Origin of the sequence: Kocuria rosea subsp. polaris (genome assembly GCF_001483755.1) — a bacterium.
Classification (GTDB): Bacteria; Actinomycetota; Actinomycetes; order Actinomycetales; family Micrococcaceae; genus Kocuria; species Kocuria cellulosilytica.
This window is the reverse complement of sequence record NZ_LQBK01000017.1, coordinates 1-55,246: the sequence shown is the minus strand read 5'-3', so window position 1 is coordinate 55,246 and position 55,246 is coordinate 1. Positions and strand designations below refer to the sequence as shown.

Here is a 55,246-nt window from a genome sequence, read left to right as displayed (position 1 = left end):
GCTCGGTCCCCACGGCCATCGCCCTGTCCCGCCGGACCCTGTCGATCATCAAGTCGAACCTGTTCTGGGCCTTCGCCTACAACACGGTGGCCGTCCCCGTGGCGGCCGCGGGCCTGCTCAACCCCGTGATCGCGGGCGCCGCCATGGCCTTCAGCTCCGTGTTCGTGGTGCTGAACTCCCTGCGGCTGCGCGGCTTCGGCCGCTGAGCCGGGGCCTCCGGACGCGACGACGCCCCGGGGCGGACCTCCTGGTCCGCCCCGGGGCGTCGTCGTCCGTGCGAGGTGCTGCTCAGGCGCCGGCCTGGCCGGGGTCGACCGGGCTCTCCTCGTTCTCCGGGAGCTCCGGCACCTCGGACTTGTAGTCCTCCTGCGCCACGTCCACGGGGTCCTGGTCGGGACCGTCCTCCTGCTGGTCGGCCATCCGCTGCTGGACCTTCTGCTCGAACTCCGCGTCGCCCTCGGTGGGCGGTTCCGGTTGCTGGCTCATGCTGGTTCCCGTCGTCCGGTCTCGAGCAGGGCACGGGGGCCGGCCCTGCTGCTCAGGTGCCGTCCAATCTATCGAGCGGACGCCCGGCGGCAACAGGCCCGTCCGGCGGCCGGGTCCTCCGGGCGCGGGGAAGCCCCGGGCGGGCGGAGCGGCGCGAGCGTGGCCTCAGGCGCGCGGGGCGGGGCCGTCGTCGCCGTCCGGCCCGTGCACCGGGCCGCGGCCGCCCGCGGGGCCGCCGTCGTCCGCCCGCGCGGGTCCGTCGCCCGGTGCGGCGCCGTCGGCGGAGCGCCGGCCGAGGAGGTCCTCGCCCTCGGTGTCGGGCCGGACGCGCTGGCCGAACTCGGCCTCGCCGGCGGGCCGTGCGGCCGCCTGCCGGCGGGCCCGGGCCTCGGCGTAGAGCTTGGCCGAGGAGCGGTTGACGCCCGTGCCCTCGCCGAGGTGGGGGTCGTTGGGCTTCTCGACGATCATCAGCGTGGCGCTGATCACGAGCGTCACGATGAACACGATGCCGGCGGCGATGAAGGCGAGGTCCAGGCGCAGGGCGTTGTCCGTGCCGCCGCTGGCGAAGATCCCCACGGCGACGAACGCGATCGCCGCGAGCACGGCGGACAGGATCAGGGGGCCCTTGACGTCGGCCCGGGAGCCGCCTCTCGAGCCCTTGCGCTGTGCCACTGGTCCTCCTCGTGAGCTGGTGTCCTCGGCAGGACGGGGCCTGCCGTGCGGTAGCCCAGTCTACGCGGTCCCGGCGGGAGCCCGTCCCCGGCGGTCCTCGTGCCGGAGGGTCAGGGCGGCCAGCAGGTGGGTGACGCCGATGACCACCGCGGCGGCCCCCACCACCCCGAAGAGGGCCTTGGCGCCGAGGTCCACCACGAGCACGAGGCCGGTGGCGGCGAGGACCGTGACGAGCCCGGCGATGGTCCAGTCGCGGCCCAGGGGGAAGCTCGTGCGGAACCGCAGCCCGAGGGCCAGCTCCGTGAGCCCGGCCAGGCCCATGACGGACGCCGCGTAGACCACGAGCCACGCGGGGCTGTCGGCGCCGAGGACCGTGAAGATCCCGCCCAGCAGGTACAGCACGCCGTAGGACTGGGGGACCTGCCGGGCGGGGCCCAGGTCCACGGCGTCGTTGCCGTTGAGCCGCAGCTGCAGGAACACGCTCGCGGCCCCCGTGAGCACGAGGTAGAGCCCCACGCCCCAGGCCACCACGGGCAGCGTCGGCTCCTGCCAGAACACGGTCACGGCGCCGAGGACCAGGGCCACGAGCGCGCGCAGCAGCGTGGGCGCGAACAGGTCGCGGTGGATGCCGGTGCTCGGGTCGGGGTTCACGGTGCGCCTTTCGGGAGGACGTGCGGGCGGGAAGGCCCTGGTGGAACGGCCCGCGGGGCCCGGGTCAGTCTAGCGACCGGAGCCGCGGCCGGGCGCCGAGAGCACCCGGGCCAGCACCGCGAGGGCGTCCGGCAGGGCGTCCCCCTGCGGGGCGGCGCCGGTGGCGCCGAAGCCGACGACGACGCCGCGGCGGGCGCCCCGCGCGCCGTGCGCCCAGTACGAGCCCAGCGCCGCCACTCGCACGCCCGCGGCCGCGGCCCGGTCCACGACGTCCTGCTCCTCGAACGGCACCTCCCCCGTGAACTCGAGGACGGCGTGCAGCCCGCCGTCCATGGGCACGGCCCGCACCCCGCGGACGCCCGCGAGGGCCGCGGTGAGCAGGTCCCGCCGGCGCCGGTACTCCCGCCGCATCCGGGCGGTGTGCCGGCGCAGCCCGCCCTCGGCCAAGAACCGGGCCATGGCGTCCTGGGCGACCGCGGAGGCGGGGTTGCCCAGGTCCGTGCGCAGCCGCAGCAGCTCCTCCCGGAGGGCCGGCGGGGCCAGCAGGTAGCCGACCCCCAGCCCGGGCGCGAGGACCTTGGTGAAGGAGCCCAGCGTGGCCACGTGGCCGCCGGCGCCGAGCAGCCGCCCCGGGGCGGGCGGCTCCGGGGCGGCGCCCGGGGCGTGGTCGAGGGAGGACAGCGCCGGGAGCGGCTCGCCCACGTAGCGCAGCTCGGAGTCGTAGTCGTCCTCCACGATCAGCGCGTCGTGGGCGCGCGCCCAGCCGAGCAGCTCGAGCCGGCGGGCGGCGGGCATCGACGCGCCGAGGGGGTACTGGTGGCTGGGGGTCACGATCACGGCGTCCGGGGGCCGCTCGATCTCCCACTCCCCCGGGCCGGCCCAGGCGCCGGACGGCAGCCGGGCGGGGTCGAGCCCCTGGTCGTCGATCGGCACGGGCAGCACCTCGTGGCCGAGCCGCTGCGGCACCCGGCGCAGCGAGGGGTAGCCGGGGTCCTCGACGGCGACCCGCAGCCCGCGGCCCGCGTGGCCGCCGAGCACCGCGAGCAGCAGCTGGAGCCCGTCCCGCGCGCCCGCCGTGACGAAGAGGTCCCCGGGGTCCCGGACCACGCCGCGCATCAGCCGCAGGTGCTCGGCGATCTGCTCGCGCAGCGGCTCCGAGCCCTGGGGCGGGGGCGCGCCCGTCCCGGCGGCGGCCGCGGCGTCCCGCCACGCGGCGCGCCACTGCGGGGTGGCCAGCCGCCCGGTGTCGGGCCGCCCGGGCGTGAGGTCGATCATGGGCCGCTCGCGGGCCCGGCGCGGCCGCGCCACGGGCGGGCGGGGGCCGGTGCGGGCGGCCGGGGGCTCCGCCCGGGAGCGCGCCAGGTCGGGGTGGACCACCGTGGCCCCGTTGGTCGCGTGCAGGTAGCCCTCGCCGTGGAGCTGGTCGTAGGCGGTGACCACGGAGCCGCGCGAGATCCCCAGCCGGGCGGCGAGCCCGCGCGTGGAGGGCAGCGGGTCCCCGGGGCGCAGGGCCCCGGAGACCACCAGCTCCCGCAGCTGCTGGACGAGCTGCGCGGGCAGGGGCGCGGGGTCGGCCCGGTCCACGCGCACGGGCAGCTCCACGTCGTGGGGGTGCCGCACGGGCCGGCTCCTCTCTCCCGCAGGTCTCCGCAGGATGTTCGGTGGTCCAACAGATTCTATCGATGGTGGACCTGTCGATGGACCACTCCGGAACGGAGGATGGACTCCATGACCGATCTGCAGACCACCCCTGCCCAGACCCCCGCCCACGACACCGCCCGCGGCGCCGCCTCGGACGCGACCCCGCTGACCGGCTCCCCGCTCGTCAAGCGCGGACTCGCCGACATGCTCAAGGGCGGCGTCATCATGGACGTCGTCACCGCCGAGCAGGCCCGCATCGCCGAGGACGCCGGCGCCGTGGCCGTCATGGCCCTCGAGCGCGTGCCCGCGGACATCCGCGCGCAGGGCGGCGTGGCCCGCATGTCCGACCCCGACCTGATCGAGGGCATCCAGGCCGCCGTCTCCATCCCCGTCATGGCGAAGGTGCGCATCGGCCACTTCGTGGAGGCCCAGGTGCTCGAGCACCTGAAGGTCGACTACATCGACGAGTCCGAGGTGCTCTCCCCCGCCGACTACGTCAACCACATCGACAAGCAGCGCTTCACCGTCCCGTTCGTGTGCGGGGCCACCAACCTGGGCGAGGCCCTGCGCCGGCTCGCCGAGGGCGCCGCCATGATCCGCTCGAAGGGCGAGGCCGGCACCGGCGACGTCTCCGAGGCCACCAAGCACATCCGCACCATCCGCGGGCAGATCGCCGAGCTGCAGGCCCTCTACAAGGTCTCCCCCGACGCCCTGTACGTGAAGGCGAAGGAGCTCGCGGCCCCCTACGACATCGTCCTCGAGGTCGCCCGCACCGGGAAGCTGCCGGTCGTGCTGTTCACCGCCGGCGGCGTGGCCACCCCCGCGGACGCCGCCATGATGATGCAGCTCGGCGCCGACGGCGTGTTCGTGGGCTCCGGCATCTTCAAGTCCGGCAACCCCGCGGCCCGTGCCCAGGCCATTGTCAAGGCCACCGCCTACTTCGACGACCCGGAGAAGATCGCCGAGGCCTCCCGCGGGCTCGGCGAGGCGATGGTCGGCATCAACGTGGGCGACCTCCCGGCCCCGCACCGGCTCGCGGAGCGCGGCTGGTGAGTTCCGCGCCCCGCGTCGGCGTCCTCGCCCTGCAGGGCGGGGTCGCCGAGCACGCCGCGATGCTGCAGGAGCTCGGCGCCGAGCCCGTGCTCGTGAAGACGGCCGAGCAGCTCGCCGGGCTGGACGCGATCGTGCTGCCCGGCGGGGAGTCCTCCACCGTGGACCGGCTGCTGCGCCTGTTCGGGCTGCGGGAGCCGCTGCGGGAGGCCGTCCTCGGCGGCCTTCCCACACTGGGCACGTGCGCCGGGCTGATCCTGCTCTCCACCGACATCGAGGACCCCGCCCCCGGCCAGCAGTCCCTCGGGGTCCTGGACGTCACGGTGGCCCGCAACGCGTTCGGCCCCCAGACGGCCTCCGAGGAGGTCACCCTGGCCTGGGGCGGCGCCGGGGACGTCGTGCGCGCGGCCTTCATCCGGGCCCCCGCGGTGACGCGTGTCGGCGAGGGCGTCGAGGTCCTCGCCCGGCACCGGGGGCAGGTGGTCGCGGTGGCGAGCGGCGCCGTCGTCGGCATCTCGTTCCACCCCGAGCTGACCGGGGAGACCACGGTCCACCGGCACCTGCTCTCCCTCGTGGCCGCCCGGCGCGGCCTCCCCGCCTGAGCGGTCCCGCTTCGCCGAACGGTCCCGCTTCGCCGAGCCGTTCTGCCCCGGCCGGCCGGTGCCGCCCCGCGCGGGGGCGCACGCCCCCGCGCGCGGGGTGCTCAGTAGCTTCCGGACGCCCCGCCGCCGGTGAAGCCGCCGCCCCCGCCGAACGAGGAGCCGCCCGGTCCGTCCCCGCCCGTGCCTCCGCCCGAGCCGCCGGAGTACAGCCCCGGGTCGGCCAGGTAGAGCGGCAGCCAGACGGCGGGGTTCGTCACGGCGTCCTGCTTGCGGTGGTGGTAGCGGTACTTCCGGTAGGCCTCGCGCTGCTCATCGGTGAGCCGCAGCCCGGGGTCGCGCTGCCCGGCCGCCCGGAGCTCCTCGTCGGCGATCCGGCGCCGGCGGCGGAGGTCTGCGACGATCCACCACGCCACCAGCGCTATGACCAGGCCGAAGCCGCCGGCGACCCAGCCGAGCAGGGCCCAGTCGAAGGGCTCCTGCGGCGGCTCCCCGCCCTGCGCGTAGGTGTAGATCTGCTCGACGGCCCCGTTCAGGCCCTGCGCGTAGCGCCCGTCCGCGAAGGCCGGCGCCAGCACGTCGTCGACCACCCGCTGCGCCTCGTCGTCCGAGAAGGCCTCGCGCACCCCGTCCGCCGACTCGATCCGCAGCTCCCGGTCCTCGGTGGCGGCGACCACGAGCACGCCGTTGTCCGCCCCGGCGTCGCCCACCTCCCAGGCCGCGGCGACCTCGCGGGCGTGGTCCTCGATCGACCCGGCTGCCTCCTCCACGGTGAGCACGGCGACGCGGGCGGCGTCCGTGCTCGCGTTGCGGTCCTCGATCAGGGCGTCGAGCTCCTGCTCCTGCGCGTCGGTCAGGACGCCGGCCGCGTCCAGCACGTTGGACCCGGCGGGCGGGTCCGGGACCTCCACCGGGGCCGAGCACCCGGTGAGCGCGGCGAGGACCAGGGCGGTCCCGGCGAGTCCTCTGCGGTCCACGGTGCGCCCCTCCTCCGTCCGCGGCGGGTCCGCGGGCTCGTCCCCAGGATGGCCCGGCGGCCCCGGTCCGGAGAACCTCCGGGAGGAGGAGTTCCGCGGCCGTCCCGGGCCGGGCGCTCCTCCTGCGGGCGGACCGGTCAGTCCTTCCGGCGGTTCGGGACCACCATCACGGGGCCCTCGCCCTCGTTGAGCACGGCCTGCGAGACGGAGCCCATGAGCAGTCCCCGGAACCCGCCGTAGCCGCGGCTGCCGACCACCACGAGCTCCGCCGACCGCCCGGCCTCCACGAGCTGGTCCGCGGGCGTGCCGGAGAAGACGAACGTCCGGACGTCGAGGTCGGGGTGGTCCTCCCGCACCGACGCCGCGACCTGGTCCACGAGCCCCTGGGCGGGCTCGGTGAGCTGCTCGCGCACGGCCCGGTCCAGGTCGGCGGAGCCCGTCGGCATGCTCAGCGCCTCCGGGACCACGGTGATCAGCGCCAGGCCCGCGCCGTGCCGCACCGCGTACCGTCCGGCCGCCAGCACGGCCGGGTTGTCCCGCCCGAGCCGGTCCACGCCGACCACCACGCGGCCGGCGAAGGGCCCGGCCGTGCCCTGGGCGGCCCTCGCCTCCGGGTCCCAGCGGTCCGGGAGGACGATCACGGGGCACTTCGCGTGCGCGGACGCCGCGGCCGTGACCGACCCGAGGCGTCCGCGCACGCCGCGGCGGCCGCGCCGGCCGAGCACCAGGGCCGCGGCGCCCTCCGACTCGTGCACCAGGACCCCAGCCGCGTCACCGCGCTCGACCACGGCGACCGCCGGGACGCCGGCGTCCCGGGCCCGGCTGACGGCGGCGCCGGCCAGCTTGTCCGCCTCCTCCTCGATCGCCTCCAGGAACGGCCCGTAGAGACTGGGGTCCACGGCCACGGGCCGCCCCATGGAGACCACCACCTTGAGCTCGCCGCCGCGGGCGGCGGCCTCCCGGACGGCCCAGTCCAGGGCCCGCTCGCTGTTCTCGGACCCGTCGTAGCCGACGACGATCTGCTCCGTCATGTGCCGCTGCTCCCTGTGCTCGCCGTGGGGGTGTGGTGCCGGGAACGCCCGCTCAGGGGCGGTGCGCGGGCACGACCATGACCGGGCCGGTGGCGTTCTCCAGCACCGCCTGGGACACCGAGCCGAGCAGCAGTCCCCGGAAGCCGCCGATGCCGCGGGAGCCCACCACGACCAGGTCCGCGGAGTGCGTGGCGTTCATCAGGATACGGCCCGGGCGGCCCACGAAGATGTGGTGCTCCACCGTCAGCTCGGGGTGCTCGGCGGCGATCTCGTCGGAGATCTCGGTGAGCTTCCGGTCGGCCTCGTGGAAGTACCGCGCCTGGTTGAACTCGTCCTGGAACCAGGCGGGCGTGCCGGACAGGGCACCGTTCACGGAGACCAGCGCCAGGGACTTGCCGTGCTCCTGGGCGTACGCCACGGCCTTCCCCAGCGCGGGGCTGCGCGAGCCGAGGGCGTCCAGGCCCACGACCACCCGGCCGGTGAAGTCGATCTCGTCGGCCTTGACCGGGCCCTCGGCCTCGAGCGCGAAGTCGCCCGCGCTGCCGCCGCGCCGTTCGGAGTGCCGGCTCTCCGCGGCCTCGGGGACGATGATGACCGGGCTCTTGGCGTGCGCCGCGACGGCCGCGGACACCGAGCCCAGCCGGCCGCGCAGCGCGCCGCCGCGCCCGCGCTTGCCCATGACCACGAGGGCGGCCTCGCCCGACTGCTCCACGACGGCCTTGGCGGCGTCCCCGGCCGCCTCGACGACCTCGACGGGCAGCCCCGCCTGCTCCACGGCCTGCCGGGCCTCGGCCAGGTGCTCGGCGTTCTCCTTCATCACGGCCTCGGTGAACCGCATCTCGAGCCCGGGGTCCCCGACCCCGATGACCGGGTAGGCGCCCAGCAGGCGCACCGTCAGGTCCTGGGCCCGGGCCTCGTCGATGGCGCGCTCGAGGGCGTGGCGGGCCTGGTCGGAGCCGTCGATGCCGACGAGCACCACGTTGTGCCCGGAGTCGGCGGCGGACTGGTTCTCTGCGCGGGAATCACTGTTCATAGTGGCATCGTAGGTGATCCGCCCCACATCCCCCGGGTGCGCCCCCGCTTGTTACCGAGCGTTCCTGAGCAGCCAGGAGTCGCCGCGGGCACGCAGCCCCAGGGTCAGGGCGCGGGCCCCCAGGTACCCGCCGGCGTAGGCGGCCCACAGCCACACGAACCCTCCGGTCCCCGACCCCGCGCGGAGCGCGACGAGCACCAGCAGCGGGGCGTAGACCGCGAGGTTGAGCACCCCGGCCACCGCGAGGTAGCGGGCGTCCCCGGCCCCGATGAGCACGCCGTCCAGGACGAAGACGTAGGCGGCCAGCGGCTGGCCGACCGCCACCACCAGCAGCCCCGCCGCGAAGAGGGCCTGCACCGCCGGGTCGGGGCTGAGCAGGAAGCCCAGCCGCGTGCCGACCAGGGCCACGAGGAGACCGGTCAGCACGCCGAAGCCGAGCCCCCACAGGACCAGCCGGTCCATCAGCGCCCGGACCGCCCGGCGCTGCGAGGGGTCCCCGACGTCCCGCGCCCCCATGTCCCGGCCCAGCAGTGCCTGCGCGGCGATGGCGAGGGCGTCCAGGGCGAACGCCAGGAAGTTGAACACCGTCATCACGAGCTGGTGCGCCGCGAGGTTCTGCGCCCCCTGTCCGGTGACCACCAGGACGGTCGCGAGGATGGCCACCCGCAGGGACACGGTGCGGAGCATGAGCCAGGAGCCCACCGCGAGGTGCGAGCGCAGGCGCGGCCACGTGGTCGAGGCCCCCACGCCGTGCTCGCGGGCGAGCCGGCGGAGGATCCGGAGGTAGGCCAGGGCCATGGCCCACTGCACGGCGCTCGTGCCGATCGCCGCGCCGGCCACGCCCAGGCCCGCGCCGTGGACGAGCAGGAGGTTGAGCCCCGCGTTGGCCGCGGCCCCGATCCCGGCGATGAGCAGCGGCGTCCTGGTGTCCTGGAGCCCGCGGAGCACGCCGGTGGCCGCGAGCACCAGGAGCATCGCGGTGAGCCCGGGCAGGGACCAGTGCAGGTACACGACGGCGTGCTCGAGGACCTCGCCGCGCGCGCCCATCAGCGCCAGCAGCGGGCGGCCCGCCGCCCAGCCCGCCGCGGACAGGAGCAGGCCGAGTCCCGCGGCCACCCACAGCCCGTCCCGGCCCACCGCCACGGCCTCGTGGAGCCGACCCGCACCGAGGTGCCGGGCGACCGCCGGGGTGGTGCTGTAGGCGAGGAAGACCATGAGCCCCACGACCGTCTGCAGCACGGCCGCCGCCACGCCCACGCCGGCGAGCTGGGGCGTGCCGAGGTGGCCGACGATGGCGGAGTCCGCCAGCAGGAACAGCGGCTCGGCCACGAGCGCCCCGAAGGCGGGGACCGCCAGGGCCAGGATCTGCCGGTTGAGGCCGCGGGGACGGGAGGTCGTGGTCACCGGTCCAGGCTACCGACGACCTCCCGTCCCCGCGGCCCACCGCCCGGCCGGGCGGTGGGCCGTGCGCTGCCCGGAGGGGGCGGCGCTCAGAAGGGGTAGTGCGGGACGTCCGGGCTGATCGTGATCCACTGCGTCTCGGTGAACGCGTCGATGTTGGCGGTGGGTCCGCCGAACCGGGAGCCGGTGCCCGAGGCGCCCATGCCGCCGAAGGGGGCGTTGGCCTCGTCGGCGACCGTCATCTCGTTGATGTGGATCTTGCCGGAGCGGATCCGGTCGGCGATCTTCATGGCCTCGCCGACGTCCCCGATGATCGACACCGAGAGGCCGTACTCGGAGGCGTTGGCGAACTCCACCGCCTCCTCGGCGCTGGACACCTTCATCACGGGGGCCACCGGGCCGAAGATCTCGTCCTTCCAGGCCGTCATCTCGTGGGTCAGGTCGGCGAGCACCGTGGGCCGGTAGAACAGCCCGTCGTGGGAGCCGCCGGCGACCACCCGGGCGCCGGCGATGGCGGTCTCCTGCACGATCGCGTCGATGGACTTGAGCTGGCGCTCGTCGATGATCGGGCCCAGGTGCACGGGCCCCTCGGCGGGATCCCCGACCACCAGCGCCTCGGCCTTCGCCGCGAGCTTGTCCACGTACTCGTCGTGCAGGTCCTCGTGCACCAGGTGGCGCCCGGTGGTCATGCAGATCTGGCCCTGGTGGAAGAAGGAGCCCATCGCCCCGACCCCGGCGGCCAGGTCCACGTCCGCGCCCGGCAGCACGATGACCACGTTGTTGCCGCCGAGCTCCAGGTGGGCCCGCTTGAGGTGCTGCGCCGCGGCGGCGCCCACGTGCCGTCCCGCCGCGGTGGACCCGGTGAAGGACACGACGTCCACCTGCGGGGCCTCGACCGTGGCGGCCCCCACGTCGCCGCCGCCGGGCAGCAGCTGCAGGACCCCGGGCGGCAGCCCGGCCTCCTCGAACACGCGCATGATGAGCGCGCCGCCCGTGACCGAGGTGCGGGGGTCCGGCTTGAGCAGCACCGCGTTGCCCAGAGCGAGGGCGGGGGCCACGGAGCGGATCGAGAGGATCAGCGGGAAGTTGAACGGCGAGATGACCGAGACCACCCCGGCCGGCACCCGGCGGGACAGCGACCAGTGCGGCGCGTCGGAGGGCAGGTACTCCCCGTGCGGATGGGTCGGCAGCGCGGAGGACTCGTAGCACTCCGCGGCCGCGACCGAGGCCTCCAGCCCGGCCTTGGGCTGGATCGCCCCGGTCTCCCGGACCACCCAGTCCATGACCTCCTCGGCGTGCTCCTCGAACAGGAGGCCGGCGCGGCGCAGCACCGCGGCGCGCTCGGAGGGCTTCAGCGCCGCCCACTCCTTCTGGGCCGCCGCGGCCTTCTCCGCCGCCTCGTACACGTCCTCGGGGGACGCGAAGCCGATCTGCCCCAGCGTCTCGTCCGTCGACGGGTTCGTGACGTCCTCGGTGCCGCCGCGGCCGTCGCGCCACCCGTTGACGTAGATCTTTCCGGTCCACACCGATGTGTCCAGCAGTGCCATGGGTCGAATTCCTCGGGTTCCGGCCGCGGGTCGGACCACCGGACGGCGGGGTGACCCACGGCACACGTGCAGTGGGGATTATTCTGCGCCTTCCTGGGAGCCGGCCCGGAGCCGGGCGCGCCGGGGCCCTCAGAGACCCCGGAGGCGGTCCATCTCCCGGCGGTCCTTCTTGGTGGGCCGGCCGGTGCCCCGGTCCCGCCGCGGGACGGCCGCGTGCAGCGCGGGTGGCGGGGGCGGGCTGCGGTCCACGTAGGCCTTCGCGGCCACCGGAGCCCCGACGCGCTTGGTCAGCAGCTGCACCACCTCCAGGACCTGCTCGTGGCCGGGGCGGCGCACGGCCACCCGCTGGCCGGGCCGCACCGGCTGGGCGGCCTTGACCGAGGTCCCGTCGATCTTCACGTGCCCGGCGCGGCACGCGGCCGTCGCGGCGGAGCGGGTCTTGAACACGCGCACCGCCCACAGCCACACGTCCACGCGCACGCTCGCGGGCGCCGGAGCCGCCGTCATCGCCCCTCCTCGGGAGCCGGTCCCAGGACGTCGTCGATCGGAGTCATGGGCTCCATTGTGCCGAAGCCGTGCCGGCCCCGGGCACCGGGCGGCTTCCGCGGGCCCGCGCCCCGTCGTCGCGAGCGCAGCACGGGGAATTAGCTACCGACCAGTGGTGCGCGACACACCGGGGGCACGACAGCCCCTACACTGAGGCTCATTCAGCGGTGGGCTGCACCGGAGCACGACCCCGCGCACGGACCGGCGGCCGGCCACCTCCCGAGGGAAGGACAGATCCATGAAGAGCAGGTTCCACGGGGCAGCAACCCTGTCCGTGCTGGCCGTCTCCGCGCTGGCCCTGAGCGCGTGCACGAGCACCGGAGGGGGCGAGGAGGCCTCCGGCGGGGGCGAGAGCGGGGGCGAGGTCAGCCTGATCAGCCCGGGAACCCTCACGGTCTGCTCGGACATCCCCTACGCCCCCTTCGAGTACGTCGAGGACGGCGAGACCGTGGGCTTCGACATCGACCTGGTCAACCGGATCGCCGAGGACCTCGGAGTGGAGACGAACGTCATCACCACGCCCTTCGAGGCCATCGAGACCGGCTCCGCGCTGGACACCGACCAGTGCGACCTCGCCGCGTCCGGCATGACCATCAACGAGGAGCGCGAGTCGGTGATGGACTTCTCCGACCCCTACCTCGAGGACAACCTCGCCCTGCTCGTGGCGCCGGACTCCGGCATCGAGTCCGTGGCCGACATCGAGGGCCAGCGCGTGGGCGCGCAGCAGGCCACCACCGGCGAGGACTACGCCCGGGACAACGGAGCGGACGTCGTCCAGTACGAGACCTCCTCGCTGATGATCCAGGGGCTCAACACCGACGACGTCAAGGCCGTGCTCGGCAACATCTCCGTGACCGGCCCCGCCATCGCGGACAACCCGGAGCTGCGGCTGGTCGAGGAGATCGAGACCGGCGAGCAGCTCGGCCTGGCCGTGAAGACCGGCAACACGGCCCTGCTGGAGCGGGTGAACGAGTCGCTGGCCGCCATGGAGGAGGACGGCACCCTCGACCAGCTCAAGGCCGAGTGGCTGGGCACCGCGGACTCCGAGGGCACGGACTCCTCGGCGAGCCCGGAGCCGGCCGCGAGCTGATCCGCCGCACCCGCCGGACGGGTGTGACGAGCGCCACGGACGCCGTGGCCCGCGCGAGGCGGGCCACGGCGCCGCCGTCCGTAGGCTGGGGCGAGGCGGACCGCGCCGCCCCGCCACGACGACAGGGGAAGCTCCCGTGACCACCGTCTCCGGCCTCGAGCTGCAGCACGTCCACCCCGGGGTCCGGCCCCAGGACGACCTGTACCGCCACGTCAACGGCGGCTGGATCGAGGCGCACGAGCTCCCGGCGGACCGCGCGTTCGACGGCGCCTCCGCGATCCTCGCCGACCTCAACACGCGGCGGGTGCACGAGATCGTGCAGCAGGCCCCGGCCGGGTCCCGGATGGCCGCGCTGTACCGCTCCTTCCTCGACGAGGACGAGATCGAGCGCCGCGGGCGGGCCGCCCTGGCCCCGGACCTCGCGGTGCTCGACGCCGCCCGGGGCAAGGAGGGGCTCGCCCGCGCCTCGGCCGCCCTGCACCGCACCGGCGTGGACGGGCCGCTGTCCTTCTTCGTGGAGAACGACTCCCGGGACTCGTCCCGCTACTCCTTCTTCCTCCGCCAGGACGGGCTGTCCCTGCCCGCGGACAGCTACTACACGGACCCGCTGCACGAACGGCTGCGCACGGCGTTCACGGCCCACGTCGCGGCGATGCTGGAGCTGGCGGACCTGCCGGCGCGCTGGGGCGTGCCCGCCGGGGACGCCGCGGCGACCGTGCTCGCCATGGAGACGCAGCTCGCCGCCGCCCACTGGGACACCGTCTCGGCGCGCGACGTCGAGGAGATGTACAACCCCGTGGACCTGCCCGGCCTGGAGGCCATGGCGCCGGGATTCCCGTGGACGGCGTGGCTCGAGGGCACCGCCCCGGAGCGCGGCGCGGGGATCTTCGACCGGGTCATCGTCCGCCAGCCCTCCTTCGCGGCGCGGCTGGGCCTGCTGTGGCAGGAGTGGTCGGAGGAGCAGATCCGGATCTGGCAGTCGTGGCGGATCGTGTCCAAGCGCGCCCCGTTCCTGCCCCGGGCCTTCGTCGAGGAGAACTTCCGCTTCTACAGCACCGCCCTGTCGGGGATCACCCGCCCCCGCGAGCGGTGGAAGCGGGCCGAGTACCTGGTCACCCGGGTCCTGGGCGACGACGTGGCGCGCGACTACGTGGCCCGCTGGTTCCCGCCGGCGCACAAGGCCCGGGTGGAGCAGCTCGTGGCGCACCTGCTCGCCGCGTACCGGGAGCGGATCTCCCGGCTGGAGTGGATGTCGGAGGCCACCCGAGCCCGCGCCCTGGAGAAGCTGTCCACGTTCACGGTCAAGGTCGGCTACCCCGGGTCCTGGCGGGACTACTCCTCCCTGCAGCTGGATCCGGCGGACCTGCTCGGCAACGTCCGGGCGGGGCTGGCGCTGGAGCACGACCGCACGGTCGGGAGGATGGGCACCCTCGTGGACCGGGGCGAGTGGTTCCTCTACCCCCACTGGGTCAACGCCTACTTCCACCCCGTGCTCAACGAGGTGGTCTTCCCGGCGGGGATCCTGCAGCCGCCGTTCTTCGACATCGAGGCCGACGATGCCGTGAACTACGGGGCGATCGGCTCCGTGATCGGTCACGAGATCGGCCACGGGTTCGACGACCAGGGCGCCAAGTACGATTCCCGGGGCCACCTGGAGAACTGGTGGACCGACGAGGACCGCGCGGAGTTCGCCCGGCGCACCGCCGCGCTCGTGGCCCAGTACGACGGCTGCACGCCGCGCGGGCTGGACCCGGAGCGGCACCACGTCAGCGGGGCCTTCACGGTGGGCGAGAACATCGGGGACCTCGGCGGGCTGGAGATCGCGCTGGTGGCCTACCGGATGTCCCTGGCCGAGCGGGGCCTGGACCAGGACAGCGCGCCGGTGCTCGACGGGCTGACCGGCGCGGAGCGCTTCTTCTACGCCTACGCGGCGCTGTGGCGCTCGACCGCCCGGGAGCAGGAGCTGGTCAACCGGCTGGCCACCGATCCGCACGCCCCGGACGAGTTCCGCTGCAACCGGGTGGTGCAGAACATGTTCGCGTTCCACGACACCTTCGGCACCCGGCCCGGGGACGGCCTGTGGCTGTCCCCGGAGGACCGCGTGAACATCTGGTGACCCTCCCCCTCCCCCTTGCGCGAGATGGCAGCTGACGGCGAGCGGAGCGGCCGCGGTCGCCGTCAGCTCCCATCTCGCGAGGCGGGGAGTCAGTCCAGGACGGGCAGCTCGGTGGTCTCGAAGCGCTCCCGGAAGAACGCAGGATTGCGCCGGTACTGCACGAGCATCATCGCGACGCCGAGCAGCAGGATGCCCACGCCCAGGAGGAACACGAGGCCCACGCCGCCGATCTGCGAGCCGGAGCCGTACTCGGGGTCCATCGAGTCGTAGGCCGTCTGCCCGAAGAACACCAGCAGCAGGATCCCGCCGAGCAGCGGCGCGAGGAGCTTGGTGAACACGTTCTTCGCGCCCCGGAAGGCCTCGCGCCGGAAGTACCAGACGCAGGCCAGGGCGGTGACCCCGTAGTAGAAGCAGACCATCATGCCGAGGGTGGTGATGGTGTCCCAGAGGACGTTCTCCGAGACCACGCGCATCACGGCGTAGAAGCCCGCGGAGATCACGGCCGCCGCGACCGTCGCGTAGCCCGGGGTCTGGTACCGCGGGGTGACCCGCGCGAACTCCGGCGGCAGCGCACCGTAGTAGCCCATGGCCAGCATCGTGCGGGCCGGGGAGACGAACGTGGACTGCAGGGAGGCCGCCGAGGAGGACAGCACCGCGAGGGACATCAGGATCGCGAAGGGACCCATCACGGGGCCCGCGAGCGCCGCGAAGATGTTCTCCTGGATCTCCTCGTTGCCCATGCCCAGCCCCTGGTCGGAGACCCCGGAGAACGTGAGCACCGCGAGGGCGATGGTCAGGTAGAGGGCGACGATCACGAAGATGGTGGTCACGGCGGCCTTGCCCGGGGTGGTGGCGGCCCCCTTGGTCTCCTCGTTGATGGTGAGCACCACGTCCCAGCCCCAGTAGACGAACACGGACAGGGACACGCCCGCCGCGAACGCGGAGAAGGACTCGACGCCGAACGGATTGAACCACTCGGCGCGCACGGTCAGCCCCTCGTAGGCGGTGCCGGCGGCCACGTGGCCGAAGGCGGCGAACGAGAACCACAGGAGCACGACCGCCTGGAACGCCACGAGCACGTACTGGAACGCCTTGGTGGTCTCCATCCCGCGGTAGGAGATCCAGGCGGCCAGGGCCACGAACACGAGGCACGTGGCCACGTTGACGGGCACGTTGCGCGTGAGCTCCGCGATGGCGGCGTTGCCGGTGAGCTGGGCGAGGGCCAGGTAGAGGAAGTCCACGGCCACGCCCGCGAGATTGGAGAGCACCAGGATGGTGGCGGCCAGCAGGCCCCAGCCGCCCATCCAGCCCAGCCACGGCCCGAAGGCCTTGGAGCCCCACGTGAAGGTGGTGCCCGAGTCCGGCATGGCCCGGTTGAGCTGCTGGTAGCCGAGTGCCACGAGCAGCATGGGGAGGAAGCCCACGAGGAAGATGGCCGGCAGGGAGGTGCCGACCTCCGCGGCGGTGGGCCCCAGGGCCGCGGAGAGGGTGTAGGCCGGGGCGATGCAGGAGACGCCGATGACCACGGAGCCGAGCAGCCCCACGGCGCCCTTGCTGAGTCCCTTGTCGGTGCCGGTGCGCGCCGGCGCCTCGATGTCGGATGTGCTCATGACGCGTCCTCCTCGGTGCGGTCCGGGCGCGGCACGACGACCATCGGCACCGGGATGTGCTTGAGCAGCCGTGCTGCGGTGGTGCCCAGGAAGGTCTGCCGCCCCTGGGCCAGGCGGGACGAGCCGATGAGCAGGAGGCCGCCGGGAGACCAGTCGACGTCCTGCGCGGCCTTCTTGAGGGTGCGCCCGGTGGCGACCCGCACGCTCACGGGCCGGGTGCGGCGGACCTCGTCCGCCGCGGCCTCGAGGTGCTCCTCGACCCGCCGGCGGACCTGCTCGGCCGCGCCCGGGTCCGCGGCCTCGCCCTCGAGGAAGGAGATCAGCTCGAGCTCGATCCCCGAGTGCTCGACCGCCCGGACGGCCTCCCGGATGACCTGGTGCGCGCCGGGGCGGGTGCCCACGGCGGCGGAGAGCCGGGTGAGCGGGACGTCCCCGGCATACCGGCGCGGGGCGAGGGCCACGGGCACGGGCGAGCTGTGCAGCAGGGCGCTGACCACGGGCCCGGCCGAGAAGCGTCCCGCCCCGGTGCCGGCGCCCACCACGATCAGCTGCGCGCCGAGCTCCTCGGCGGCCCGGAGGAGGCCCGCGGCGGCGGAGCCGTCCTCCCGCAGGTGCGTGCGGACCGTGACGCCCTCCGGCACGAGCTGCGCGGCCTCCTCGAGCCACGTGCGGGCCTGGTGCCGCACGACCGGGGCGATGTCCCCGACCGGCGGGTAGACCTGCTGGTAGGGGCTGTCCGCGCGCAGCACGAGCACGATCTCCAGCTCGGCCCCGAAGGCCCGGGCCATCGCCCCGGCGAGCCGGACGGCGTCCTTGCTGGGCCGGTCCCCGTTGTAGCCGACCACGCAGCGTCCCGGACGGTCGCCGGTCACCGCCCGGCTCCGTGCATCGCGGCGACGGGCGCGGCGCCGGCGCCGAGGATCTCGGCGGCGGCGAGCCGGCCCTGGCGCAGGGCGCCGTCGACGTGCTGGTAGCCCTCGGCGGCGAGGTCGGAGCAGGCCCAGCGGATCGGCCCCACGGGGGTGCGCTGGTGGGCGCCGTAGCGGTGCAGCCCGCCGAGGTCGTAGCTGGCGGCGTAGGCGCCGCGGGTCCACTCCTCGGAGCCGAAGTCCGACTCGTAGTAGACCACCGGGTGCAGGGCCTCCTCCCCGAGGTAGCGGGCGAGGGACTCGAGGACCAGCCGCCGGCGCTCCTCGGCGGGCAGGCGGAAGACCTCGTCGGCCTTCTCGTCCGAGACGAAGCCGACCAGGGTGCCGCGGGGGTCCCCGTGATTGGTGTTGTCGTAGACCTCCTGGGACAGCTCGTGGGCGCCGAAGCCGGTGCCGGAGAGGCCCTTGTCCCGCCAGAAGGGCGTCTCGTAGACGGCGTGCACCTTGATCACCAGGCCCAGGGACTGGTGCTGGTGCATCTGGTGCTGCAGCCGCGGCAGGGGCGGCTCGAAGGAGATCCGCGAGTAGAGGTTCGGGGGCACGGCCACGACCACGTCGCGGGCGACCACGGTGAGCCGGTCGGACCAGACGGTGACGGGGGTGCCGGGCACGTGCTCGGCGTAGGTCCCGTCGTTCCCGGCCCAGCGGATCGTGCGCACCGGGGTGTCGAGGAACACGACGTCGGGCCCGAGCCCGGCGGCCATCGCCTCGGAGACGGACTGCATGCCCCCGACCACGCGCCGGTCGAGGATGAAGTCCTCGTCCACGAGGTTCGAGAAGGATCCGGCGGAGGCGGCCATGAGCACGGCCTGCAGCGTGGAGAAGGCGTGCGCCGGCTTGGTGAGCATCCCGCCGGCCACGAAGATCCCGATGTTGTTGCAGGCGGCCTCGTCGTCGGAGTGCTGCCGCAGCCAGTGGTGGAAGGAGACGGTGTCCAGCTCCCGGGCCGCCGGGTGCGCCCACGGCTCGGCGGCGCCGATCTGCTCGACCAGCCCGTCCAGGAGCGCGACGAGCTTCGCCATCTCGGCGGTCGTGGACTCCCCCGCCGGGAACATCGAGCCGGTGTAGGTGTGGCGGGTGCCGTCCGGGGCCAGGTAGACGGACTCGCCCTCGCGGTAGCGCTGGTAGGTCTGCAGGCCGAGCTCGTCCACCAGCGCCAGCAGCTCGGTCTGGTCCGGGGAGATCCACTGCCCGCCGACCTCCAGGAACGCCCCGTCCACGGTCTTCGACCAGGTCCGGCCGCCCACGCGGTCGCGAGCCTCGAGGACGGCCACGGATCTCCCGGCGGCGGCCAGGCGGCGGGCCGCCATCAGTCCGGCGGGGCCGGCGCCGACGACGACGACGTCGCGCTCGATCGCCGTCCGGCTGCCCAGGGTGCGTTGATCGGTCACTGTGCTCTCCTTCACGCTAAAATGAACTCGTTTCATTAAGCGGGTGCGCACAGCGGTCCGTCAAGACCTGCGGCGAGAAATCCGCCCGGCGGCGGGAACGCCTACTTCTTGGTCCGGCGGCTCCCGGCGTGCCAGTCCTCCTCGATCCCGGGTGCGTCCGGCGCGGCGCCGAGGCCCCGCAGCCGCGGCTGCTCCCGGAGGCTGCGCTTGAGCTCGGTGAAGCCGGGGAACCGGGCGAGGGCCACCACGTGGTCCCACAGCTCCACCGCGTCCTCCTCGGCGGGCAGGCGGCTGATGACGGGGCCGAAGAAGGCCACGCCCTCCGGCGGCTCGAAGTGGATGATGGGGGTCCCGACGTCCCGGCCGGTGAGCGCCAGGGCCTCCTCGGTCTCCGCCCGGACCACCGCGTCCCACGACCGGTCCTCGAGGGCGTCGGCGAGCTCCACCGGGAGCCCCGTGGCGGTCAGCACCGGCTCGAGGAAGGCACGGGTGCCGCGGTGGCCGTGCCCCGCCCCCTCGGTGCCGGGCACGGGATCGGCGTCGAAGATCCGGGCCCCGAGACCCTCGTACAGCCGCCCGACCGCTGCGCGCCCGTGCTCCGCACGGGTCCGCGCGGCCACGCGCAGCAGGCGCAGCCCTGCCGTGTGGGACTCCTCGTACTCCGGCGGGAACCACGCGTCGTAGTCCACGTGCTCGTTGAGCAGGCGCAGGGAGATGAACCGCCAGTCCACCCGGTACTCCCGGCGGGCCGTCACCGTGCGGACCCACGAGCTGGTCAGCCACGCGAAGGGGCACGTCGGATCGAAGTAGAAGTGGATGTCGGCGCTGCTCACCGGGCAGATGCTAGGAGCCGGCGGGGCGGCGGTCAAGGACACGGGCGTCGGGCCGCCGCCCTAGACTCGGAGGTGACCGCCCGACCCGCGGCCCGGATCCCTCGCCCCGGGGCCCGCAGCACCGACCACAGGAGGATCTGCCCATGGCTGCTGCCGGCACCACTCCGCGCCGCCGCGGGCGCCCGAGCAAGCCCGTGCTCTCCGAGGAGCGGATCACCAAGGCCGCGATCAAGATCGTGGCCACCCGGGGCTACCAGCACCTGACGATGACGGAGCTGGCGCAGGAGCTGAAGGTCTCCACCTCGGCCCTGTACAACCACACGCCGTCGAAGCGGGACGTGCTGATCCGGGTGCAGGACCGGATCAACCAGGGGATCGACCGCTCCGCGTTCGGGGCCGTCCCGTGGGACGAGGCCCTCGAGCGCTGGGCGCGGTCGTACCGGGACTGCTACGCCCAGCACACGGCCATGATCCCGATCATGGCCGTGCTGCCGGTCGCGAACTCCCCGCACACCCTGCAGATGTACGAGACCGTGGCCCGCGGCCTCGCGGACGCGGGCTGGGAGGGGGCCGGCATCGCGGACGTCATCGTCTCGATCGAGTCCCTGGTCTTCGGCGCCGCCTACGACGCCACGGCGCCCGCCGACATCTTCGACCCCGGGGAGCGCTCGGACCTGGCCCCCGTGTTCGCCGACGCCGTGCGGGCACGGCCGGCCGACGCCGCCGCGGCGGCGGACGAGGCCTTCGACGTCGCCCTCACCGCCATGCTGGACGGCTTCCGGATGCGCCTGGCGGCCGTGCGGGACGGGGCCCCCGCACCGGGCTGAGCGACCGGCGGGGAGCCGCCGGCAGGGACCGGGGAGCAGCCCGCGGGGACCCGGCCGCCGGCGGCGCCGGCCCGGCTCAGGCGTCCAGGGCGTGCATGACGTGCTTGACCTGGGTGTACTCCTCGACCGAGTAGAGCGAGAGGTCCTTGCCGTAGCCGGAGTTCTTGAACCCGCCGTGCGGCATCTCGGAGATCAGCATGACGTGGGTGTTGACCCACACGCACCCGAACTCGAGCTCGCGGGAGACGCGCATGGCCGTGCCGTGGTCGGTGGTCCACACGCTCGAGGCCAGGGCGTAGTCGACGTCGTTGGCGAGCTCGAGCGCCTCCTCCTCCGTGGCGAAGGGCTGCACGGTGAGCACGGGCCCGAAGGTCTCCTCCTGGACGAGGGCGTCGTCCTGGTGCACCCCGGACACCACGGTGGGCTCGAAGAAATAGCCGGGGGCGCCCTCGACCGGCTTTCCGCCGGTGACCACGGTCGCGTGCTCGGGGAGGTCGGCGAGCTTGCGGCAGACGTCCTCGAAGTGGCGGGCGTTGTTGAGGGGGCCGTAGAAGTTCTTCGACTCGTCCGGGTCCCCCGTCACGGTGTCCCGGGCGGCCGCGGCGAGCAGGCGCACGAACTCGTCGTGGGCGCTGTCCTGAACGAGGATGCGGGTCACCGCGGTGCAGTCCTGGCCGGCGTTGAAGGTGCCGAACTCCACGAGCGCCTTGGCCGCGGCGGGCAGGTCGGCGTCCGCGAACACGACCGCGGGCGCCTTGCCGCCCAGCTCGAGGTGACCGCGCGCGAGGTTCTGCGCGGCGGCCAGGGCCACGGCGCGACCGGCGCGCACGGAGCCGGTGATGGAGACCATGGAGGGCGTGCGGTGGGCGGTCATGAGCGCCCCCGTGGAGCCGTCCCCCAGGAGGATGTTCACCACGCCGGCGGGGAAGATCCCGTCGATGAGCCGGGCCAGGACCAGGGTGGACTCCGGGGTGGTGTCCGAGGGCTTGAGGACCACGGTGTTGCCGGCGGCCAGCGCGGGGCCGAGCTTCCAGATCGCCATGAGCAGCGGGTAGTTCCAGGGGGTCACCTGCGCCACGACGCCGACCGGCTCGCGCCGCACGTAGGAGGTGTGCCCGCTCAGGTATTCCGCCGCGGCCTTGCCCTCGAGGGTGCGGGCCGCGCCGGCGAAGAAGCGCAGGTTGTCGGCGCCGGCGCCGACCTCCTCGTCCGCGATCATCTGGCGGGGCTGGCCGGTGTTGCGGTGCTGGGCGTCGACGAGCTCGGAGCTGTGGGCCTCGAGCGCGTCCGCGAGCCGGAGCAGCAGGAGCTGGCGCTCGCTCGGGGTGGTCCGCTTCCAGGTCCGGAACGCCCTCCGGGCGGCGGCGAAGGCCGCGTCCACGTCCGTGGCGTCCGAGACCGGGGAGACGGCGACGGTCGAGCCGGTGGTGGGGTCGACGACGTCGATCCGGCCGGTGCCGTGGGCGTCGACGAAGGCGCCGTCGACGTAGTTCTGCAGGACGTCGCTCATGGTGGTTCCTCTCTGCGGGCGAGTGCGCGGTGCCTGCCACTCTAAATGACGATGGTTCATTTTAGAAGGGTCCGACGTGACCGGCAGCACCATGGTGGCAGGTGGGGCGCGACGGGCGCGACCGACAGCGGCGGACCCCCGCGGCCGAGGGTGCTCGGTCGCGGGGGTCCGCCGCTGCCAGGGATCTCGCGGGAGATCAGGCCTTCTGCACGGTGATCGACCACTCGGCCGCACCGCGCTTGCTGAACTCCGTGACCGGGTAGCCGTTCTCCGCCGCCCAGCGGGGAATGGCCTCGGTGCCCTGCGTGCAGTCGAAGTTGATGACGAGCTCGTCGCCGGCGGGCATCCCGGCCATCGCGGCCTTCGCCTCGACCACGGGGAACGGGCAGACGAGGCCGTCGGTCTCGAGAATGTGCTGGGCCATCAGGGGTGCCTCCTGGGACTGGGGGTCGGTGCGGATCAGACGCCGGCCGGGACGCGGCCCGGGGCGGCGGACTTCTTGCGGGGGGCGATGAAGATCTTGGCGGCCGCCCCGGTGCCGAGGATCATGACGGCGAAGCTCACCCAGCCCTGCCACTCGAAGGCGGCGGTGGCGACCAGGGCGTTGCCGATGGTGCACCCGCCGGCCCACGCCGCGCCGACGCCCATGAGGGCGCCGCCGCCGATGGAGCGCACGATCGTCGGCGCGTCGGGGACGCGGAGCTTGAACTCGCCCGAGCCCTTGGCCGCGATGAACGAGCCGATCAGGATGCCGAGGACCAGGAACACGCCCCAGTCGACGAGCTCGACGTCGCCCGTGGTGAGGTAGCTCGCGATGTTGGCGGACGGGGTGGTGATGCCGAGGCCGGACTCGCGGCCGGTGGCCCAGCTGGCGGGCCAGGCGATGATCGCGATGACGCCGATGACCAGCGCGGTGGCGAACGGGTTCCACGCCTTCTCGAACAGCAGGTGGTTCAGGCCGGTCTTCTCCGGCGGGAGGGTCGCGAACCTGGCCCGCGGCTTGGTGAGGTGGTGGCGGGCCCACACGGCGGCGATGCCGACGAGGGCCAGCACGAGCACCCACGGGGAGATCCCGAGGGTCTCGTGGATCGAGCCCTGGGTCCCGACCGTGACACCGCGCACGGCCTCGGTGGTCCCGGCCAGCGGGCCGTACTTGGAGACGGCCGCGAACAGGGCGTAGAAGATGAGCGCGAACCAGGAGCCGACGAGGCCCTCGGACGTGCGGTAGTAGGTGCCGGTGGCGCAGCCGCCGGCGAGCACGATGCCGAAGCCGAAGACGAAGCCGCCGACGACCGTGGCCAGCCACGGGAAGGCGGAGGCCTCGAGGGTGATGACGCCGAGGGCGTTCAGCACCCAGATGCCGACCGCCTGGACGGCGATGGCCACGAAGAAGGCGGACAGCCACCACGTGTTCCTGGCGATCCAGACGTCGCGGAACGCGCCGGTGACGCAGAAGCGGCCGCGCTGGAGGACGAATCCGAGGGCGGCACCGATGAGAAGACCTGAGATGAGCACCCGAGCACGCTATCCGCCCCGGCGCGGGCGCTCCAGCACACCGTCACCCGCCGTAGCATTGTGGTGCAGAGCACATCCCCGCCGGGTCCCGCACCGGGTTCCCGGACGGACCTTCGGAGGGCGAGCAGATGAGACGACCCCGGCCCGACGCTCCCGGCCCCGGCCAGGAGTCCGTGTGGGACTACCCGAGACCGCCCCGGACGGAGCGCAGCGCGGAGCACGTGGAGGTGTGGCTGGGCGGCGAGCGCGTCGCCTCGACCACGGCCGCGCTGCGGGTGCTCGAGACCAGCCACCCGCCCACCTACTACCTGCCCCGCGAGGCCTTCGCCGAGGGCAGCCTGCGTCCGTGCGAGGGGAGCTCGTGGTGCGAGTGGAAGGGCGCGGCGGCGTACTTCGACGTGCGGGGCGGGGACCGCACGGCACCCCGGGCGGCCTGGACCTATCCCTCCCCCGCTCCGGGCTTCGAGGCCCTGCGCGGGCACGTGGCCCTGATGCCCGGGCTCATGGACCGGTGCCTCGTGGCCGGGGAGCAGGTGCGCCCGCAGGAGGGCGGGTTCTACGGGGGCTGGATCACCTCGCGGGTGGCCGGCCCGTTCAAGGGCGCTCCCGGCAGCCGGGCCTGGTGAGCCCGCGATGCCCCGCGCCCCGTGGCCCGCGCTCCTGCTGACCGCCCTGCTCCTGACCACCGCGTGCGCGCAGTGGGATCCCGCCGGGGCCGCCGCCACGACCCCGGCGACGGCGGCCGCGGGCGCGCGATCGGCCCCGGCGGCCCCCGCGGCGCGTCAGGTGATCGAGGTGGCCCACACCGGGGGCTTCACCACCCCGGAGCTGCTGGCCGCCCGGCTGCCGCTGGTCAGCGTCCACGCCGACGGCCGGGTCATCACGCCGGGCCCGCAGATCCAGGTCTTCCCGCCGCCGGCCCTTCCCGCCCTGCAGGTCCAGCACGTCGACGAGGACGCGGTGGCGGTGCTGGTCGAGCACGCGCTCCGGGCGGGGGTCGACGGGTCCGCGGACCTCGGCCGGCCACCGGTGGCCGACCTCCCCTCGACCCGCTTCACGGTGCGGACGGCGGAGCGGACCTACGTGCGGGAGGTGTACGCCCTGGGCGCCGAGACGCCGCCCGGCCCGCCGGCCGGGGACCGCCCCGGGAGCACGGACGACGCCCTGACCCCGGAGCAGCGGGCCGCGCGGGCCGGGCTGCAGGCCCTCGTCGAGGAGCTGGGCGACCCGGCCTCGGTGCTGCCGGAGGACGCCGTCGGCGCGCAGGAGGTCTGGGTCCCGGAGGCGGTCGCCGGCGTGGTCACCGAGTGGCGGGATCCGCAGGACGGCCAGGATCCCCGCCCGGTGCCGTGGCCGGGGCCCCCGTTGCCCGGGGAGCCGCTCGAGCCGCGGCTGGGGCTGAGCTGCGTGGCCGCCACGGGCGAGCAGGCCCGCGCCGTCCTGGACGCCGCCGGATCGGCCGACACGCAGACGCCCTGGCTGTCCGAGGACGGCGAGCGCTGGTCGGTGCTGCTCCGGCCGCTGCTGCCCCACGAGGAGGGCTGCGAGGATCTCGCGGGGTGGTGAGCCGGCGCCCGGCCTCAGCCGGCCGAGGAGGACGGCGTGCTCCGCCGCCCCGGCCGGCCGCCGGCCGGCTCCTGATCCGGCTCCGCCCAGGGACGCAGCCGCACGAGGGCCAGGGCCGCGAGGGCCACGACCACCGCCACCCCCACGTAGAGCTGCACGGGGGTCCAGCCGGTGTCCAGCAGCGCGCCGACCGCGATGGGGGCCAGGATCGCGCCGGCCCGCCCGACCCCGATGCCCCAGCCCACCCCGGTGGTCCGGATCCCGGGCTCGTAGGTCATGGGGGCCACGGTGTAGAGCCCGGCGATGCAGCCGTTGATGAGCATGCCGACCACCACGCCGGAGGAGAACGCCAGCAGCGGCACCGACGTGGTGGTGATGAACAGGACGAGGGTCACCGCGGAGAGCACGGTGAAGGCCATCAGCGTCAGCCGCTCGTCCCACCGGGTGGTCAGCGCCCCGTAGAGCAGGGACCCGAAGGTGCCGCCCATCGTGAGCATGAGCCCGCCGACGATGCCCTGCTGCTCGGTCATCCCGGTCTCCACGAGGAGCCGGGGCGTCCAGGAGTTGGCGAAGTAGAAGCCGAACATGATGACGAAGAAGGCGGCCCACAGCAGGAGGGTCGCGGTGCGGTAGCGGCCGCTGAGCAGCATGCCGACGCTGCTGTGCCGCCCGTCGGCACCGGCCGGGGCCGGGCCCAGCTCGACCTCGCCGTCGAGGCGGATGCGCCGGGCGATGCGGTCCAGCTTCTGCAGGGCGCCCGCCGGCCGCCGGGTGCGGAGGTAGTCGACGGACTCGGGCAGCACGGCCAGCACCAGCGCGATCGCCACGAGGGTGAGCAGGCCGCCGGTGAGGAACACGGAGCGCCAGCCGAAGGCGGGGATCAGCTGGGTCGCGCCCATGCCGCCGAGGGTGGCGCCCACGCCGTAGCCCGCGGTGAAGATGCTGACCGCCATGCCGCGGCGGCGGGCGCTGGCGTACTCGCTGGTGATGACCGTCGCGGAGGCGAGGATGCCGCCCACGCCCAGGCCCGTGACGACCCGCCACAGCCCGAGCTCGAGCACGGTCCCGGCCGTGGTGGACAGGAACAGGCCCAGGGCGTTGACGGCGAGGGCCACGACGAGGATCTTCCGCCGGCCGTACCGGTCCGCGAAGGGCCCGAGCACGAGGGAGCCGGCGGCCATGCCGATGAGCCCGGCGCTGAGCAGCCAGCCCAGCTGGGAGCCGGAGAGCCCGAACTCCTCGGTCACGGACGTGGCCGTGAAGGCCATGGCGAGGACGTCGTAGCCGTCGAGGGCGTTGAGGAACGTGGTCACCGCGATGATGAGCCACTGGTACGACGACATCCTGGATGCGTCGATCTGGTGTCGGATGTCCATGGGGAGCCTCTCAGGGGACGTCGATGGTGAGGACGGCGGCCGGGCGCTCGCCGGGACCGGTCTGCGGCGCGGCGGAGACCACCCGCGAGACGCAGCAGCACAGGGACGCGCCGGTCTCCTTCTGGCGGTCGGAGTAGAACACGTCGCGGTGGTCGATCCGCCCGGCCAGGCCGAGGACCTTGACCTGGCACAGCCCGCACTCGCCCTTGCGGCAGTCGGACATCATGTCGAGGCCCTCCCGCTCGAGGGCCTCGAGCAGGGACTCGTCGGAGCCGACGACGGTCTCGGCGCCCAGCCGCGGGACGCGCACCACGAACGGCTCGGCCTCGAACCAGCCGCTGTTGCCGAAGGTCTCGTAGCGCAGGCCGGTCCGGTCGAGCCCGCGCTCGGCCCAGGACCGGCGCACCGCGTCCATGAGCCGGATCGGGCCGCACATGTAGAGCTCGGCGCTCTCGGGCACGCCGGCCACGAGGGCCGGGACGTCGAGCGAGCCGCCCTCGTCGTCGACGTGGGCCTCGAGCCGGTCCCCGTGCAGGGCGGTCAGCTCGTCGAGGTAGGCCATCGCGGCCCGGGAGCGGGCGACGTAGACGAGGCGGTAGTCCGCCCCGAGCCGGCGCAGCAGCGCGGCCATCCCGGCGACGGCCGTGATGCCGATGCCCCCGGCCAGCAGGACGTAGGAGGGGGCCCCGACGCGCAGCGGGAAGTTCTGCAGCGGCTGGGTGATCTCCAGGACCTGCCCGGGCCGGAGCTCGTGCATGAAGATCGAGCCGCCGCGGGAGGCGGGGGTGCGGAACACGCTGAGGGCCAGCTGCGCGCCGTCCTCGTCGGCGTCGACCACGGAGTAGGAGCGCACCTGCTGCTCGCCGTGGACGAGGACGCGGACGTCCACGTGCTCGCCGGGCCGCACCGGCCGGGGCTGCTCGGGGGCCAGGACGACGCGCCGGATGCCGGCGGCGACGTCCTCGACGGCGACCACGACCGCGTTCTGCCAGACCTCGTGCTGGGAATCTGCCACGGTCGCCTCCTCAGGCCCCGGCGGGAGCGGCCGGGGCGGCGGCGGGGCGGCCCTCAGTCTCGAGCGCGCGCTCGAGGAGCCGGCGCACCCACATCCCGCCCATGTCGATGTTGAGGTTGTAGAACTCGTGCTCGGGGTTGGCGTCGATGGCCGCCTGCTGGGCCTGGAGCATGGCCTCGTCCTCGCCGAACACCCCGTGCACCCCGTTGCGCAGCTCGGTGGTGATGAGCTGGCTCTCCAACCGGTAGTTGCGCATGAACGCCCAGAAGTAGTGGCAGGACCGGTCCGTCTCCGGGGTGATCGTGTTCATCACGTAGCCGTTGACCCCGCGGGAGCGGTCCCCCTCCGGGGCCCCGGTGCCGGCCTCGGCCACCCCGACGTCGATGCAGATGGTGGAGGGGAAGGTGTAGTGGATGATCTGCCAGCGGTCCACCTTGCCCTCGAAGCCCGGGAACCTGTCCCGCATGTTCTTGAGCCAGAAGGGCGGGGCGTCGATGTTGCGCATCCAGCGGGTCACGGTCACGGAGTTCTCGTCGTGGGTGGTCTCGAACTCGGACTCGGAGAGCTCCTCCTGGCCGATGCTGGAGGAGTGCACGAACTCCTCGTGGGTGAGGTCCATGAGGTTGTCCAGGACGAGCTGGTAGTTGCAGGGGGCGTGGATGGTCTCCCCGTCCCCGGCCCACTCGGGGCTGTCCAGCTGGTGCATGTCGGGCAGCAGGGCCGGGTCCGCCCGGGTGGGCTCGCCCAGCCAGACCCACACGTAGCGGTGGCGCTCCACCACGGGATAGGAGGGCACCGTGGCGGAGGGGTTCAGCGTCTCCTGGGCGGGCATCGAGGTGCACCGGCCCGCGGCGTTGTAGCGCAGCCCGTGGTACGGGCACTGGATCTCGTCGCGACCCACCAGCTTCCCCTGGGACAGCGGCGCCAGCCGGTGCCAGCAGGCATCCGCCAGGGCCACGGGGCGCCCGTCCTCGGTGCGGTACAGGGCCAGCGGACGGCCCGCGACGGTGCGGGAGAGGATGCCCCTGCCGGTGAGCTCGTGGTCCCACCCGGCCACGTACCAGGCGTCGAGCGGGTGGGACAGGAGCTTGGCGGTGGAGGTGGTCTTCGTGGCGGCGACGGTCATGGCGCGGTCCTCTGCTGGGCGGTCCGGGGAGAGCACGGCTCACTCACTACCTCCATAGATAGTGGGTGGCGCAGAACACACAATACCTATGTTGATAGTGAGTGACAAGGGTCACGGCGGGCCCGTCCCCGCTAGGCTCTGCAGGACGACGCCCTGCTTCGACGGAAAGGATCCGCCCGTGAGCCTCCGCTCGGCCCTGCTGGCACTGCTCTCCTCGGGGCCGCTGACGGGCTACGACGTGGTCAAGCAGTTCAGCTCCTCCGTGGGCCACGTGTGGCACGCCCCCGACTCGCAGATCTACCCGGAGCTGCGCAAGATGCACGCGGAGGGGCTGCTCGCGAGCCGGCCCGTCCCGTGGGGCTCGCGCGGGGCCACCAAGACGGAGTACTCCATCACGCCCGAGGGCGAGCGCGCCCTGCGGCAGTGGCAGGAGCAGCCGCTCGGCTACGTCCGGGAGCGGGACCCCGCCCACCTCCGGGCCGCGTACTTCGAGTGGGCGCCCCCCGGCGCGGCGGCCGCGCAGCTGCGCGCCCACATCGAGCACTACCGGGACCAGCGCGCGCAGGCCCTCCAGCAGATCGGGGCGCTCCGGGACCGCACGAGCCCCACCCTGGCACGCCGGCTGGCCGTGAACCCCGAGGACCAGTGGGAGCGGATCACCCGGTTCAAGATCTTCGCCTACGAGGGCCAGGTGGCCCGTGCCGACCAGGAGATCGCCTGGGCGGAGCGCGGTCTGGAGCTGCTGGCGGAACTGGGCGAGCTCGGCGCACCGGAGGAACCCGGCACCCCGTGAGCCCCGGCGGGCCTCCGGGGCCCGGCCCCGGCGGGCCGGGGTCCGGGTCGCCCCGTGACGCGCACTGGGACGCGGCCTGGGACGCGCCCTGGAACGCGGCGCGGTCCGCGTCCGGCCCCGTTCCCGCCGGGCGCGCCGGGCGGTGCGTAGGCTGGGCGGACCCCCTGCTTCCGGCCCCCAGGACAGACCATGACCCGCTCGTCGCCGCTCCGCCCGCTCGTCCCGGCCCTGTGCGCCGCCCTCCTCCTGACCGGCTGCGCCCAGGGCGCCGGCCCCGGCTCGGCGGCGGCACCGGCGGCGAGCGCGTCGCCGTCGTCGGCCACCTCGTCCCCCACGCCCACCCCCACGCCGGAGGAGCCCGCGGAGCTGATCGGCGGGGGCACCGAGGTGTTCCCCGAACGGCGGATGGTGGCCCTCTACGGCCGCCCCGGGACGCCGGCCCTGGGCGTGCTCGGCGAGCAGGGCCCCGAGGAGTCGGCGGCCCGGGCGAAGGAGCTCGCCGCCCAGTACGAGCCCTTCAGCGAGGTGCCGGTGGTCCCCGCGTTCGAGATCATCGCGACCACGGCCTCCGCGGGGCCCGGGGAGGACGGGGACTACTCCGAGGAGACCTCGGTCGAGGAGCTGCGCCCCTACGTGGAGGCCGCCGCGGAGCAGGACGTCTACGTGGTGCTGGACCTCCAGCCCGGCCGGCAGGACTTCCTGAGCCAGGCGCAGCAGTACCAGGAGCTGCTCGAGCTGCCCAACGTGGGCCTGGCCCTGGACCCGGAGTGGCGGCTGGCCCCCGGACAGGTGCACATGGTGCAGATCGGCTCGGTGGACGCGGCGGAGATCAACGCGACCACGGCGTGGCTCGCCGACCTGACCCGGGAGCACGAGCTGCCGCAGAAGGTGGTGGTCCTGCACCAGTTCGCGGAGTCCATGATCACGAACCGCCACCTCGTGGACGCCTCCCGCCCCGAGCTCGCGCTGGTCCTGCACGCCGACGGCCACGGCACCCCGGAGCTGAAGAAGGGGACGTGGGAGAGGCTCCAGCAGGGCCTGCCGGAGGGGATCCGGATGGCGTGGAAGAACTTCTACGACGAGGACACGCCCACGTTCACGCCGGAGGAGACGTCCGCGATCGAGCCGCAGCCCTGGTTCGTCTCCTACCAGTAACCCCTCGGCCGGCGGCGCCGTCCTGCCTACGATGAGGACGGGCGGCCCGGCAGTCCGCCGGACCGGCGACCGAGGAGGACCTCATGAAGGCACTCGTCTACCACGGACCGGGAAGCAAGGCGTGGGAGGACGTCCCGGACCCTGCTCTCCAGGACCCCACGGACGTCATCGCGAAGGTCGACACGACCACCATCTGCGGCACCGACCTGCACATCCTCAAGGGCGACGTCCCCGCCGTCGTCGACGGGCGGATCCTCGGCCACGAGGCGGTCGGCACCATCACCGAGGTCGGGGACGCCGTGACCGGGCTGAAGCCCGGTGACCGGATCATCATCCCGGCCGTCACCAACTGCGGGAAGTGCTCCTACTGCCGGAACAACCAGCCCTCCCACTGCCAGACCCTGGGCGGGGTCGGCTGGGTGTTCGGGCACCTCATCGACGGGACGCAGGCCGAGTACGTGCGCGTGCCGTTCGCCGAGACCTCGGTGCACAAGGTCCCCGAGGGGCTCGACGACGAGGACGTGCTGTTCCTGACCGACGCCCTGCCCACGGGCTTCGAGATCGGGATCCTCAACGGCAACACGAAGCCCGGCGACACGGTCGCGATCGTGGGCGCGGGACCGGTGGGCCTGGGCGCGGTCATGACGGCCAACCTGTGCGGCGCCGGACGGGTCATCACCGTGGACCTCGACGGGAACCGGATGGACAAGGCGCTCGAGCTCGGGGCCACGGACAAGGTCGACGCCGGGGACCCGGACGCCGTCGAGAAGATCAGGGCGCTGTCCCCGGACGGTCTCGGCGTGGACGTGGCCATCGAGGCCGTGGGCGTCCCCCAGACGTTCCAGACCTGCCTCGACGTGGTCCGGCCCTACGGCACCGTGGCCAACGCCGGCGTGCACGGCAGACCGGTGGAGCTGCCCCTGGACCGGATGTGGATCTCCAACGTCCGCATCAACATGGGCCTGGTGGACTGCCGCACCGTGGGCAGCCTGCTGAACATGGTCCGCTCCGGCCGCCTGAACGCCCGCGCCATGGCCACCCACCGGTTCACGATGTCCCGGATGGAGGAGGCCTACGAGCTGTTCGGCAACGCCGCGCGGCACCAGGCGGTGAAGGTGGTCATCACGGCCGACTGAGCAGCCCGCCCGGCGCTTGCTAGCGTGTGGCCGTGCGGACCGACAGACTCCAGAGCCCCCGGCAGCGGAAGACCATCGACCGGCTGGCCCGGTGGCTCGTCCGCGCCCACGGCACCGAACCGGGCTGGGACGCGCTCGTGCTGGACGTGCTGAGCGTGGGCCGGGACCTGCGCCTGCAGGTGCGGGAGGTCCGCGGCGACCGCACGGTCCGCCGGCCCGTGGACCCCGGCGGGCTGCGGAGCACTCCGCGGCGGCTGGCCCGGGCCCTGCAGGACGACTACGCCGACCTCGTCGACGGGTCGTGGCTGTCCGCCGCGCTGATCGTCACCGTGGCCGAGCGGCGCTGGCAGCGCCCCGGCGTGGAGCTCGTGCTCAACTACGGCGACGACCCCGTCCTCCCGGCGCACGCCCAGCACCCGGTGTCCGCGGAGGACTGGCGGCGGCACCTGGCCCGCTACCGGCGGATGGACCGCAGGATCCCGGACTGGCTGCGGGAGCGCGTGGCCGGGGCCGGGCTCGACGTCCCGGAGCGCTGAGCGCGGGCTGTTCGCCCTGGGGGGAACACCCGACCGCGGCGCCCCCTCCCTGTTCCCTCAGCATGCTGACAGGTCTACGCTGGGAGCACCTGTTCACCGACCGGAGGGAGAGCCCATGGGACTCGGAGACAAGATCAGCAACGCCGCGGAGAAGGCGGGCGGCACCGCGAAGGAAAAGGTCGGCGACGCCACCGACAACCGCGACCTCCAGGCCGAGGGCCAGGCGGACAAGCTGTCCGGCAGCGCCAAGCAGGCCGGCGAGAACGTCAAGGACGCGGGCAAGAACTTCAAGGACGGAACTCAGTAGGACGGTCCAGCCGTCGGACCACCCGGAGGGCCCCGGAGTCGCACGCGACACCGGGGCCCTCCGCCGTGCCCGGGGGGTGACCCCGGGGCTCAGGTGAGGTCGCTGATCAGCCGCGCCAGGATGTCGTTCATCGCCAGCAGTCCGATGAGCTCGTTGCCCTGCACCACCACCAGGCGGTTGAGGCGGAACCGGGCCATCAGCGCCGCCGCCTGGTTCACGGAGAGGTCCTCGCCGACCGTGACCACCGGCTTGACGGCGGCGTCGTAGACGTTGAGCAGGTCCACGTCCCCCTCCTCCGCCACGATGGTCTGCAGCAGCTCGCTGTAGCTGAGCAGCCCGTAGCCGTCGTGCGGGTGCTGCGGCTCCACCACCAGGCTCTTGACCTGACGGGTGCGCATGGTCGTCAGCGCCTCGCGCAGGGTGCTGAACGGGGAGATGGTGATGACGTCGCGCACCATGACGTCCTGGACGGTCAGCACGGGGATCCTCCTGGAGTTCTCGGACGGGGTTCGGACGGGGTTCGGACGGGGCTCGGACGGGGCTCGGGCAGCGGTCGGCTCAGGCGCCCTCGCGGCGCATGTGCTCCTCGAACCGGGCGACCTGCTGCATGTCGATGCCGGTGAGGTGGTCGATGGGCACGGAGAAGGCGATGCCGCGGGAGCCGTCCTCGTCGATCAGTATGTCGTGCAGCACCTTGAGGATGGGCGTGGCCAGGTGCGTGCCCACGACCATCAGGAGCACGGTCTGGGACCCTTCGAACGTCAGGCCGAAGAACGTCCGCTTGGCCCCGCCTCCGATGCCCTTGCCCGGGAGGATGGTCACGCCCGTGGCCCCGGCGCGCTGGGACTGCTCGATGACGGTCTCCTCGAGGTCCTCGGGGGCGATGACCACCACGGCGGTGAACTTCATGTCGGCTCCTTCTGCGGTCGGGAGATCCTCTCCAGGATCATGGCGTACCCGAGCACGGAGATGATCGGGAAGATGGAGGCGAAGGCGATCAGGCCGAAGCCGTCGATCAGCGCGTCCCGGCCCTCGATCGAGCTCGCGAGCCCGATGCCCAGGGCGGTCACGAGGGGAACGGTGACCTCCGAGGTGGTCACGCCCCCGAGGTCGAAGGCCAGGGCCACGATGTGCTTCGGCGCCAGCAGGACCAGGGCGATGACCACGGCGTAGGACGCCATGATCACGTAGTGCAGCGGTGCTCCCACGAGGATGCGGTAGACGCCCAGGGTGATGCCGACCGCCACGCCGACGGCCACGACGATCCGGAGGACGGATCCCCTGATCCTGCCGGGCGAGGCCGCCTCGGCCTGCTCGCCGATGGCCACCAGGGCGGGCTCGGCCATGGTCGTGGCGAAGCCGATGAGCAGGGCGAAGAGCAGGATGAGGGCGGGCGCTCCGCGCTCGATCAGCTGCTCCGCCATCATCGTCCCGATCGGGAACAGGCCGAGCTTGAGCCCCACGACGAACGCATAGAGCCCCACGAGGACCATCACGAAGCCCACGGCGACGCGCAGCGGGTGGGACAGCCGGCGACGCAGGGCGACGTACTGGAAGAACAGGACCACGAGCACCATGGGCAGGACGTCCCGGAGCATCTGCGCGAGTCCCAGGACGTGCTCCAGGACGGGGTGCACCGGGGTGTCCCCGGACGCGCCGGCGCCGACGGGCGCGGCGTCGCCGACGGTGTAGACCCAGATGCCGTAGAGCTGCACGCCGATCATGGGCACCATGACGCACAGGGCCACGAGGCCGAACCCGTCCGTGAGGGCGCTGCGGCCCCGGATCGAGTTGGCCAGACCGATCCCGATGGCGGCGATGAGGGGGACGGTGACGATGTTCGTGGTGACGCCGCCGGAGTCGTAGGCGAGGCCGACGATCTCCGGGGGCGAGACGTACGTGACCACGAGCACGAGCGCGTAGCCGGGGATCAGCAGCCGCTGCACGGCCCAGCCCCGGAGGATGCGCAGGATCCCGAGGACGAGCACCGCGCCCACGGACACGGCGACGACGAGGCGCAGCGTGAGGGCGTCGACGCGCCCCTCGCTCACGAGCTCGGCCTGCGCGGCCACGGCGATCAGTGCGGGCTCGGCGACCGCCGCGGCGAAGCCGATGGCGAAGCCGAACGGCAGCAGCAGACCCAGGGCACCGCGGCGGGCGAACTGGTTGGCCAGGTTCTTGCCCACGGGGAAGACGCTCAGGTCCAGCCCGTGCAGGAACAGGGCGATCCCGGCGCCCACGACCAGCAGCCCGGCCACGAGCTGCAGGGGCCGGTCCGGGGCCTGCCGGAACACGGCCAGCTGGAACACCACGACCACCGCCACGATGGGCAGCAGGCTCCGCAGGGCCCTGAGGAACTCCCGCGAGAACTGCGTGACGTGCTCCATGGGCGCTGCCGGACCTCCTCCGGGGGATCCGCGGACGGGAGTGTGTCCTGTCAGTCTCCCGCGCTGCGCCGGTGGCCGTCTACCGGGTGCGGCCGGCGGCCCCGCCGGCCGCCTCGTCGCCGGACTCGACGCCGGCGAGCTCCTCCTGGGAGCCGTGCCCGGTGCGCGCCCGGGTGCGGGCGTCGACGGCCAGCAGGGCGAGGACGACGACGCAGCCGGCCGCGGCCGCGAGCAGCTGGACCCACCAGTCCCCCTCCGGGGAGAGCAGCGTGCGGTCCTCGAGCTGCCACGGCCACAGGGTGCGCAGGGCCCCGAGCATGAGTCCCGTCAGCGCCAGCATGGTGACGCGGTGGTGGTGGTCGAGGAGCCACTGCAGGCCCTTGACGATGACCACCATGCCCAGGGCGGCGCCGAGGAAGAACAGGGACAGGTAGCCGAGGTCGAGCTCGTCGACGGCCCGCAGCGTCGGCTGGTAGAGCCCGATGGTCAGGAGCAGGAAGGAGCCGGAGAGCCCGGGCAGCAGCAGCGCGGACACCGCGACCATGGCCGCGAGCACGACGAGCAGCGGCGCGGGCGCGACCGTGGTGGGCGGGATCGACACGAGCACGAACGCGAGCGCCGCCGCGAGCGCCACCACGGCGGCGTCCCGGGCGCGCAGGGGCCCGCCCGCCAGGCGCAGGGGCACCCCGACGGAGGCCAGGACCATGCCGAAGAACAGCGCCCGCATGGTCACCGGGTACTCCTCGACGAGGTGGCTCATGGGCCCGGCCACGGTGAGCAGGGCCGCGACCATGCCGAGCACCACGGGCACCACGATGCGCCAGTGGACCAGGGCCAGGTGGTGGCGCACCCCGGCGGCGCGGTCGGGCCCGAGCAGTGCCCGCTTGCCGGCGGACACCACGTGCCCGGCGGAGTTGATGAGCTCGTCGTAGATGCCGACCACGAGGGCCACGGTGCCGCCGCTGACCCCGGGGACGGTCTCGACCACGCCGATGAGGGCGCCGCGCACCACGTTGCCGGGGATGCTGCGGCGGGGCTCACCGGCGGGGGCGGCGGTCGTGGTGGTGGTCGGCGGGGACGAGGGCCGGTCCGGGGGCGACGAGGGCGTCACGGGTGCTCCTGGGCAGGGGAAGAGGGGACGCCTGCCAGGGTACCGGGGCGGGCGCCCGTCCCGGCGGCTCCTGGCGTGCCGTCGGCCACTCGTGCGTAGACTGGCCCGACCGCACGCGCCCCCGACCCAGGAGCCCGCCATGAGTCCGAACCACGTCGGTTTCGCCCTGATCCTGCTGGCAGCGCTGTTCCTGGTGGGGAAGTGGCTGCGGGTCCGGGTGCGGTGGATCCAGAAGATCTTCCTGCCGAGCTCGATCATCGCAGGCTTCCTGGCTCTGCTGGCCGGCCCCCAGGTCCTGGGCCGGATCGGTGAGGCCGCCGGCGTCGGCTGGCTCGCGGACGGGGGCGTCTTCACCCCGGAGATCCTCGAGGTCTGGGCCACGCTGCCCAGCCTGCTCATCAGCGTGGTGTTCGCGACGCTCTTCCTCGGGGCGTCCATCCCCGGCCCCCGCCGCGTCGCCCGGCTCGCGGGCCCGCAGCTGTCGGTGGGTCTGGCCTTCGGCTCGGGCCAGTACGTCGTCGGCCTGCTGCTGGTGATCGCGGTGCTCGGCCCGCTGTTCGGGATCTCCCCCATGGCCGGGGCCCTCATCGAGATCGGCTTCGAGGGCGGTCACGGGACCGCGGCCGGGATGCGCCCGGTGATGGAGGAGCTGGGCTTCGCGGACGGCGCGGACCTGGCCCTGGGCATGGCCACGATCGGCCTGGTGGGCGGCATCGTCATCGGGATCGCCGTCATCAACTGGGGCGTGCGCACCGGGCGCACCAAGGTGCTCAAGGGCAACGTGGAGCAGTCCGTCGAGGAGCAGAAGGGCCTCTACCGGCGGGACGAGAACATCCCCGCGGCCATGATGACCTCCCGGCCGGCCTCGATCGAGCCGCTCACCCTGCACGTGGCCGTCGTGGGGATCGCCATCCTCATCGGCTACCTCATCCTCACGGCCCTGCAGTGGATCGAGCAGGCGCTGTGGGCGGACACCGTGGAGCTGCTCGCGTTCGTGCCGCTGTTCCCGCTCGCCATGCTCGGCGGGGTGGTGGTGCAGCTGGTCATGGACTGGCGGGGCATCGGCCACCTGCTGGACCACCAGATGATGCTGCGCATCCAGGGGCTCGCCCTCGACTTCCTGATCCTGGCCGCGATCGCGACCCTGTCCCTCACCGCGATCGCCGCGAACTGGGAGGTCTTCCTGGTCCTGTCCGTCGCCGGTGTCGTCTTCTGCACCGGCTTCCTGCTCCTGTTCGTGCCCAAGGTCATCCCCGACTACTGGCTCGAGCGCGGCATCGCGGACTTCGGCCAGTCCATGGGCGTGACCGCCACCGGCCTCATCCTGATGCGCATCGCCGATCCGCACGACGAGAGCCCTGCGATGGAGGCCTTCGGCTACAAGCAGCTGTTCTTCGAGCCGTTCTTCGGCGGCGGGCTGATCACCGCCGCCTCGGTGCCGCTGATCTACCAGTTCGGCCCGTGGCCCCTGTTCATCGCCATGTCGGTGCTGTTCGTGATCGCCCTGTTCGGCGGCATGGCCTACCGCCGCCGGCTCGTGGCGACCGGATCCGCCGACGCCGTCCACGCCCGGCAGGCCTGAGCGGTCATGAGCGACGTCGTCGTCGCCACCGAGCACGGGCGGATGCCCGCCCACGTGGCGGTGCCCGACGGTCCGGGGCCGTGGCCCGGCGTGGTGCTCGTGCACGACTTCACCGGGATGAGCCAGGACCTGCGCCACCAGGCGGAGTGGCTGGCGGGCGAGGGGTTCCTGGCCGTCGCCCCGGACCTCTTCCACTGGGGCGGGCGGCTGCGCTGCCTGCGCACGATCATGAAGGACATCGGTGCCCGCCGGGGACGCACGTTCGACGACGTCGAGGCGGCCCGGTCCTGGCTCGCGGAACGCCCCGACTGCACCGGCCGGATCGGGGTGATCGGCTTCTGCATGGGCGGCGGCTACGCGCTCGCGCTGGCCGCGGAGCACGGCTTCTCGGCCGCGAGCACGAACTACGGCGGGTGCCCCGCGGGCGCCGAGCAGTGGCTCCCGAGCGCGTGCCCGATCGTGGGCAGCTACGGCGGGGCGGACACCACGCCCCTGGGCGGGGACGCCGGCCGCCGCCTGGAGGGCATCCTCACGGAGCTCGGGGTGGAGCACGACATCAAGATCTATCCCGGCGTGGGCCACGGCTTCATGAACGACCACGACCCCGAGGACTTCTCCCCGGTGCTGCGGGTCCTCGGCCGGTTCAGCCGCACCGCCTACGACGACCCCGCCACCCAGGACGCCCGGCGCCGGATCGCCGCGTTCTTCGACCGGCACCTGCGGGAGCGGACCGGCCCGGACGTGCCGCAGGGCACCGCCGGCTGAGCCCGCGGGGGCGCCGGCGGGGCCCCCGCGACACGGATGACGGCGTGCGACGGCGGAATTCATGACGTGGTGATGTTCACGTTCCCGGCCGGGACGTCCGTCACAGATCGCCGCCCTGCACGGGCGCGGACAACCGGTGCGGGTTGCCGGCCGGGAGAGGGTGTGACGAAGCTCAAGACGTCCGGGGCGTTTGTCAAATCGGCGCGTCCGCGCAGGTCGCCCGGGACGGTGCACCATGGAAGGTGTACACAGACGAACACGTGATGGGAGGTGGCGACATGACCGCTGCTGAGAAGTGGATGACCGATCTGAGCCGGATCCGGCCCGGTGACCGGCTCGAGATCTGGGACGAGTTCTACGAGAGCTGCATCGGCACCGTGGGGCAGGTCTCGCACCCCCTGGGGGTCCTGTGGATCCTCGAGGCCGGCACCGGGGTCCGCCGGCTGTTCTCCTTCGAGGGGTGCCGCCTGCGCCCCGCGCCCCTGGCCCTCGCGGCCTGACCGGACACGGTCCACGACGCCCGATCGGGCCGGTTCCCGCCGGCGCCCGGTCGGGCGTCGTCGTGCCCGGCCGGGGCCCGCACGGCAGGATGGACCCATGAGTATCCTCATCGGCCTGGACATCGGCGGCACCTCGACCCACGGCCTGCGGGCCGAGGACGGCCGCCCGGCGCGGGAGGCCGTCGGCGGCAGCGCCAACGTGCAGAACGCCAGCCCCGAGGAGGCCTCCCGCGCCCTGGCGGGCGTCCTCGGCGAGCTCGGGGCCTCCGACGCCGACGTGGTCGTGGCGGGGGCCGGGGGCGTCGACACGCCCGCGGACGCCGAGGCGCTGCGCGCGCTCATCGCCCCGCACACGGGCGCGGCGCGGATCGTCGTCGTGCACGACACCCGGCTGGTCCTGGCGGCCGGCGGGTGCAGCACCGGCATCGCGGTCATCGCCGGCACCGGCTCCGCCGCGTGGGGCACCACCCCGGACGGCCGGGAGGCCCGGGCCGGCGGCTGGGGGCACCTGCTGGGCGACGAGGGCAGCGGCTACTGGCTGGGCCGCGAGCTCGTCCGCCGTGCCCTCGCCCGGCTCGACGACGGGCTGCGCCCCGACGCCCTGGACCGCGCGGTGCTGGCGCACTGCGGGCTGACCGAGCCCGGCCTGCTCATCGAGCGCTTCCACGGCGGGGCGGACCGCGGGCACTGGGCCGGGCTCTCCCGGGTCGCCTTCGAGGCCGCGGCGCACGACGACGACGCCCTGCGGCTGGTGGACCGCGCGGCCGGGGCCCTGGCCGACCTCGCCGCCACCGTGTCCCGGCGGCTGGAGCTGACCGGCCCGGTGGTGGTGGGCGGCGGTCTGGCGCGGCACCAGCCGCTGCTGCGCGAGCGGCTGCGGGAGGCGGCCGCGGCCCGCGGGCTGGGCGAGCTGCGGGTGCTCGAGCGCGATCCCGTGCACGGCGCCCCGGCCCTCGCGGCCCGCCGGTGAGCGAGGGGCGCGGCGGAGCCCTACCCTGAACGGGTGACCACCCTCGCTCCCGCCCGCCGCCCCGGGCTGCGGCCGACCGTCTACGTGCTGGCCGCCGTCGTCTCCGTCCAGTTCGGCGGGGCCCTCGCCGCCGTCCTGGTGCCCCTGATCGGGGCCTCCGCCACGGTGACCATGCGGCTGCTCATCAGCGCCGCGATCATGCTGGCCGTCATCCGCCCGCGGCTGCGCGGCCGGTCCCGGCAGGCGTGGCGGTCCGGCCTGTTCTTCGGGGCGGCCCTGGCGGGCATGAACTTCGCGTTCTACCAGTCCCTGGCCACCCTCCCGCTGGGCGTGGCCGTGACCATCGAGTTCCTGGGCCCGCTCACCCTCTCGGCGGTGCTCTCCCGCCGCCCCCGGGACGTCCTCGCCGTGGTGGCGGCCCTGGCCGGGATCGTGCTCATCTCCGAGGCCCTCACCGTGCCGTGGGCGGAGCTGGACCTCGCCGGCATCGCCTGGGCGGCCCTGGCCGGGGCGGGCTGGGCCGCCTACATCCTGGGCAGCCGCTCCGCGGGCCGGCACTTCGACCGGCTGGACGGCCTGGCCGTGGCGCTGGTCGTGGCCGCGGTCCTGGTCACCCCCGTGGGCGTGCTCACCGCCCACGCCCCCGCCCTCACGTGGGCCGTGCTGGGCGCCGGGGCGGGGATCGCGATGCTCTCCTCGGTGGTCCCCTACTCCCTCGAGCTGCTGGCGCTGCGCGCCATCCCGCCCAAGGTCTTCGGGATCCTGCTGAGCCTGGAGCCCGCGGTCGCCGCCCTCGCCGGGCTGCTGGTGCTCGGCCAGGGACTCACCGGCCCCCAGCTCGCGGGCATGGGCCTGGTGGTGGCCGCGAGCGCCGTGGTCATGGTCGGCGGCGGCACGCCCGAGCTCGGGGCGGACCCCGCGACGGACGCCGCGCCCGGGACGGACGCCGAGCTGGACGCCGGGCCCGGCAGAAAATGATCAGCCCCCTGTTCAAAACCTGATCTCCCGTGATGGGATGGGTCCATGGAAGCCAACGAGATCATGGACCGCATCCGCTCCGCCCGCGACCACGCCCTGGAGCAGGAGCGCGAGGAGCGCAGCAACATCGCCTCCGCCGACACCGCGGACAAGCAGGGCGCCGCGAGCGTGCGCCTGGCCACCCGGCAGGCCGTGCGCGAGGCCTTCGACGACATCCTCGGCGAGAGCTCCGACCCCGAGCAGGACGGCTGAGCACCCGGGTGCCCGGACCCTCGGACCACGGCGCGCCCGCACGCGATGAAGAGGCCGCCCGGAGCGGACCTGCGGCCCGCACGGCCGTGGTCGGCGCGGGCATCGTGGGCCTCGCCGCCGCCCACGCCCTGCGCGCACGCGGCGCCGACGTCACCCTCTACGAGTCCGGACCGCCCGGCGGCGGACAGTCCGCCGGGCAGGGCCGGATCTTCCGGCACGCCCACGAGGACCCCCGGCTGGTGGCGCTGGTCGCCCGCAGCCGGGCCCTGTGGCGGGAGTGGGAGCAGGAGTTCGGCCTCGAGCTGATCTCCCCCGACGGCGCCGTGGCGATCGGGGACGGGGTCGAGGACAAGCTCCGCACCCTGGAGCCGTTCGAGGAGATCCCCGTGCGGCGTCTCGCGCCCGAGGAGCTGCACGAACGGCTGCCCCTCCTGGCCGCCTGGACGGGCCCGGCGATGCTCGACGTCGACGGCGGCGCCATCCGCACCCTCGCCGCCGTCGCGGCGCTCACGGACCGGCTCGAGGACGCGATGCTGCGCGAGCACGTGCTCTCGGTGCGGCGCACGGACGCCGGACCGGTGGAGGTGCGCACCGGCACCACGTGCGAGACCTACGACCACGTGGTGCTGTGCGCTGGCCGGGGCACCGCCCCGCTGGCCCGCGGCGCCGGGCTCGACCTGCCCGTGGAGGTGGGCGCGCACGTCCGCCTCACCTTCGCGGTGACCCCCGGCGGGCCCGCCGGCCGCGGCCTGCCGACCTTCCAGGACGGCAGCGGGGCCTTCGGGGAGACCGGCGTGTACGCCGCGCCGTACCCGGACGGCCGCCACTTCTCGGTGGGCCTCAGCGCCGACACCCCCGCCCGTCCGGACGGCGGCCTCGCCGACCCCGCGGCGCTCGCCGCCCTGGCCGACCGGACCGTGGCCTACGTGGAGCGCGCCCTGCCCGGGCTGGACCCGCGCCCGGTGGACCACGTGCACTGCTGGGTCACCCGGCTGCCGTGGGGCGACGACGGCGTGGGGATCTGGTCCGGTGACGGGCTCACCGCCCTGGCCGGGCACAACCTCTTCAAACAGGCCCCGGCGCTCGGCGAGGCGCTGGCGGAGACCGCGCTGACCGGCGCCGTCCCCGGACACCTCCACCACGGGCAGCAGCTGGGCCGCTCGGCCGGCTGACACCGCCGGGCCACGCGGTGGTGGCCGCCGGCGCGGATCGGCGTAAGGTCACCGGAGGTGCCCCGCGAGCAGACGGGAGACGTCCGGTGCCGTTCATCCTGATCCGCCTGGTCCGCCGGCTCGGCCGCGTGCAGGCCTGGGGGCTGCCGCTGCTGATCATCCTCACGGTGTTCCTGACCAGCTGGCCCCTGATGGCCTGGGCGGAGCCGCCCGAGAACACCATCACCGCCGCGGAGAACTACTGGTGGTGGTTCCTGGTCACCGCGTCCACCGTGGGCTACGGCGACTTCTTCCCCACCACGCTCGGCGGCCACCTGGTCGGCGTGTACGTCATCGTCGGCGGCATCGCCACGCTGACCACCGTCTTCACCAGGATCGCCACCGCGATCGAGACCGCGAAGGGACAGCGCATGAAGGGCCGGATCGAGCTCGACATCTCGGACCACCTGGTGATCCTCGGCTACACGCCCGGCCGCACGGAACGGCTCGTCGAGGAGCTCGCCGGGGACGGCACCGGGCCGATCGCGCTGTGCGCGTGGGAGGACGTGCCGCAGCACCCGATGTCCGAGCACGCCGGCGTCGAGTTCGTCCGCGGCGACCTCGCCGACGAGGCCGTGCTGCGCCGGGCGGGCCTGCACCGCGCGGCCCGCGTCCTCGTCGACGCCCGCGACGACAACGAGGCGCTCACGCTCACCGTGGCGGTCACGCACGTGCGCCCGGACGCCCACGTCGTCGTGACCCTGCGGGACATGGGCCGGGCCCGGAACTTCTCCTATGTCGACGACGACGTGCGGTGCGTGCAGTGGCACTCGCCGCGCCTGGCCACCGAGGAGCTGCAGGATCCGGGCATCGCCGCGGTCTACGCCGAGCTGATGACCCACGGCGGGCGGAACACCTACAGCGCCCGGCTGCCCGCCCGGCTGGCCGGCAGGGGGTTCGGGCGGGTCCAGGAGGCCCTGGGGCGCGGTTTCGGCGCCACCGTGCTCGCCGTCCAGCACCGGGGCGAGCTGCTCGACCCGAGCTGGGAGACCCCGCTGCCGGAGGACTCCGTGCTGTACTACGTGGGCCGGCGCCGCCTCACGGCGGAGGAGATCGCCGACACCTGCTCGGCCTGAGGCCGGCGGCCGGTCCCGTCGGCGCGGTCCCGCTAGCGCGTCCGAGCGGCCCCCTAGCCTGGAACGTGTCGGAGGTCACAGTCCCCGGTGCCCGGTCCCGGGTCCCGCCGCAGACCGCCGGCGGCTCCGCCGCACCCGTTCCCCGGAAGGACCCTCGCCATGACCACGCACATCGAACCCTGGCCGGCCGGCACACCCTGCTGGGTGGACCTGATGGCCTCGGACCTGGGCCGCACCCAGGCCTTCTACCGCGACGTCCTGGGCTGGACGTACACCGACTCCCAGCCCGAGTACGGCGGCTACTGCAACGCCCTGCTCGGCGACCGGGCCGTCGCCGGGCTCTCGCCCACCATGGAAGGCATGGCGGACGCCCCGCACGCGTGGTCGGTCTACCTGGCCACCGAGGACATCGCCGTCCACGCCGCGCGGGCGGCCGCGGCAGGGGCCACCCCGCTGTTCGAGCCCATGCAGGTCGCGTCCTTCGGCTCCATGGGGATGTGGACCGACCCCACCGGGGCGTCCTTCGGGATGTGGCAGGCCGACGAGCACACCGGCTTCGAGGCCTCCGCGGAATCCGGCGCGGTGGCCTGGTGCGACCTGATGACCGGCGACCCGGCCGGCGCCCAGGACTTCTACGCGAAGGTCTTCGGCTACACGTACCAGGACATGGGGGACGAGACCATGGCCTACGCCCTGTTCACCGTCCCCGGCGGGCAGATGCCCGCCGGGGGCATCGGCGGCCCCGACCCCCGGGCCGGTGACACCCAGCTCGGCTGGTCGGTCGCCTTCCAGGTCGAGGACGCCGACGCCGCCGTGCGGCGCGTGCGCGAGGCCGGCGGGTCGGTCGACCAGGAGCCGTTCGACTTCGAGTTCGGGCGGATGGCGGTCGTCGCCGGACCCGACCGGGAGGTCTTCGCGGTGATGACCCCGAAGGAGGAGATGTAGGCGCCGCACCGGGGCGTCTCAGCTCCGGTCGAGACGCCCCGGCGCCGCGGCGACCGGCCGGGTGCCGGCCCGACCGGGAAGCGCGGAGAACTCCACGTCGAGCCGCAGCAGGACGGCTCGGAAGCCGGCGTTGTCGGCGCCACGGATGGGTCCGCCGCGTCCCGGACCGTCCGTGCGCCCTGTTCTACGATGAGCCCATGCGTCCAGCACCGAGCGTGCGCGAAGTCCAGGAGCCCTGACATGACACCGGCCATCCGCGTGCACGGGCTCGTGAAGGACTACGGGCGCACCCGTGCCCTGCACGGCGTGGACCTCGAGGTGCGGGTCGGGGAGGTGTTCGGCTTCCTCGGCCCCAACGGCTCGGGGAAGTCCACCACCATCCGGGTGCTCATGGACCTGCTGCGCCCCACGGCGGGCAGCGTCGAGATCTTCGGCACCGCCCCCGCCGCCGGTGGGCCCGGGCTGCGCGCACGGATCGGCTACCTGCCCGGTGAGCTCTCCTTCCCCGCCCGGATGAGCGCCGGGGAGTACCTCGCCTACCTCGCGGCCCTGCGGGGCGGCCGGGGCCGGCGGCGCACCGGCGAGCTCGCCGAGCGGCTCTCCCTGGACCTGTCCCGTCCCCTCCGGGCGCTCTCGAAGGGCAACAAGCAGAAGGTCGGGCTGGTCCAGGCGTTCATGCACGATCCCGAGCTGCTCGTCCTGGACGAGCCGACCAGCGGCCTGGACCCCCTGCTCCAGCGGGAGTTCCTGCTCCTCGCCCGCGAGGCCGGCGCGAGGGGCGCCACGGTCTTCCTCTCCAGCCACATGCTCCAGGAGGTCGAGGAGGTCGCCGGACGGGTCGCCATCATCCGCGAGGGCCGGGTGGTCGACCTCGACGACGTCCGGGCCCTGCGGGCCCGCGCCGGGCAGCAGGTCCTCCTGCGCTTCGCCGAGCCGGTGCCGCTGGCGGAGTTCGCGGACCTGCCCGGCGTGCAGGACGCAGCCCTCGACCCCTCCGACGGCACGACGCTGAGCTGCCTGCTCCGCGGCGACCCGATGCCCCTGCTGACCGCGGCCGTCCGGCACCGCGTGGTCCGCTGGCAGGCCGAGGACCGTGAGCTCGAGGACCTGTTCCTGGACTTCTACCGGCGGCCGTTCCCCTCCACCGCCCCGGCACCGCCCGCCCCCTCGGACCGGCCGGCGCCGGGCTCCGCGGCCACGCGCCCGGGGGGCGTGCGATGACCGGCCGCGGCGGGACCGTTCTGGCCGGGGTGCTGCGCACCAACCGGCGGTCGCTGCTGCTGTGGGCGCTCGCCGTCGCGGCCGTCACGGCCCTGTACACGGCGTTCTACCCGAGCGTGGGCGGCGGCCAGATGGACGCGATGCTCGAGTCCATGCCGTCGGAGTTCATCACGGCGATGGGCTTCGACAGCATGACCACGGCGGCCGGCTACGTCACCTCCACGGTGTACTCGCTCCTCGGCGCCGTCCTCACCCTGGTGTGCGCCATCGGGCTGGGCGCGCGCCTGATCGCCGGGCAGGAGGAGGACGGCACGCTCGAGCTCGAGCTCAGCGCCCCCGTCTCGCGGCGGAGGATCTACGCCGAGCGGCTGGCGGCGCTGTGGCTGACGGTCCTGGTGCTGGTCCTCGCCCTCACCGCCGCCCTCGGTGTGCTCTCCGCCGCGCTGGAGCTCGGCCTGTCGGCCGTGAACGTGGCGGCGGCGAGCGCAGGCCTGCTCCTCTTCGGGGGTGCCCTGGGCACCGTGGCCTTCGCGGTGGGAGCCGCGACCGGCCGGCGCGGGACCGCCCTGGGAGCGGCCGCGGCGGCCGCGGTCGCCTCCTACCTGCTCAGCTACCTCTCCCCCATCGCGGAGGCGCCGTGGATGGAGCAGATCTCGCCCTTCCACTGGTACATCGGCGCCGAACCCCTGGCCACCGGATTCGACGGACCGGGGCTGGCGCTGCTGGCCGCCCTCGCGGTGCTGGTGGCGCTCGGCGGCGCCGTCGCCTTCGCGCGGCGCGACCTCATGGTCTGAAGGCACGGGCCCGCACCGCCCCGCGGGCCCGTTCGGCGGGCAGGACCCGGCTCCGCCCGGTCGGGCCCCGGCGGGCGGAGCCGGGTCCGGCGCGGAGCTCGGGCGGAGTCGGGGCTCAGGACTCCTTGGGGATGATGATCCACAGGGCGATGTAGACCAGCTCCCCCACGCCCACCAGGCCGAAGACGATGAAGCCCAGGCGCAGGAGGAACTTCGGCAGTCCGAAGCGGGCCGCGAGGGCCGCGCAGACGCCGGCGATGAGCTTGCCGTTGCGGGGGCGGACCAGTGCAGTTCTCATGCCCGGATTCTACCAACGGCCTCCGGGACACGCCCGGGCGCAGGGCCGTCCGGACGGGCGGTGCGGACGGCCCCGGACAGGCGTCAGAGGTCGACGACGCCCTTGTCGCCCTTGATGGTGTCGCCCGTGACCTTGGCCTTCACGAGGTTCGCCACCTGCGTGACCTTGCCGCCGCCGGGGGTGTCCCAGTACTCGGCGGAGCGGCCGGTGACCTCGATGAGGACGTTGTCCGGGTTCTCCGGCCCGCCCTCGAGCCAGGAGCCGGTGAAGCTGTCCCACAGCTCTTTGAGCTTCGCCTCGTCGTTGAGCACGAGCGCCGTCCCGGTCAGCGAGACCCAGGCGCCGTCCCCGGCGTAGGCGACGTTCACGGAGGGCCGCTGCTGCAGGTCCTGGACCTGGTCCGAGGTGCGCTCGGCGATGAAGTAGACGGTGCCGTCGAAGTCCACGTCCTGCGTGGCCATCGGCTTGGAGATCAGGTTCCCGTGCTCGTCCGCGTGGGTGAGCATGGCGATCCGGGTGTTCTTGATGAGCTCGCGCACCTTGACGGTGCCGTCGTCCTGGTCGGTCATGGGGAGGTCCCTTCTCTGTTCGACAACTCTGTTCGACAACTGGGCTGGTCGAGAACCGGGCCGGCCGACAGCTGAACCTGTCGACGTCCGCGCTGCGGATCCGCGGCACGGACGGCCAGTCTACGAACACCGGGCGCATCGCACGAGGGGTGCCCCGGCGATCGGTCACCGCTAGGTTGGAGCTGACACCGCCCCGAGGCCAGTTCCACCAGGAAGGACCGCCCCATGCAGCAGCTCTCCGCCGTCGCCCTCGTCTGCACCCTGACCCCCTCGCCGAAGCCCTCGAGCAGCGAGCTGATGGCCCGGCACGTGCTGGACCAGCTCGAGCAGCACGGGGTGCGCACCTCCTCGGTCCGGGTGGTCGACCACGACGTGAAGCCGGGCGTGCAGGTGGACATGGGCACCGGCGACGAGTGGCCGGCGCTGCGGCAGCAGGTCCTGGACGCCGACATCCTGGTGCTCGCGACCCCCATCTGGATGGGCCACCCGTGCAGCATCGCCCAGCGGGTGCTCGAGCGCCTCGACGCGGACCTCGCCGAGACCGACGAGCAGGGCCGGCCCATCATGTACGACCGGACCGCGATCGTGGCCGTGGTCGGCAACGAGGACGGCGCCCACAAGACGATCGCCGACATGACGCAGGCCCTGAGCGACATCGGGTTCACCGTCCCGGCGCAGGCCGGGACGTACTGGGTGGGCGAGGCCATGCAGTCCGTGGACTACCAGGACCTCGACCAGGTGCCGGAGAAGGTCGCGGCCACCACGGCCGGGGCCGCCCGCAACGCCGCGCACCTGGCGCGGCTGCTGCGCGCCGAGCCGTACCCGGTGGCCTGAGACCGGCTCCGGGGTCTACCGGTCGCCCGGGGTCTCGGACGCGGCCGGGACCACCGCGTTCCTCGCGGTGCTGACGGGCAGGTTCACGGGGCACGCCATCTGCCCGGCGAGGCGGTGGACCACGGCGAACGCGCTCAGGGCCAGCGCCAGCACCCCCAGCCACGGCTGGACGGGAGCGAACCACGTCATGGCCCCGGTGGACCCCAGGGCCAGGAGCGCGAGCTTGTTGCAGACCGGACAGCCCACGGCGAACCAGGCGGCGAACGTGCCGGCCGCACCCAGCCGGGCGCTGCGGCGCTCGCCGGACTCGACGGCACGGGCCACGGTGGCCGCGGCGACGTCGTCGTCGGGCAGGGGGGTCCCGCCGGCGACGGGCGAGACGTAGGAGGCCACGAGGACACCGGTGAGCGCCGAGGTGGCGAGCCAGACGGGGTAGTTCCACCACACCGGCGGGATCTCGCGGCTGAAGACGCTGTTGGGGATGAGCGCGGTGGCCAGGCCCAGGACCAGGGCGGTGGCGAGGCCCGCGAGCACGGCCACGCCCCACTGGCGCGGGCCCCACAGGCGGAGGGCCTGGGCGGCGGGACGGAGGCGCTGCGTCATGGGCGGGGAGCCTTTCGATCGGACGGGGGGTTCCCCCCACTGTGTCGTGGATCGCGGTCCCGCACCAGCGCGGGGACCAATCGCACCAGCAGCACCATCCCCACGAGCTCGACCAGGGTCTGGGTGACGACGACGAACGGCGTGAGCGCGAGCCGCTCCGGCAGCGCCAGGGCCAGGGGCAGCACCACGAGGGAGTTGCGGGTGGCCCCGCCGAAGACCAGGGCCCGGGAGGACGGCACGTCCAGGCGGGCCAGCCGGGCGGCGAGGACCCCGAGCGGGACCATGAGCAGCAGGAAACCGGCGTAGAGCGGCACGACCGCCGCGAGGTCGGTCAGCTGCTCCCCCACCCCGCGCACCTGCGAGGCGATCACGGTGAACAGGGTGAGGGCCATCAGCGGCACCATGGCCGCGGTCGTCGCGGCCCCCACCCGCCGGGCCGCGGCGGAGCGGGACGCCGCCCGCTGCACGAGCGCGGCCGCGGCGAGGGGCAGCAGGATCAGGAGCACGAACGCCTGCGCGAAGGGCCCGAGCTCCACGGGGGCGACCGCCTCCGGACCGGCGAGGAGCAGCAGGTAGGCCGGCAGGAGCAGCATCTGCGCGAGCATCAGCAGGGGGGCCGCCGCCAGCAGCCGGTCGGCGGCGCCGCCGGCGAGGCCGGTGAAGACGATGACGTAGTCCACACAGGGGGCCAGCAGCACCAGCAGCACGCCCAGCAGCAGCGCCTCGTGCCCCGCGACCGCCCGGGACAGTCCGAGGACCACCACCGGGACCACCACGAAGTTGAGCACCAGCAGCGCCGCCAGGAAACGCAGGTCCGCGAAGGCCCAGCCCAGCGAGGCGAACGGGACGGCCAGGAACGTGGCGAACAGCAGCAGCCCGAGGATCGGGGTGATGGCCGGGGCGAGCGCCGGCGCACCGGGCACCGCCCAGCCCACGAGGACCGCGGCCGCGATGGCGGCCAGGTACACCGCCACCTGGTGGCGCTCCGCCCACCCGGCGGCTGTCGACCCGTTCACCCGTCCCAGCCTAGGGGCAGGGCTCCGGCGGCACGGGAGCGCTCCGCACGGGGAGCCGGCCGTCAGCAGGAGGGGCGGCACCCCGGATCCGGACCGGCACGACCGGATTACGTCAGTGACATGTTCGCTAATGCCTGTTCGACTGCTACAGTCTGCCCCAGCCGAATAAGGCAAGGCTCACCTAACCCGTCCTGTACGTCACTCGTCCGAAGGAAGAAATGACCATGCCCCTGTCACGACCGATCACCCTCACAGCCGTCCTTGCCTTCCTGCTCCTGACAGGCTGCGGCACCGAGGAGGCCCAAACCCCCAGCGCCGACACCACGAGCGAGAACACCGCCGCCCCGGAGACCACCGACGCCGCCGCGGCCGGTGCGGTGCCCGAGGGAGTCGCCGCGCAGTACGCCACCCTGTCCGAGGAGGTCGAGGCCGAGGGCGGGCGCACGACCTCAGGAGACTGGGAGGTCGCCTACATCGTGGAACCGGCCGAACCCTGGTTCGAGACCACGGGAGGGGAGCCGACGCTGCGCGAACCCGCCGAGGGGGAGACCCACCACCTGGAGATCATCCCGATCGAAGCGGCCACCGGCCGGATCGTGCCCGAGGTGCCGATCCGCCTGGAGGTCCTCGATGACACCGGCGAGGTCGTGGACGAGAAGGAGCTGATGTTCTTCAACGCGGAGTTCTTCCACTACGCGAACAACTTCAGCATCCCGGCCGAGGGCGACTACACGCTGCGGGCCACTGTGCAGCCGCCGCAGTTCACCCGCCACGGCGAGAACCCCGAGGAGCTGACCCTGCTGGATCCGGTGACCGTCACCTTCGACGACGTCCGCCTGGAATCCGCCGGCTGAGGCCCCGCGGACTCCGCCGGCCACGGCTGGAGCGGCACCGCCGGCTCCCTGGCGCCCCCCGCACGGGGACACCGAGGAGAGGTCACCACGGGGAGGACAGGAGAAAGGGGCGGGACGGCCCCCCAGCCGTTCCCGCCCCTCTGTTCTCCGCCTCAGGACGGACGCCCACCCACGGTGGCGGATCCCCCCGGATCCGTTGTGCTGCCCGCCTGTCCCAGAGCTCGAGGGGTCTTGGAAAACGCCCTCTCACCAGGAGCGTCGCTCATCCCGTCCCTCGAGGCAAGACCCCCGGGGTGCCGCGCATTCACAATCGGAAGCAAACGTGTGTGATCGCGAACACATGGGCGTCCGCCGACGCGGTCCGGCACCGCCCCCGGACCCCGATCAGCTCACGCGGTAGCCTCGAGGTCGGACGAACGGCACGAGCGGCGCTGTCGGTTTCTTCGCCCCGGTGCACCGATGAGCAGTCGGGCCGAGCGCGTCGGAACGCCGATTCCGCTGCGGCCGGCAGCGGCACCGGGACACGCCGCAGAACCTGGAGGCATTCATGACACTCTCCGCGGGCCACCGGATCGGGCTGGCCGGAGCGGCGGTGGTCGGGGTCGCCTTCGGCATGGCCCGCTACGCCTACGGTCTGACGCTGCCCGGCATCCGGGAGGACCTGGGGCTCTCCGAGCTGGTGCTCGGCCTGGTCTCCAGCGCCACGTTCGCGGGCTACCTGGCCGGGCTGCTGCTCGCGGGACGACTGGCCGCTCGGCACGGTTCGCGCGCTCCGACGACCGTGGGCGGGGTCTGCGGCACCGCGGGGGCGGTGATCGTGACCTTCGCGCAGTCCCCCTGGCTGCTCGCCGTCGGGGTCGTCCTGGCCGGCAGCGCCGGCGGCTGGGTCTGGGCGCCCTACTCCGACATCGTGACCCGTGCGGTGCCCCTGCGGCAGCAGCCCAGGGCCTTGGCGATCATCACGACCGGCACCAGCGGCGGACTGCTGCTGCTGGGCGGGCTGGCCGTGACGGCCGCGCTGGGCTCCTGGCGCCTGGTCTGGGCCGGCATCGCCGTGGCCGCGGTGGCCGCCGCGGTCGTGAACCTCCGCCTGGTGCCGCGCACCAGGCCGGCCGCGCGCCCGGACGGACCGGGCGGCGCCTCCTCCCTGGTCACAGCGCTGCGCGTCCCGGGCGCCTACTCCGTCGTCTACTTCGCGGTCGTCGTCATCTACTTCACCTACGCCGCCGACGCCCTCGGCAGCGGCACCCTTCCGGCGGCGGCCGTGCCTGCCCTCTACGCGGTCATCGGCCTGACCGGCATGGTGGGCGTGACGACCGGGGCCCTCGCGCAGCGGATGGGCAGCGGGCGGGTGGCCGCGCTGAGTCTAGTGACGGTCGCCGCGGCGCTGGCGCTGCTCGGGCTGGCCGCCGACTCCCTGGCCGCGACGATGGTCTCGGCGTGCATCTTCGGTGTCGGGTACATGACCGGATCGGCGGTGCTCGCCGTCTGGACCGCCGAGCTGGTGCCCGACCGCGCCGGGGCGGCGTTCACGACCTGCCTGGTCGTGGGGGCCTTCAGCTCGGTCGCCGCACCGGCCGTCGCCGGCGCGGTCATCCCCGGCCTGGGCCTGGGGACCCTGCTCGTGCTCACCGCCGCGGTGGCGCTGCTCAGCGGAGCGGCGCTGCTGCTGGTGCAGGGGAGCTTCCGGAGGGCGGCCGTCGGCGAGACCAGCCCGTGAGCGCCAGCATCCACCGGGCTGCGCGCCGCCCGACTGGCGGCGCGCAGCCCCGGGGTGCTCGCGGACCGGGTGCAGGCCGTCGTCGAGCAGCGCTGCACCCTCGTCCTTTCGCGATCGAGGGAACAGAGGCGTTCGCCGGTCTCTCCCGGTCCGCCGGCCCGCGGGGCACTGATGCGCCCGGCCGGGGCCTCACCTCATGCGCCGGCAGGCGGGCTCGCTCGTGTAGGTGAGGATCACCTCGTCGTCCTCGGGGCGTTCCCCGAAGGCGCGACGGGTGGCGGCGGCCAGCACCGCGGTGACGACGGCTTCGTCGTCCTCGGGCCGTTCCCGCTCGCGGCTCCAAGGACTCGGGGAACCCCCGACTCCGGTGACCGGTGGGGTGCTGGGCCGGGACTGCTCGAGAGGTCGGAGCTGGAGCCCTCCAGGGCCCTCGATGGGGCCCTCGATCTCCGGCGGCGCAGTAGGAGTGGATCCGAAGTGGATGCTGGTGGTCGTGGTCATCGCGCTTCCCTACGTCGTTGTAGTGGTGTGCTAGGGCGGTCTCCACCCGCGCAGGGTGTGAGGACTCCGGTGGAGTGCTCCGCCTCCCGGATCCCCAGGTCCGTCACTGGGCCCGGGGATCTCGGCGGTCCGGGTGGAACCGGGCGTGCTGGTGGACGCCGAGGACTGCGAGAGTGGCAGGCGACGCACCGGTGTGGCTTCGCGTTCGCCCGCAGGTGCCCCTGACCCTAGTGAAGCGGATCCTGGCGCGGAACCACTCGACGAAATATGTCGTTGCATCGGCGCGCGAGAACGGGCCGGAACGTGCTGGAGCACGGGCCGCCGTCGCCCTGCAGCCGGCCCGTGGTCCCGTCGGCGGGTCAGGACTGCCGGGGCGTGGCCGGAAAGCGTTCCTCGTAGGCGGGGACCAGGGCGGGGTAGTAGTCGCGCTCGAAGTCGATCGCCGCGACGTCCCCACCCGTCTCGGCCGCCACGAGGCGGTCCAGGTAGTAGTCCCAGCCCGGGCCGATGTTGTGCCCCCACCCCGGCTCCGGGAGGACCTGGCCGAAGTGCAGCGTCGTACCACCGTCGTCCTCGGTGAGCCGGAACTCCACTCGCCAGTCGTGGTCCTGTCCGTCCAGGCCCTCACTGCGGGCGCGTGTGCGCAGCAGCCGCGGCGGCTCGCAGGCCTCGATGTGATGCTCTTCCTCCGGCATGCCGTCCTCGGCGGTCATCCGGAAGGTGACGCTGCCGGAGGCCGGGTCCCCGGTCCACGTGCCGATCCAGCGCTCGAGGCGTTCGGGATCCGTGACGGCGGCCCACACGTCCTCGACAGGAGCGCTGAAGTGGCGGGTGAACACGATCCACTCACCGTCCTGGCGGGTCTCGGGCCGGCCGGTGGCCTGTGGTGCGGTCATCCTGCGTCCTTCCTCTCGGTGCGGGCCGGCCGGTCCTGCCGGCCGGCGGCGCGGTCGCGGCTGGTGCGGCGGACCTCGAGGTCGAGTCCGTCCAGGACGTGCTCCGGGATCCGCGGTGTCCGGCCGCTGAGCTCCTCGAGCAGGACGGCGACCGGCTCCAGGGCGGAGGGCACCAGGGTGTAGTGGCGCTCGCGGCCGTGCGTGGCCCCGGCCACCAGGCCCGCGTCGCCGAGCACCTTCAGGTGCCTGCTGACCGCCGGGCGGCTGATGTCGTGATCGGCCGCCAGGTCGACCACCCGGGCCGGCCCCTCGGCCAGCCGCCGCAGCAGGGCCCGCCGCACCGGGTCCCCCAGAGCCGTGAACACGTCCACGGCATCTATGGTAATCCCGAAGTTACCAATTCGCCAGACATCCTGGACGAGACCATCAAGAGGCTCCCATGCCCGCTCACCGGGAGGCATCTCGCGTCGCCGCGCGCTCGGGCTGTGCTCAACCACCTCGTGCCCGGCAACTGGCCGGTCGAGAAGCGGCGGGAGGCCGGGGAGAACTTCTCCGGGGAACTGATCATCAGCGAGAACTTCGACTCCAACGTCATCGGCTGACCGCCGAACGAGCCCGGGCGGCCCGGGAACGCTCTGAGCCCCGACAACCTCCCTAGATGAGTAATTCCAAGGGGTGGGGGTCTTGGCGGGATGGGGCGAGGGTGCCCAGAATCGGCGTTGCTACCCGTGTCGCCGAACCCCTGGAGGTCCGTCGTGGACGCCGATCTGGACACCCTCGCCACCGCACTGTACGTCACGGCCGATGACTTGTTGAAGGCCCATTCCGACCGCGCCCCGCACCGCCCACCGACCGGGATCGCACCGCGGATCACGGACGCGGAACTGATCACCCTGGCCGTGCTCCAGGCCCTGGGCGGGTTCACCAGCGAGGCCCGCTGGCTGCGCCACGCCGGGGTGCACCTGCGCCATCTGTTTCCGCACCAGCCCCAGCAACCCGGGTACAACAAACGCCTGCGGGCCCTGACCGACACGATGGCCTGGCTCATCGGGGTCCTGGCCGCGGACACGACCATCGCCGGTGACGACGTGTGGCTGGTCGACTCCACCCCGGTGGAGTGCGCCCGGTCGAGGGAAACGGTCAAACGCTCGGCCCTGGTGGGGTGGGCGCAGTACGGCTACTGCGCCTCCCACTCCCGCTACTTCTGGGGACTGCGCCTGCACCTGGTGGCCACTGTGCACGGGCTGCCGGTGGGCTGGGCGCTGACCGGGGCGAAGGCCGACGAGCGGGTGGTGCTCACCGAGATCCTCACCGGCACGCCCGGGCTGACCGATGCGCACCGGAGCCGGCAGCTGGTGATCGCCGACAAGAACTACTACGGCAAAGCGTTCGAGACCGAGCTGGAGGAGGCCGGGCTCGAGCTGCTGCGCCCGGCCCGGGCGGGGGAGGCACCCCGTCCCGGGGCCCGGTTCTTCAAGCCCCTGCGCCAGATCATCGAGTCCGTCAACAACACCCTCAAGGCCCACCTGGACCTGGAGCGCCACGGCGGACGCACCGTCCGTGGCGTCTGCGCCCGGATCGCCCAGCGGCTGCTGGCCCTCACGACCGCGATCTGGCACAACGACCGTCTCGGCACCGGGGTCCGTCGATCCCTGACCGCCTACGACCACTGACCACCCCTTGGAATTACTCATCTAG

General features: G+C 73.8%; 59 protein-coding genes (1 of these 59 cut by a window edge). 28 read left to right on the top strand and 31 right to left on the bottom strand.

The genetic code is table 11. The features are described 5' to 3' along the window. Nucleotides 1–206, top strand: the end of a protein-coding gene (locus AVL61_RS09585) for a heavy metal translocating P-type ATPase (RefSeq protein WP_058874120.1). It extends 2,092 nt beyond the left edge of the window; only the last 206 of its 2,298 coding nucleotides appear in the window; its start codon lies beyond the left edge, outside the window; the stop codon is at nt 204–206. 82 nt (nt 207–288) lie between these two features. On the opposite strand, the gene AVL61_RS09580 is transcribed toward AVL61_RS09585, so the two are convergent. From AVL61_RS09580 to pdxR, 4 genes are all read right to left on the bottom strand, one after another. Next, nucleotides 289–486, bottom strand: a complete 198-nt coding sequence (locus AVL61_RS09580) for a hypothetical protein (protein ID WP_058874119.1) — start codon at nt 484–486, stop codon at nt 289–291. Nucleotides 487–651: 165 nt separating this feature from the next. Then, a complete protein-coding gene (locus tag AVL61_RS18670; protein WP_082697061.1) occupies nt 652–1,158 on the bottom strand; it encodes a hypothetical protein in 507 nt (168 codons plus the stop codon). Nucleotides 1,159–1,218: 60 nt separating this feature from the next. After that, nucleotides 1,219–1,809: a DUF308 domain-containing protein gene (locus AVL61_RS09570; RefSeq protein ID WP_082697060.1), complete on the bottom strand. Its 591-nt coding sequence runs from the start codon at nt 1,807–1,809 to the stop codon at nt 1,219–1,221. Nucleotides 1,810–1,878: 69 nt separating this feature from the next. After that, nucleotides 1,879–3,429 (bottom strand): MocR-like pyridoxine biosynthesis transcription factor PdxR, encoded by a 1,551-nt coding sequence (gene pdxR / locus AVL61_RS09565; protein WP_058874118.1) that lies wholly within the window; start codon nt 3,427–3,429, stop codon nt 1,879–1,881. Between the two features lie 108 nt (nt 3,430–3,537). Here pdxR and pdxS point away from each other — a divergent pair, with 108 nt between their 5' ends. After that, nucleotides 3,538–4,503, top strand: coding sequence for a pyridoxal 5'-phosphate synthase lyase subunit PdxS (gene pdxS, locus AVL61_RS09560; RefSeq protein ID WP_197412676.1), 966 nt, complete (start codon nt 3,538–3,540; stop codon nt 4,501–4,503). Continuing rightward, complete coding sequence (pdxT, locus tag AVL61_RS09555) at nt 4,500–5,102, top strand: pyridoxal 5'-phosphate synthase glutaminase subunit PdxT (protein WP_058874117.1); 603 nt, start codon at nt 4,500–4,502, stop codon at nt 5,100–5,102. The genes pdxS and pdxT overlap by 4 nt, the downstream gene beginning before the upstream one ends. Nucleotides 5,103–5,203: 101 nt before the next feature. Here pdxT and AVL61_RS18155 read toward each other — a convergent pair whose 3' ends face one another. The 6 genes from AVL61_RS18155 to AVL61_RS09525 all read right to left on the bottom strand — a co-directional run bounded on the left by AVL61_RS18155 (nt 5,204) and on the right by AVL61_RS09525 (nt 11,595). Continuing rightward, nucleotides 5,204–6,076, bottom strand: a complete 873-nt coding sequence (locus AVL61_RS18155) for a TPM domain-containing protein (RefSeq protein WP_058874116.1) — start codon at nt 6,074–6,076, stop codon at nt 5,204–5,206. A 137-nt stretch (nt 6,077–6,213) separates the two neighbouring features. Further along, nucleotides 6,214–7,107: a universal stress protein gene (locus AVL61_RS09545; RefSeq protein ID WP_058874115.1), complete on the bottom strand. Its 894-nt coding sequence runs from the start codon at nt 7,105–7,107 to the stop codon at nt 6,214–6,216. 52 nt (nt 7,108–7,159) lie between these two features. Next, nucleotides 7,160–8,140, bottom strand: coding sequence for a universal stress protein (locus AVL61_RS09540; protein WP_058874145.1), 981 nt, complete (start codon nt 8,138–8,140; stop codon nt 7,160–7,162). A gap of 51 nt (nt 8,141–8,191) precedes the next feature. Next, complete coding sequence (locus AVL61_RS09535) at nt 8,192–9,544, bottom strand: MATE family efflux transporter (RefSeq protein WP_058874114.1); 1,353 nt, start codon at nt 9,542–9,544, stop codon at nt 8,192–8,194. Nucleotides 9,545–9,630: 86 nt separating this feature from the next. Continuing rightward, a complete protein-coding gene (locus AVL61_RS09530; protein ID WP_058874113.1) occupies nt 9,631–11,088 on the bottom strand; it encodes a benzaldehyde dehydrogenase in 1,458 nt (485 codons plus the stop codon). A gap of 129 nt (nt 11,089–11,217) precedes the next feature. Further along, complete coding sequence (locus AVL61_RS09525) at nt 11,218–11,595, bottom strand: RNA-binding S4 domain-containing protein (RefSeq protein WP_058874112.1); 378 nt, start codon at nt 11,593–11,595, stop codon at nt 11,218–11,220. A 277-nt stretch (nt 11,596–11,872) separates the two neighbouring features. Here AVL61_RS09525 and AVL61_RS09520 point away from each other — a divergent pair, with 277 nt between their 5' ends. Both AVL61_RS09520 and AVL61_RS09515 read left to right on the top strand, forming a co-directional pair. Continuing rightward, the gene (locus AVL61_RS09520; protein WP_058874111.1) at nt 11,873–12,724 is read left to right on the top strand and encodes a transporter substrate-binding domain-containing protein; all 852 of its coding nucleotides are present in this window, start codon (nt 11,873–11,875) and stop codon (nt 12,722–12,724) included. A gap of 136 nt (nt 12,725–12,860) precedes the next feature. Further along, entirely contained in the window at nt 12,861–14,840 is a 1,980-nt protein-coding gene (locus AVL61_RS09515) for a M13 family metallopeptidase (protein ID WP_058874110.1), read from the top strand. Nucleotides 14,841–14,929: 89 nt separating this feature from the next. Here the strand turns inward: AVL61_RS09515 and AVL61_RS09510 are convergent, their stop codons facing one another. From AVL61_RS09510 to AVL61_RS09495, 4 genes are all read right to left on the bottom strand, one after another. Continuing rightward, nucleotides 14,930–16,450 carry an APC family permease gene (locus AVL61_RS09510; RefSeq protein WP_058874109.1) on the bottom strand — a complete coding sequence of 507 codons (1,521 nt, stop codon included), beginning with the start codon at nt 16,448–16,450 and terminating at the stop codon, nt 14,930–14,932. Next, nucleotides 16,447–17,322 carry a universal stress protein gene (locus tag AVL61_RS09505; protein ID WP_058874108.1) on the bottom strand — a complete coding sequence of 292 codons (876 nt, stop codon included), beginning with the start codon at nt 17,320–17,322 and terminating at the stop codon, nt 16,447–16,449. Before AVL61_RS09505 ends, AVL61_RS09510 begins: the two co-directional genes overlap by 4 nt. Beyond that, a complete protein-coding gene (locus AVL61_RS09500; protein ID WP_157571370.1) occupies nt 17,319–18,770 on the bottom strand; it encodes a flavin monoamine oxidase family protein in 1,452 nt (483 codons plus the stop codon). Before AVL61_RS09500 ends, AVL61_RS09505 begins: the two co-directional genes overlap by 4 nt. Before the next feature lie 101 nt (nt 18,771–18,871). Beyond that, a complete protein-coding gene (locus AVL61_RS09495; RefSeq protein ID WP_058874106.1) occupies nt 18,872–19,603 on the bottom strand; it encodes a mycothiol-dependent nitroreductase Rv2466c family protein in 732 nt (243 codons plus the stop codon). 143 nt (nt 19,604–19,746) lie between these two features. Here AVL61_RS09495 and AVL61_RS09490 point away from each other — a divergent pair, with 143 nt between their 5' ends. After that, nucleotides 19,747–20,430 carry a TetR/AcrR family transcriptional regulator gene (locus AVL61_RS09490; RefSeq protein ID WP_058874105.1) on the top strand — a complete coding sequence of 228 codons (684 nt, stop codon included), beginning with the start codon at nt 19,747–19,749 and terminating at the stop codon, nt 20,428–20,430. Between the two features lie 76 nt (nt 20,431–20,506). Here AVL61_RS09490 and AVL61_RS09485 read toward each other — a convergent pair whose 3' ends face one another. The 3 genes from AVL61_RS09485 to AVL61_RS09475 form a co-directional block, all read right to left on the bottom strand. Beyond that, nucleotides 20,507–21,940 (bottom strand): aminobutyraldehyde dehydrogenase, encoded by a 1,434-nt coding sequence (locus tag AVL61_RS09485; protein WP_058874104.1) that lies wholly within the window; start codon nt 21,938–21,940, stop codon nt 20,507–20,509. Between the two features lie 196 nt (nt 21,941–22,136). Next, nucleotides 22,137–22,364 (bottom strand): sulfurtransferase TusA family protein, encoded by a 228-nt coding sequence (locus tag AVL61_RS09480; protein WP_058874103.1) that lies wholly within the window; start codon nt 22,362–22,364, stop codon nt 22,137–22,139. A 35-nt stretch (nt 22,365–22,399) separates the two neighbouring features. After that, a complete protein-coding gene (locus AVL61_RS09475) occupies nt 22,400–23,455 on the bottom strand; it encodes a YeeE/YedE family protein (protein ID WP_058874102.1) in 1,056 nt (351 codons plus the stop codon). A gap of 128 nt (nt 23,456–23,583) precedes the next feature. Here AVL61_RS09475 and AVL61_RS09470 point away from each other — a divergent pair, with 128 nt between their 5' ends. Together AVL61_RS09470 and AVL61_RS09465 are read left to right on the top strand one after the other, a co-directional pair. Beyond that, nucleotides 23,584–24,081, top strand: coding sequence for a DUF427 domain-containing protein (locus AVL61_RS09470; protein ID WP_058874101.1), 498 nt, complete (start codon nt 23,584–23,586; stop codon nt 24,079–24,081). Between the two features lie 7 nt (nt 24,082–24,088). Next, nucleotides 24,089–25,021 (top strand): hypothetical protein, encoded by a 933-nt coding sequence (locus tag AVL61_RS09465; RefSeq protein ID WP_058874100.1) that lies wholly within the window; start codon nt 24,089–24,091, stop codon nt 25,019–25,021. 14 nt (nt 25,022–25,035) lie between these two features. Here the strand turns inward: AVL61_RS09465 and AVL61_RS09460 are convergent, their stop codons facing one another. The 3 genes from AVL61_RS09460 to AVL61_RS09450 are packed head-to-tail and all read right to left on the bottom strand — an operon-like array spanning nt 25,036 to nt 28,538. Next, the gene (locus tag AVL61_RS09460; RefSeq protein WP_058874099.1) at nt 25,036–26,397 is read right to left on the bottom strand and encodes an MFS transporter; all 1,362 of its coding nucleotides are present in this window, start codon (nt 26,395–26,397) and stop codon (nt 25,036–25,038) included. Between the two features lie 10 nt (nt 26,398–26,407). After that, complete coding sequence (locus tag AVL61_RS09455; RefSeq protein WP_058874098.1) at nt 26,408–27,412, bottom strand: PDR/VanB family oxidoreductase; 1,005 nt, start codon at nt 27,410–27,412, stop codon at nt 26,408–26,410. Nucleotides 27,413–27,422: 10 nt separating this feature from the next. Beyond that, nucleotides 27,423–28,538, bottom strand: coding sequence for an aromatic ring-hydroxylating dioxygenase subunit alpha (locus tag AVL61_RS09450; RefSeq protein ID WP_058874097.1), 1,116 nt, complete (start codon nt 28,536–28,538; stop codon nt 27,423–27,425). A 178-nt stretch (nt 28,539–28,716) separates the two neighbouring features. Between AVL61_RS09450 and AVL61_RS09445 the strand changes: the two genes are divergently transcribed. The 5 genes from AVL61_RS09445 (at nt 28,717) to AVL61_RS09425 (ending at nt 32,465) form a co-directional block, all read left to right on the top strand. Then, nucleotides 28,717–29,331, top strand: a complete 615-nt coding sequence (locus tag AVL61_RS09445; RefSeq protein ID WP_058874096.1) for a PadR family transcriptional regulator — start codon at nt 28,717–28,719, stop codon at nt 29,329–29,331. A 189-nt stretch (nt 29,332–29,520) separates the two neighbouring features. Continuing rightward, entirely contained in the window at nt 29,521–30,486 is a 966-nt protein-coding gene (locus tag AVL61_RS09440; RefSeq protein WP_058874095.1) for a hypothetical protein, read from the top strand. Between the two features lie 83 nt (nt 30,487–30,569). Continuing rightward, nucleotides 30,570–31,622 carry an alcohol dehydrogenase catalytic domain-containing protein gene (locus AVL61_RS09435; RefSeq protein WP_058874094.1) on the top strand — a complete coding sequence of 351 codons (1,053 nt, stop codon included), beginning with the start codon at nt 30,570–30,572 and terminating at the stop codon, nt 31,620–31,622. 32 nt (nt 31,623–31,654) lie between these two features. Further along, nucleotides 31,655–32,158, top strand: coding sequence for a hypothetical protein (locus AVL61_RS09430; RefSeq protein WP_157571369.1), 504 nt, complete (start codon nt 31,655–31,657; stop codon nt 32,156–32,158). 115 nt (nt 32,159–32,273) lie between these two features. After that, nucleotides 32,274–32,465 (top strand): CsbD family protein, encoded by a 192-nt coding sequence (locus AVL61_RS09425; protein ID WP_058874092.1) that lies wholly within the window; start codon nt 32,274–32,276, stop codon nt 32,463–32,465. A gap of 89 nt (nt 32,466–32,554) precedes the next feature. Here the strand turns inward: AVL61_RS09425 and AVL61_RS09420 are convergent, their stop codons facing one another. The 4 genes from AVL61_RS09420 to AVL61_RS09405 all read right to left on the bottom strand — a co-directional run bounded on the left by AVL61_RS09420 (nt 32,555) and on the right by AVL61_RS09405 (nt 35,963). Continuing rightward, nucleotides 32,555–32,944, bottom strand: coding sequence for a CBS domain-containing protein (locus AVL61_RS09420; RefSeq protein ID WP_157571368.1), 390 nt, complete (start codon nt 32,942–32,944; stop codon nt 32,555–32,557). A gap of 79 nt (nt 32,945–33,023) precedes the next feature. Then, complete coding sequence (locus tag AVL61_RS09415; protein WP_058874091.1) at nt 33,024–33,374, bottom strand: P-II family nitrogen regulator; 351 nt, start codon at nt 33,372–33,374, stop codon at nt 33,024–33,026. Then, on the bottom strand, nt 33,371–34,852 hold the full coding sequence (locus AVL61_RS09410) for a DUF1538 domain-containing protein (protein ID WP_058874090.1): 1,482 nt from the start codon (nt 34,850–34,852) through the stop codon (nt 33,371–33,373). The genes AVL61_RS09415 and AVL61_RS09410 overlap by 4 nt, the downstream gene beginning before the upstream one ends. Before the next feature lie 79 nt (nt 34,853–34,931). After that, complete coding sequence (locus AVL61_RS09405; protein WP_058874089.1) at nt 34,932–35,963, bottom strand: DUF368 domain-containing protein; 1,032 nt, start codon at nt 35,961–35,963, stop codon at nt 34,932–34,934. Between the two features lie 139 nt (nt 35,964–36,102). Between AVL61_RS09405 and AVL61_RS09400 the strand changes: the two genes are divergently transcribed. The 11 genes from AVL61_RS09400 to AVL61_RS09350 all read left to right on the top strand — a co-directional run bounded on the left by AVL61_RS09400 (nt 36,103) and on the right by AVL61_RS09350 (nt 46,257). Beyond that, nucleotides 36,103–37,545, top strand: a complete 1,443-nt coding sequence (locus AVL61_RS09400; RefSeq protein ID WP_058874088.1) for a sodium/glutamate symporter — start codon at nt 36,103–36,105, stop codon at nt 37,543–37,545. A gap of 6 nt (nt 37,546–37,551) precedes the next feature. After that, nucleotides 37,552–38,310 (top strand): dienelactone hydrolase family protein, encoded by a 759-nt coding sequence (locus AVL61_RS09395; protein ID WP_058874087.1) that lies wholly within the window; start codon nt 37,552–37,554, stop codon nt 38,308–38,310. A 278-nt stretch (nt 38,311–38,588) separates the two neighbouring features. After that, nucleotides 38,589–38,810 carry a hypothetical protein gene (locus AVL61_RS09390; protein WP_058874086.1) on the top strand — a complete coding sequence of 74 codons (222 nt, stop codon included), beginning with the start codon at nt 38,589–38,591 and terminating at the stop codon, nt 38,808–38,810. A 97-nt stretch (nt 38,811–38,907) separates the two neighbouring features. Further along, complete coding sequence (locus AVL61_RS09385; RefSeq protein ID WP_058874085.1) at nt 38,908–39,780, top strand: N-acetylglucosamine kinase; 873 nt, start codon at nt 38,908–38,910, stop codon at nt 39,778–39,780. A 33-nt stretch (nt 39,781–39,813) separates the two neighbouring features. Then, nucleotides 39,814–40,758, top strand: a complete 945-nt coding sequence (locus tag AVL61_RS09380; protein WP_058874084.1) for an EamA family transporter — start codon at nt 39,814–39,816, stop codon at nt 40,756–40,758. Between the two features lie 45 nt (nt 40,759–40,803). Further along, nucleotides 40,804–41,010, top strand: a complete 207-nt coding sequence (locus AVL61_RS09375) for a hypothetical protein (RefSeq protein WP_058874083.1) — start codon at nt 40,804–40,806, stop codon at nt 41,008–41,010. Between the two features lie 8 nt (nt 41,011–41,018). Beyond that, nucleotides 41,019–42,182: an NAD(P)/FAD-dependent oxidoreductase gene (locus AVL61_RS09370; RefSeq protein WP_231738360.1), complete on the top strand. Its 1,164-nt coding sequence runs from the start codon at nt 41,019–41,021 to the stop codon at nt 42,180–42,182. Nucleotides 42,183–42,199: 17 nt separating this feature from the next. Further along, nucleotides 42,200–43,297 carry an ion channel gene (locus AVL61_RS09365; protein WP_331457107.1) on the top strand — a complete coding sequence of 366 codons (1,098 nt, stop codon included), beginning with the start codon at nt 42,200–42,202 and terminating at the stop codon, nt 43,295–43,297. 159 nt (nt 43,298–43,456) lie between these two features. After that, complete coding sequence (locus tag AVL61_RS09360; protein ID WP_058874080.1) at nt 43,457–44,242, top strand: VOC family protein; 786 nt, start codon at nt 43,457–43,459, stop codon at nt 44,240–44,242. Between the two features lie 240 nt (nt 44,243–44,482). Beyond that, the gene (locus AVL61_RS09355) at nt 44,483–45,463 is read left to right on the top strand and encodes an ABC transporter ATP-binding protein (protein WP_082697057.1); all 981 of its coding nucleotides are present in this window, start codon (nt 44,483–44,485) and stop codon (nt 45,461–45,463) included. After that, nucleotides 45,460–46,257: an ABC transporter permease subunit gene (locus AVL61_RS09350; RefSeq protein WP_058874079.1), complete on the top strand. Its 798-nt coding sequence runs from the start codon at nt 45,460–45,462 to the stop codon at nt 46,255–46,257. Before AVL61_RS09355 ends, AVL61_RS09350 begins: the two co-directional genes overlap by 4 nt. A gap of 115 nt (nt 46,258–46,372) precedes the next feature. On the opposite strand, the gene AVL61_RS09345 is transcribed toward AVL61_RS09350, so the two are convergent. Then, complete coding sequence (locus AVL61_RS09345) at nt 46,373–46,555, bottom strand: PspC domain-containing protein (RefSeq protein WP_058874078.1); 183 nt, start codon at nt 46,553–46,555, stop codon at nt 46,373–46,375. An 83-nt stretch (nt 46,556–46,638) separates the two neighbouring features. Beyond that, nucleotides 46,639–47,124, bottom strand: a complete 486-nt coding sequence (locus AVL61_RS09340) for a pyridoxamine 5'-phosphate oxidase family protein (protein ID WP_058874077.1) — start codon at nt 47,122–47,124, stop codon at nt 46,639–46,641. A gap of 225 nt (nt 47,125–47,349) precedes the next feature. Here AVL61_RS09340 and AVL61_RS09335 point away from each other — a divergent pair, with 225 nt between their 5' ends. After that, entirely contained in the window at nt 47,350–47,958 is a 609-nt protein-coding gene (locus tag AVL61_RS09335; protein WP_058874076.1) for a flavodoxin family protein, read from the top strand. 15 nt (nt 47,959–47,973) lie between these two features. Here the strand turns inward: AVL61_RS09335 and AVL61_RS09330 are convergent, their stop codons facing one another. Further along, nucleotides 47,974–48,561, bottom strand: a complete 588-nt coding sequence (locus AVL61_RS09330) for a hypothetical protein (protein WP_058874075.1) — start codon at nt 48,559–48,561, stop codon at nt 47,974–47,976. Then, complete coding sequence (locus tag AVL61_RS09325) at nt 48,558–49,586, bottom strand: bile acid:sodium symporter (RefSeq protein ID WP_157571374.1); 1,029 nt, start codon at nt 49,584–49,586, stop codon at nt 48,558–48,560. The genes AVL61_RS09330 and AVL61_RS09325 overlap by 4 nt, the downstream gene beginning before the upstream one ends. 215 nt (nt 49,587–49,801) lie before the next feature. Here AVL61_RS09325 and AVL61_RS09320 point away from each other — a divergent pair, with 215 nt between their 5' ends. Together AVL61_RS09320 and AVL61_RS09315 are read left to right on the top strand one after the other, a co-directional pair. Further along, a complete protein-coding gene (locus AVL61_RS09320) occupies nt 49,802–50,431 on the top strand; it encodes an iron transporter (protein WP_082697065.1) in 630 nt (209 codons plus the stop codon). A 547-nt stretch (nt 50,432–50,978) separates the two neighbouring features. Beyond that, the gene (locus AVL61_RS09315; RefSeq protein WP_058874072.1) at nt 50,979–52,151 is read left to right on the top strand and encodes an MFS transporter; all 1,173 of its coding nucleotides are present in this window, start codon (nt 50,979–50,981) and stop codon (nt 52,149–52,151) included. A gap of 189 nt (nt 52,152–52,340) precedes the next feature. Here the strand turns inward: AVL61_RS09315 and AVL61_RS09310 are convergent, their stop codons facing one another. The 3 genes from AVL61_RS09310 to AVL61_RS09300 all read right to left on the bottom strand — a co-directional run bounded on the left by AVL61_RS09310 (nt 52,341) and on the right by AVL61_RS09300 (nt 53,919). Next, on the bottom strand, nt 52,341–52,652 hold the full coding sequence (locus tag AVL61_RS09310; RefSeq protein ID WP_058874071.1) for a hypothetical protein: 312 nt from the start codon (nt 52,650–52,652) through the stop codon (nt 52,341–52,343). Nucleotides 52,653–53,011: 359 nt separating this feature from the next. Then, on the bottom strand, nt 53,012–53,548 hold the full coding sequence (locus AVL61_RS09305) for an SRPBCC family protein (protein WP_058874070.1): 537 nt from the start codon (nt 53,546–53,548) through the stop codon (nt 53,012–53,014). Continuing rightward, nucleotides 53,545–53,919 (bottom strand): ArsR/SmtB family transcription factor, encoded by a 375-nt coding sequence (locus AVL61_RS09300; protein WP_058874069.1) that lies wholly within the window; start codon nt 53,917–53,919, stop codon nt 53,545–53,547. The genes AVL61_RS09305 and AVL61_RS09300 overlap by 4 nt, the downstream gene beginning before the upstream one ends. A 384-nt stretch (nt 53,920–54,303) precedes the next feature. Between AVL61_RS09300 and AVL61_RS09295 the strand changes: the two genes are divergently transcribed. After that, entirely contained in the window at nt 54,304–55,221 is a 918-nt protein-coding gene (locus AVL61_RS09295; protein ID WP_058874068.1) for an IS982 family transposase, read from the top strand. The last annotated feature ends 25 nt before the right edge of the window (nt 55,222–55,246 follow it).

Coding starts and splice junctions, on each gene's coding strand:
- AVL61_RS09580 (WP_058874119.1), bottom strand. CDS start 486: ATGAGCCAGCAACCGGAACCGCCCACCGAGGGCGACGCGGAGTTCGAG.
- pdxS (WP_197412676.1), top strand. CDS start 3,538: ATGACCGATCTGCAGACCACCCCTGCCCAGACCCCCGCCCACGACACC.
- AVL61_RS09545 (WP_058874115.1), bottom strand. CDS start 7,107: ATGACGGAGCAGATCGTCGTCGGCTACGACGGGTCCGAGAACAGCGAG.
- AVL61_RS09540 (WP_058874145.1), bottom strand. CDS start 8,140: ATGAACAGTGATTCCCGCGCAGAGAACCAGTCCGCCGCCGACTCCGGG.
- AVL61_RS09530 (WP_058874113.1), bottom strand. CDS start 11,088: ATGGCACTGCTGGACACATCGGTGTGGACCGGAAAGATCTACGTCAAC.
- AVL61_RS09525 (WP_058874112.1), bottom strand. CDS start 11,595: ATGACGGCGGCTCCGGCGCCCGCGAGCGTGCGCGTGGACGTGTGGCTG.
- AVL61_RS09520 (WP_058874111.1), top strand. CDS start 11,873: ATGAAGAGCAGGTTCCACGGGGCAGCAACCCTGTCCGTGCTGGCCGTC.
- AVL61_RS09510 (WP_058874109.1), bottom strand. CDS start 16,450: ATGAGCACATCCGACATCGAGGCGCCGGCGCGCACCGGCACCGACAAG.
- AVL61_RS09490 (WP_058874105.1), top strand. CDS start 19,747: ATGGCTGCTGCCGGCACCACTCCGCGCCGCCGCGGGCGCCCGAGCAAG.
- AVL61_RS09485 (WP_058874104.1), bottom strand. CDS start 21,940: ATGAGCGACGTCCTGCAGAACTACGTCGACGGCGCCTTCGTCGACGCC.
- AVL61_RS09480 (WP_058874103.1), bottom strand. CDS start 22,364: ATGGCCCAGCACATTCTCGAGACCGACGGCCTCGTCTGCCCGTTCCCC.
- AVL61_RS09470 (WP_058874101.1), top strand. CDS start 23,584: ATGAGACGACCCCGGCCCGACGCTCCCGGCCCCGGCCAGGAGTCCGTG.
- AVL61_RS09465 (WP_058874100.1), top strand. CDS start 24,089: ATGCCCCGCGCCCCGTGGCCCGCGCTCCTGCTGACCGCCCTGCTCCTG.
- AVL61_RS09460 (WP_058874099.1), bottom strand. CDS start 26,397: ATGGACATCCGACACCAGATCGACGCATCCAGGATGTCGTCGTACCAG.
- AVL61_RS09450 (WP_058874097.1), bottom strand. CDS start 28,538: ATGACCGTCGCCGCCACGAAGACCACCTCCACCGCCAAGCTCCTGTCC.
- AVL61_RS09440 (WP_058874095.1), top strand. CDS start 29,521: ATGACCCGCTCGTCGCCGCTCCGCCCGCTCGTCCCGGCCCTGTGCGCC.
- AVL61_RS09435 (WP_058874094.1), top strand. CDS start 30,570: ATGAAGGCACTCGTCTACCACGGACCGGGAAGCAAGGCGTGGGAGGAC.
- AVL61_RS09425 (WP_058874092.1), top strand. CDS start 32,274: ATGGGACTCGGAGACAAGATCAGCAACGCCGCGGAGAAGGCGGGCGGC.
- AVL61_RS09415 (WP_058874091.1), bottom strand. CDS start 33,374: ATGAAGTTCACCGCCGTGGTGGTCATCGCCCCCGAGGACCTCGAGGAG.
- AVL61_RS09410 (WP_058874090.1), bottom strand. CDS start 34,852: ATGGAGCACGTCACGCAGTTCTCGCGGGAGTTCCTCAGGGCCCTGCGG.
- AVL61_RS09400 (WP_058874088.1), top strand. CDS start 36,103: ATGAGTCCGAACCACGTCGGTTTCGCCCTGATCCTGCTGGCAGCGCTG.
- AVL61_RS09395 (WP_058874087.1), top strand. CDS start 37,552: ATGAGCGACGTCGTCGTCGCCACCGAGCACGGGCGGATGCCCGCCCAC.
- AVL61_RS09390 (WP_058874086.1), top strand. CDS start 38,589: ATGACCGCTGCTGAGAAGTGGATGACCGATCTGAGCCGGATCCGGCCC.
- AVL61_RS09385 (WP_058874085.1), top strand. CDS start 38,908: ATGAGTATCCTCATCGGCCTGGACATCGGCGGCACCTCGACCCACGGC.
- AVL61_RS09375 (WP_058874083.1), top strand. CDS start 40,804: ATGGAAGCCAACGAGATCATGGACCGCATCCGCTCCGCCCGCGACCAC.
- AVL61_RS09360 (WP_058874080.1), top strand. CDS start 43,457: ATGACCACGCACATCGAACCCTGGCCGGCCGGCACACCCTGCTGGGTG.
- AVL61_RS09355 (WP_082697057.1), top strand. CDS start 44,483: ATGACACCGGCCATCCGCGTGCACGGGCTCGTGAAGGACTACGGGCGC.
- AVL61_RS09350 (WP_058874079.1), top strand. CDS start 45,460: ATGACCGGCCGCGGCGGGACCGTTCTGGCCGGGGTGCTGCGCACCAAC.
- AVL61_RS09345 (WP_058874078.1), bottom strand. CDS start 46,555: ATGAGAACTGCACTGGTCCGCCCCCGCAACGGCAAGCTCATCGCCGGC.
- AVL61_RS09340 (WP_058874077.1), bottom strand. CDS start 47,124: ATGACCGACCAGGACGACGGCACCGTCAAGGTGCGCGAGCTCATCAAG.
- AVL61_RS09335 (WP_058874076.1), top strand. CDS start 47,350: ATGCAGCAGCTCTCCGCCGTCGCCCTCGTCTGCACCCTGACCCCCTCG.
- AVL61_RS09330 (WP_058874075.1), bottom strand. CDS start 48,561: ATGACGCAGCGCCTCCGTCCCGCCGCCCAGGCCCTCCGCCTGTGGGGC.
- AVL61_RS09320 (WP_082697065.1), top strand. CDS start 49,802: ATGCCCCTGTCACGACCGATCACCCTCACAGCCGTCCTTGCCTTCCTG.
- AVL61_RS09315 (WP_058874072.1), top strand. CDS start 50,979: ATGACACTCTCCGCGGGCCACCGGATCGGGCTGGCCGGAGCGGCGGTG.
- AVL61_RS09310 (WP_058874071.1), bottom strand. CDS start 52,652: ATGACCACGACCACCAGCATCCACTTCGGATCCACTCCTACTGCGCCG.
- AVL61_RS09305 (WP_058874070.1), bottom strand. CDS start 53,548: ATGACCGCACCACAGGCCACCGGCCGGCCCGAGACCCGCCAGGACGGT.